Source organism: Streptomyces sp. NPDC004539, from assembly GCF_040610055.1.
Lineage (GTDB): Bacteria > Actinomycetota > Actinomycetes > Streptomycetales > Streptomycetaceae > Streptomyces.
In genome coordinates this window covers 172,362-221,674 of record NZ_JBEXLS010000020.1, presented here as the reverse complement: position 1 = coordinate 221,674, position 49,313 = coordinate 172,362, and the positions used below count along the sequence as shown (strand labels likewise).

Below are 49,313 nucleotides of genomic sequence, written 5' to 3'. Positions count from 1 at the left end.
GCGCCGGTGCCGCAGCGACATGACGCCTTCACCGCATGTCACCACAGCCACTTGACAACCTGATTGGGAATCAGTGGCCACGCTGAAGATCCTTAGTGAACCCGGGGGCTCGGCCGGAGGCCCCCGCGCCCCTTAATACTGAAGTACGCCCCCGTAAGACCTGAGCGGTACGGTCTCCTCACGCCGATGAGGAGAGTGAACGTGAGCAACTTCGTGCGGCCCGCAGCCGAGGGAGCCGACCCCTTCGGCACCGCCAGGCTGCGGCGCGGCGTCCTGGACGCCTGGGCCACCAGCCCCGCCCGGTTCCGGGAGGACGCGAACGCCGAGGAAGACCTCGTACTCGGGGGCTACCGGGACCGCCTCGTCGTCGAACTCGCCCAGAACGCCGCCGACGCCGCCGCGCGCGCGGGGGTGCCGGGACGGCTCCGCCTCACGCTTCGCGAGAACGTCCTCGTCGCCGCCAACACGGGCGCCCCCCTGGACGCGGCCGGAGTCGAGTCGCTCGCGACACTCAGGGCCTCGGCCAAGAGAGACACCCTCTCGGTCGGCCGCTTCGGCGTCGGCTTCGCGGCCGTCCTCTCCGTCACCGACGAGCCGGCGGTCGTCGGACGGCACGGCGGCGTCCGCTGGTCCCTCGCGGAGGCCCGCGAACTCGCCGCCGAGACGGCCCGGCACAGCCCCGGCCTGGGCGACGAGCTCCGCCGCCGCGACGGCCACGTACCCGTACTACGCCTGCCGTACGCCGCCGAGGGCACCGCCCCCGACTCCTACGACACGGCCGTGATCCTCCCCCTACGGGACGCGGCGGCGGCCGACCTCGCCGAGCGCCTCCTCGACGCCGTGGACGACAGCCTGCTCCTGACCCTGACCGGGCTGGACGAGGTCGTCGTCGAGGTGGGCGGCGCCCCCGCCCGCACTCTGTGGCGCCGCACGGACGGCCCCCTCACGGTCGTGGAGGACTCCCGCGACGGCACGACGACCTGGCGCACCCTCTCCGCGCACGGCGAGACCGAGCCCGGCCTCCTCGCCGACCGCCCGGTGGAAGAGCGCCTGCGCCCGCACTGGTCCCTGACCTGGGCCGTACCCGTAGACCCCCAAGGGCTACCCGTACGACCCCGGACCGCTCCCGTCCTGCACGCCCCCACCCCCAGCGACGAACCCCTAGGGGTCCCCGCCCTCCTCATCGCCTCGTTCCCCCTCGACACCACCCGCCGCCACGCCGCCCCCGGCCCGCTGACCGACTTCCTGGTCCAGCGTGCGGCCGACGCCTACGCCGAGTTCCTCGCGGCCTGGCGCCCGGTGGACGCGGCCGTCATCGACCTCGTCCCGGGCCCGCTCGGCAAGGGCGAACTGGACGGCGCCCTGCGTCAGGCCGTCCTGGAGCGCCTTCCCCGCACCGCGTTCCTGCCGCCCGCCGCGACGGCCCAGGCCGCCCCCGGCTCCCGGCCCGGCGAGACCTCCGGCCCCGCCTTCGGCATCGCGGAAAGCCTCCACACCGGCACCGGCACCAGCACCGGTCCCTCCGAGGTACTACCCCTCCCGGGTGACGACCTGGGAGCTACCTCCGAAGAGTTGCCCGAAGCCCTCCGCCCCCGGGACGCCGAACTCGTCGAGGGCGCCGGCGCCGACACTGTACGGGTCCTCGCCGAAGTCCTCCCCACCCTCCTGCCCGCCGGACTGGAACGCCGCGTCGAACTCCGCACCCTCGGCGTCCCCCGCGTCCCCCTCGCGGACGTCATCGACCGCCTCGCCGGTCTGGAGAAGGACCCGGAGTGGTGGTACCGGCTGTACGACAGCCTCGCGGGCGTCGACCCCGACCGCCTCTCGGGGCTACCCGTACCCCTCGCGGACGGCCGCACCACCATCGGCCCCCGCCAGACCCTCCTCCCCCTCCCCGACACGGCGACCGGCACCGACCCCGAGATCCTCGCCCGCCTCGGCCTCAAGGTCGCCCACGAGGACGCCGCCCACCCCCTCCTGGAGAAGCTCGGCGCCCTCCCGGCGACCCCCCGGGCCGTCCTCACCACCCCCCAGGTCCGCGCGGCCGTCGCCGCCTCCCTGGACGACGACGGCGGCGCGTGGGACGAAGACGCCCCGGACGCCGAGGAGCTGGCGGACACCGTCCTCGCCCTCGTCCGCGCGGCCGGACTCGCCCCCGGCGACGAACCCTGGCTCGGCGCCCTCGCCCTGCCCGACGAGGACGGCGAACTCGTCCCCGCCGGTGAACTCGTCCTCCCCGGCAGCCCGTTCGCCTCCGTCATCCGCCCGGACGAACTCGCCGAGGTCGACCGCGAGTTGGCCGACAAGTGGGGCGAACAGCCGCTCACCGCCTGCGGGGTGCTGGCCAACTTCGCCCTGGTCCGCGCCACCGACATCGTCCTCGACCCCGACGAACTGGAGCCCCGCGAGGGCGACTTCGCCGAACCCGACGACGCCGGACTGCTCGACGCCGTGGACGTCTGGGCCGAGGACATCCTCGACCGCTTCCCCGACTCGCCGGTCCCCCCGGTGGCCACCGAACTCGTCGCCGTCCGCGACCTCGACCTCGTCGACGACGACAAGTGGCCCCAGGCGCTCGCCCTGTTGGCGCAGCCGCCGCTGCGCGACGCCCTCGTCCAGCCGCTGCGCATCCTGCTGCCCGACGGCACCCACGAGATCGTCCGCCCGTACACGGCCTGGTGGCTGCGCGGGCATCCCGTCCTCGACGGCCGCCGCCCGGCCGGCCTCCTCGCGGCGGGCGGCGACCCGCTCCTGCGCGGGCTGTACGACGAGGCCGACGCGACCGGCTTCGACGACGAACAGGTCCTGCGCGCCCTGGGAGTGCGGACGTCGGTGTCCGCTCTCCTGGAGGAGCCGGGCGGCGCCGCCGAACTCCTGGAGCGCCTCGCCGACCCCGACCGTGAGGTCACCTCGCCCCAACTCCACGGCCTCTACAGCGCCTTGGCCGACCTCGACCCCGAACAGGTCACGCTGCCGGACGACTTGAGGGCGGTCGTGGACGGTTCGGTGGACGTCGTGGACGCGGCCGACGCCGTCGTCGTCGACTCCCCGGACCTCCTTCCCTTCACCGACGGCACCCCCCTGCTGCCCGTACGGCCCGCCAGGGCCGCCGAGTTGGCGGAGCTGTTCCAGGTGCGGCGGCTCAGCGAGTCCGTCACCGGCGAGGTCGACTCCGAGGGCGCCGAGCACGACGTCCCCGACTCGGTCGCCGTGCTCCTCGGCGCCCGTACCCCCAAGTCGTACGTGGAACACGACGAGTTGATCGTCGACGGCGTCGAGATCGACTGGCGGCTGACCGACGACGGGGTGCTGCACGCGGCGACCCTCGAAGGTGTCGCGGCCGGTCTCGCCTGGGCGGCCGGGCAGTGGCCCCGGCGGTTCGAGGTGGCGGCGCTGCTGGAAGACCCGTCCAGGACGGGAGAGTTGGCGCGGGACCGCTGGTTCGACTGAAACGTGATCTTCACGGCGTACGCGCAATCTCGTGGATATGTCCACGGATCGTGCAACCGTTCGACAGTCTCGTGAGTCTCAAGCACCGGATCGGCGATCACCGCCGATCCGGTGTACCCACAACTGGGGGGAATCACATGCGTTTTCGCGCCACCGTCGCCGTATCTCTCGGCGCTCTGGCCCTCACCGGGCTCGCCGTCCCCGCCGCGCACGCGGACGGCAGCTACGGCGACACCAAGATCACCAAGGTCGTCGTCGACGGTGACAACAAGGTGCAGGTCTCGACGTCCGGTGCCAAGACCATCACCGTCAGCGTGACCGCGACGGACAACTCCGGTATCGCCGGGGCGGACCCGTTCGAGCTGTACGGCCCCGACTACGGGCTCCTCACCACCGGCAAGCCCGTCTGCAAGGCGGCCAGCAAGACCACCTCCACCTGCACGGCCTCGGTGAAGATCGACCCGAGGACCGACCTGTTCACCAACAAGAACTCCGGTATCTGGTACGTCGACTCCTGGATCGACGCCAAGGACGACGACTTCGTCTGGAAGGAGAAGGCCGGGTCCTTCTGGTTCCAGCGTGCCGCGAAGCTCGCCGTCACCAACGCCACGCCCGAGCCGGTGAAGAAGGGCAAGACCCTCACCGTCCAGAGCAGCCTGTCCCGCGCCAACTGGGAGAACCTGAAGTTCGGCGGCTACGCGGGCGCTTCCGTCCAGCTCCAGTACCAGAAGAAGGGTGCCAAGACCTGGACCACCCTCAAGACGGTCAAGGCGGACAGCAAGGGCAACCTGAAGACGACCGTCAAGGCCACGGCCGACGGCTCGTACCGCTACAACTTCCCGGGTAACTCGACGACGGCCGCGGTCGCCTCCGGCGCCGACTACGTCGACGTGAAGTAGTACCCGTAGCGCAAACGTTTCACCAAAGACCTTCACACCCGTACAACCGTTCACAGGTACTACGGGTCCGACCCCTACGGGTCAACAGACTCGACGAACATTCATCCCACTGGGGAACGCACATGCGCATACGCGCCACTGCCACCGTCGCCGCCGTCCTGGGCGCCGTGGCTCTCTCCGCCCTCGCCGCGCCGGTCGCGCAGGCCGCTCCGGCCGCCGCTCCGAAGGTGACCTTCTCGAACGTCAAGATCGCCAAGGTCCTCGTGGTCGGAGCCTCCGGGAAGGCTTCCTTCCCCGTCACGTACACCGTGACCAAGCCCGCCGACCTGAGCGTGAACGCGCTCCAGACCGGCCCGGTGATCTACCGCGGCACGGCCATCACCAAGCCGACGGACCTCTTCATCAGCGAGGACCCCGGCACCTGCAAGGCCGCCTCCTCGACGGTCCTGAACTGCAAGGCCGCCCTGGTCTTCAACGTCACCGACGGTGACCTCACCAACGACGAGTCCGGCGCCTGGAAGGCCGGCGCGCTCGCCGTCATCTCCAAGCAGACCCCGATCTGGCAGGGCGACCTCGGCTCCACCAAGCTCCTGCGCCAGGCGAAGCTCACCACCGACGCGACCCCCGAGCCGGTGAAGAAGGGCAAGACCCTCACCGTCAAGGGCACGCTGACCCGCGCCAACTGGGAGACCAACAAGTACGCCGGCTACGGCGCGCAGACGGTCCAGCTCCAGTACAAGAAGGCCGGCGCGAAGACCTGGACGACCCTCAAGACCGTCAAGACGACGGCCAAGGGCACCCTGAGCACCACCGTCAAGGCGACCGCCGACGGGTACTACCGCTACAACTTCGTAGCCACGTCGACGACGGGCGCGGTCGCCTCCGCGGCCGACTACGTGGACGTCCGCTGAACCACGTACCTCAGCTGAACGACATCCCCTAGGGGGATGACGGAGCGCGGCACCCGCCAGGTGCCGCGCTCCTCGCGTACCCGGGTCAGTCCGCGAACCGCCGGTCCACCCACCGCCACGCGACCTCCAGCACCGCCGACGCCGCCACGGCGATCCCCACCGCGATCCACGGCATCGTCGACCCCACCAGCTTCAGCGCGAAGAAGTGCTGCAACCACGGCACCGCGAGCACGACGAGGAACGACAGCCCCATCGTCGCGACCAGCAGCACCCGCCACCACGTGTACGGCCGCGCCACGATCGCCAGCACCCACATCGACACCAGGAACAGCGTCAGCGTCGCCGCACTGGTCTCCGCGTCCAACGCGTCGGCCCCGGTGTAGTGGTGACGGGCGATCAGGTACGACGTGAAGGTCGCGACGGCCGCGATGACCCCGCCCGGGATCGAGTACCGCATCACGCGCCGCACGAAATGCGGCCTGGCCCGCTCGGTGTTGGGCGCGAGCGCGAGGAAAAACGCCGGGACACCGATCGTCAGCGTGGACAGCAGCGTCAAGTGCCGTGGCAGGAAGGGGTATTCGACCTGCCAGCAGACCACCAGCAGCGCGAGCAGCACCGAGTACACGGTCTTGACGAGAAACAGCGTCGCCACGCGCGTGATGTTCCCGATGACCCGGCGCCCCTCGGCGACCACCGAAGGCAGCGTCGCGAAGCTGTTGTTGAGCAGCACGATCTGCGCGACGGCCCGCGTCGCCTCGGACCCGGAGCCCATGGAGACGCCGATGTCCGCGTCCTTGAGCGCGAGGACGTCGTTCACGCCGTCCCCGGTCATCGCGACGGTGTGCCCCCGGGACTGCAACGCGGCCACCATGTCCCGCTTCTGCTGCGGGGTGACCCGCCCGAACACCGTCCCCTCGTCGAGGGCCTTCGCCATCTCCTCCTGGTCCGTGGGGAGTTGACGGGCGTCCACGGCCTTCCCGGAGAGGCCCAGCTTTCCGGCGACCGCGCCGACGGAGACCGCGTTGTCCCCGGAGATGACCTTCGCCCGCACGTTCTGGTCCGCGAAGTAGCGCAGGGTGTCCGCCGCGTCGGGCCGCAGCCGCTGCTCCAGGACGACGAGGGCGGCCGGGTCGATGCCGACGGCCACCTCGGGGTCGTCCAGAACACGGGCCGTACGCGCCAGCAGCAGGACCCGCAGGCCCTGTTCGTTCAGCCGCTCGGTCTCCGCGAGGGCGGGGGCGTTCGCCGCCAGCAGGACGTCCGGCGCCCCGAGCAGCCAGGTGCTCGACTCCCCGTCGGCCTCGCTGAAGCTCGCGCCGCTGTACTTGCGGGCCGAGGAGAAGGGCAGCGACTCCGTACACCGCCAGTCCTCCGCGTCGGGGTAGGCGTCGATGACGGCTTGCAGCGAGGCGTTCGGGCGCGGGTCCGACTCGCCGAGGGCGCCCAGGACTTGGCGGACGTACGACTCGGAGTAGCCGTCCAGGACGCGCAGTTCCGTGACGTCCATGCCGCCCTCGGTGAGGGTGCCGGTCTTGTCGAGGCAGACGGTGTCGACGCGGGCGAGGCCCTCGATGGCCGGCAACTCCTGGACGAGGCACTGCTGTCGGCCCAGCCGGATGACGCCGATCGCGAAGGCGACCGAGGTGAGCAGGACCAGCCCCTCGGGGACCATCGGGACGATGCCGCCGATCGTCCGGGCGACGGAGTCCTTGAAGTCGTTCTCCTTGACGACCAGTTGGGTGATGACGAGGCCGATCGCGGCCGGAACCATCATCCAGGTCACGTACTTGAGAATCGTCGAGATACCCGTGCGCAGCTCGGAGTGGACCAGCGTGAACCGGGAAGCTTCCTCGGCGAGTTGAGCGGCGTACGCCTCACGGCCGACCTTCGTCGCGCGGAAGGCGCCGCCGCCCGCCACCACGAAACTGCCCGACATCACCTGGTCGCCGGGGTGTTTGACGACCGGGTCGGCCTCGCCGGTGAGCAGCGACTCGTCGATCTCCAGGCCGTCGGACTCGACGCAGACGCCGTCCACGACGATCTTGTCGCCGGGCCCGGTCTCTATCAGGTCGTCGAGCACGATCTCCGAGGTGGCGACCTCGACCGCCGCCCCGTCCCGCCGGACCGTCGGCCGCGCCTCGCCGATCACCGCGAGGGAGTCCAGGGTCTTCTTGGCCCGCCACTCCTGGATGATGCCGATGCCGGTGTTCGCGAGGATCACGAACCCGAACAGCCCGTCCTGGATGGGCGCCACGATCAGGGTGATCACCCAGAGCACGCCGATGATCGCGTTGAACCGGGTGAAGACGTTCGCCCGGACGATCTCCCCGAACGTACGACTGCTGCGGACGGGGACGTCGTTGACCTCCCCGCGCGCGACGCGCTCGGCGACCTCGGCGGTGGTCAGTCCGCTCACGGGGAGCGCCGGGGCGGCGGGCGCGGCGTCAGCCGCATCGGTGTGGGCCATGCCAACGACGGTACGTGCGGATCGCCCGGTTCACCCGCTGAGGAGGCCGAAGATCCGACTCGGGTAGGAGGCGTGTAGTGCCCTGGTTGTAGGGGATGTCACCCAAGGGTTCAGCCTGTGGTACCCGTACTACTCGGAAGCCCCCGCCGCGGCCCCGGGCGCGGTCCCCGCCGCGGTGCCCGCGGCCGATTCCGCCGTCAGCGCCGCGTGCCGCTTGATCGCCGCGTCCCGCCGCCGGACGAGCCAGACGCCGAGCAGCCCGAGCCCGGTTCCCGCGAGGCACGTCCACACCCACCAGGCATGGCCGTGATCGTCGTACCACCCGTAGAACGGGAGCTGTACGAGGAAGAGGACGAACCACAGGATCGTGCCGACGGTGATGGTCGCGACCACGGGGCCCTCCAGGGGCTCCGGCGCCTCGTGCTTGGGGGTCCACTTCGCCATGGCCTTAGCTTACGAGGCGATTACATCTACGCGCGGAGATGGTTGTTTCCGTCGTCATATGTTCATACTGAAACCGATTACACGTGACCGCTTCTCTTCGTAGGAACCACCAAACGATGTCTACCCCGACCTCCGGCGCGCTCGACCGCTACTTCAGGATCTCCGAACGCGGCAGCACGCTGCCCCGGGAGATTCGGGGTGGTTTCGCCACCTTCTTCGCGATGGCGTACATCATCGTGCTCAATCCGATCATTCTCGGAAGCGCGAAGGACATGTACGGGCACCAGCTGGACAACGGTCAGCTCGTCACCGCGACCTGCCTGACCGCCGCTTTCACGACACTGCTGATGGGCGTCATCGGCAACGTCCCGATCGCGCTCGCCGCGGGCCTCGGCGTCAACTCGGTGGTCGCGCTCCAGCTCGCGCCCCGGATGTCCTGGCCGGACGCGATGGGCATGGTCGTCCTCGCCGGTCTGATCGTCATGCTGCTGGTGGCGACCGGCCTGCGCGAGCGGGTCATGAACGCGGTGCCGTTCGGGCTGCGCAAGGCGATCTCGATCGGTATCGGCCTGTTCATCATGCTGATCGGGCTGGTCGACTCCGGGTTCGTCACCCGTATCCCCGACGTCGCGCAGACGACCGTGCCGCTCCAGCTCGGCACCGGCGGGCACCTTACGGGATGGCCCGTACTGGTCTTCGTGCTCGGCGCGCTGCTCACCCTCGCCCTGATCGTCCGCAAGGTGCCGGGCGCGATCCTCATCTCCATCGTCGCCATGACCGTACTCGCGATGATCATCGAGGCGGTCGTACACGTGTCGTCCTGGGGTCTGACGACCCCGAAGTGGCCGGGCAACCCCGTCGCCACCCCCGACTTCGGGCTGATCGGCAAGGTCAGCCTTTTCGGTGGGTTCAGCGAGGTCGGCGTGCTGACCGGCATCCTCTTCGTCTTCACCGTCCTGCTGTCCTGCTTCTTCGACGCCATGGGCACGATCATGGGCGTCTCGGACGAGGCGAAGCTGACCGACGCGTCCGGTCAGATGCCGGGCATCAACAAGGTCCTGTTCGTCGACGGCATCGCCGTCGCCGCGGGTGGCGCCAGCTCCTCGTCGGCCACCACCTGCTTCGTCGAGTCCACCGCCGGGGTCGGCGAGGGGGCGCGGACCGGTTTCGCCAACATCGTCACCGGTGCGCTCTTCGCCGTCGCGCTGTTCCTCACGCCGGTCGCGACGATGGTGCCGTCGCAGGCCGCGACGCCCGCGCTGCTCGCGGTCGGGTTCCTGATCCTGGCGGGCTCGGTCAAGGAGATCGACTGGGCCGACCACACCATCGCGATCCCGGCCTTCATCACGATGGTGATGATGCCGTTCACGTACTCCATCACCAACGGCATCGGCATGGGCTTCATCGCCTTCGCCGTCCTGCGCCTGGCCGCGGGCCGGGGGCGGGAGGTGCCGGTGGCCATGTACGTGGTGTCCGCGGTGTTCGCGTTCTACTACCTGATGCCGGCCCTGGGTCTTACGTGAGGTAGGGGGGTGCTGCGGGTGGGGGCCGACGCAGGTCGCCACCCGTACGACCCGTAGTACTTCGGAGGGAGCGGGGCGCGGTCTCAGGTGAGCCCGTAGAACTTCTCCGTCTCCTCGACGGCGGCCTGGAACCGCTCGTCGAAGTCATCGCGCACGAGCGTCCGGACGACATAGTCCTGGACGCTCATTCCTCTTCTGGCGGCATGGTGCCGGAGCCGTTCGAGCAGTTCGTGGTCTATTCGCAGGCTGAGCACTGTGGTCCCCATGGGTACGAGGGTCGCGGCACGGTTCGGGGTGATGGGAGTGCTTCTGGGCCACTGTCACCCGTATGGGTGAAAAAATGCTGTGGGTGCGGCCAGTGGTGGGTATCACGGGCGATTCGGCGCGTCCCGCTGGTATTTAGCCAGAGTAATGAGTTAGGCTAAGAAACATGCCGGACCTCACCCGCGACGACGACGCTGCCGCCGTGAACGACCTCAGATCAGCCGTGATGCGGCTCTCCCGCAGGTTGAAGCACCAGCGGGTGGACGAGTCGCTGAGCCCGACCGAGATGTCGGTGCTCGGGACGCTGTCGCGCTGCGGCAGCGCCACACCCGGCGAGCTGGCCCGCAAGGAGCATGTCCAGCCGCCGTCCATGACCCGCATCGTGGCCCTTCTGGAGGCCAAGGGGCTGGTCAGCCTGGAGCCGCACCCCGAGGACCGGCGCCAGAAAGTAGTCAGCCAGACCGAGCAGGCGGAATCCATGCTGGAGCAGAGCCGCCGCAAGCGGAACGCGTTCCTGGCCGGTCTGGCGGAAGAGCTCGACGACGACGAGTGGGCGAAGCTCAAGGCCGCCGCCCCCGTGCTGGAGAAGCTCGCCCATCTGTAGGCAGCCACGAGGAGGCGAACCCTTTTGAGTTCGGGACCCGGAGCAGACTCCGCACCCGCACCGATCCGTACGACCCCGGAGGGACCCCCGGGGGATACCCGCAGTACCGGGGATACCCGTAGTACCGCCGAACCAGCCCGCAAGTCGTCGATGTTCAGTTCCCTGAAGGTCCGCAACTACCGGCTCTTCTTCGTCGGCCAGGTCGTCTCCAACATCGGCACCTGGATGCAGCGCATCGCCCAGGACTGGCTCGTCCTCAGCCTCACCGGCTCCGCGACCGCCGTCGGCGTCACCACCGCGCTCCAGTTCCTGCCGATGCTCCTCTTCGGCCTCTACGGCGGCGTCCTCGTCGACCGCTTCCCCAAACGCCCGACCCTGCTGGTCACGCAGACCGCGATGGGCGTCGCCGGGGTCGCGCTCGCCGCGCTCACCCTCTCCGGACACGTCCAGGTCTGGCACGTCTACGTCGCCGCCTTCGCCGTAGGGCTCGCGACCGTCGTCGACAACCCGGCGCGGCAGTCCTTCGTCTCCGAGATGGTCGGCCCGGACCAGTTGCAGAACGCGGTCAGCCTGAACTCCGCGAACTTCCAGTCCGCGCGGCTCGTCGGACCGGCCGTCGCCGGTCTGATGATCACCGGCGTCGGCACCGGCTGGGCCTTCCTCTTCAACGGGCTGTCCTTCGTCGCGCCGATCGCCGGACTGCTGCTGATGCGCGGGCGCGACCTGCACGCCGTCGAGCGCGCGCCGCGCGGGAAGGGGCAGTTGCGCGAGGGGCTGCACTACGTCGCCGGGCGGCCGGAGCTGATCTGGACGATCGCGCTGGTCGGGTTCATCGGCACGTTCGGGTTCAACTTCCCCGTCTATCTCTCGGCGTTCGCCGACGACGTCTTCCACGCGGGGGCCGGCGCGTACAGCCTCTTCAACACGCTGATGGCCGTCGGGTCGCTGGCCGGGGCGCTGCTCGCGGCGCGGCGGGGGACCTCGCGGACGCGGGTGCTGATCGGGGCGGCGATCGCCTTCGGGGCGGTCGAGACGGTGGCCGCGTTCGCGCCGTCGCTGTGGCTGTTCGCCCTGTTCATGGTGCCGATCGGGATGTTCGGGATGACCGTCAACGTCACGGCCAACACCGGGATTCAGCTCTCCACGGACCCCGCGATGCGGGGGCGGGTGATGGCGCTGTACATGATGGTGTTCCTCGGCGGGTCGCCCGTGGGGGCGCCGATCGCCGGGTGGGTCACCGACGCGTACGGGGTGCGGGCCGGGCTGGCCGCGGGGGGCGTGATCTCGTTGCTGGCCGCTGTGTCGATCGGGCTGGTGCTGACTCGGGTCGGCGGGTTCCGGCTGTCCGTCGGGTGGAACGGGGGGCATCCTCGGGTGCGGTTCGTTCCACGGGAGGGGCGGGGGCGTGCCGGGGCCGAGGCTGAGGCGGGGTTGGCTCGGGCGGCTTGAGCGGCTGGCTTGAGGGGGCGATTTGAGAAGGGCTCAGGTGGCTCGGGCAGGGGCTCGGGCGGCCTGGGCCGGGGGCTCGGGTGGCTTGGGTCGGTGGCTCGGGTGGCTTGAGGGGGTGCCCGTAGTACCCGTACATCTGGGGAGGGTTGGGCGTGGTGGTGTGGCTCTGGGGATGTACGGGGCGTAGGGGAGCGTTCAGAGGCGGCGTTCGAGGAGTTGGCCCGGCCAGGTCTCGTTCACGGTGAACGGGTGGGTCGGGGTGAAGCCGTTGGCCTCGTAGTAGGCGACCAGTCCGCGGTCGTCGCCGGCGTAGCAGTCGACCCGCAGAAGGGCGACGCCTGCCGCGCGGGTCGCCTCGGCGGCGTGGGTGAGGAGGGCGGCGCCGATGCCGTGGCCCTTGAAGCGGCGGTCGGAGGCGAGCCAGTGGATGTAGCGCTCGGGCTCACCGGGGGAGGGGAGGTGGGCGAGGTAGGCGCCGGGGGCGTCGGTGAGGGTCAGGGTCGCGGCCGGTACGCCGTCGGCCTCCGCGAGATACGTCGTCCCCTCGGCCATGTACCGGGTCACCGACTCGACCGTCCTCGGATTCTGAGACGGCGGCTCCACACCCCACTGGCCCGTACGACCCTGAGCGGTCAGCCACACCACGCAGCTGTCGAGCATCCCGAGTATGACGGGTATGTCCTCGGGGGCGCCTTCTCTGATCGCGATCTCCATGCCGCCCATCATGCCGGGCGGGACAATCCCCGGTATGAGACTCTTCGCCGCCGTGTTGCCACCGGACGACGTCCGTGCCGAACTCGACTCCGTGGTCGACGAGTTGCGTACGCTCCCCGGCGCGCGGGGGCTGCGGTGGACCGGGCGGGAGGGGTGGCACTTCACCCTCGCGTTCTACGGGGAGGTCGAGGACGGCGTCGTACCCGAACTGGCGGAGCGGCTGGCGGGGGTCGCCCGGGGGACCGCGCCTTTCCGGCTCGCCGTGCGCGGGGGTGGGGAGTTCGGCCGGGGGAAGGTGGTGTGGGCCGGGGCGTCCGGGGCGTCCGGGGAGGTCGGCAGGGAGGCTGGGGCGTTGCGGGCGCTCGCCGATCGGGCGGAGGCGGCGGGGCGGGAGGCCGGGGTGGAGATGGAGCACCGGAGGTACACCGCGCATCTGACGCTGGCGCGCAGCCGGGAGGGGGTGGAGCCGGGGCCGTACGTCGAGGTGCTCGACCGGTTCGCCGGGCGGGGGTGGGAGGTGGGGGAGCTGGCGCTCGTCCGCAGTGAGCTGCCGAGGTCCGGGGTGGCGGGGGAGGGGCCGCGTTATGAGGTGGCCGGGCGGTGGGCGCTCGGCGGGGGCGGTTAGGCTCGGTTGCGTGGACCCTAAAACCCGGAACCGGATCATGGCTGGTGCGCTTGTGCTGATGTTCGTCGTGGTGGCGATGGCGGCGGCATTGGGGAAGTAGTCGGTGGTGGAGGGGGTAGCGGTGCGTGGGGTGGGGGCGGGCGCCTGAGAGGCGCCCCCGAGGGGGTGGTCCCCCCGCGAGGGCTACCTCTCAGGTAGGGGTACCTGGAGGGCTACCTCTCAGGTGAGGGTGGCTTGAGGGCCGGCTCCCAGGTAGGGGGCGCCTGGAGGGCTACCTCTCAGGTACGGGCGCCTGGAGGGGTAACTCTCAAGTAGGGGCGCCTCTGAAGGCCGGCTCCGAGGTATCCCCGTAGTACCCGTACTACCAGGCGAACGCCTCCGGTGACGGGCCCGAGGCCGGGAAGACCTCGTCCAGGCCGGCCAGCAGTTCCTCGCTCAGCTCCAGTTCGACCGCCCGGAGCGCCGACTCCAGCTGCTCGGCCGTACGCGGGCCGATGATCGGGCCGGTCACGCCGGGGCGGGTGAGTAGCCAGGCGAGGGCGGTCTCGCCGGGGTCCGCTCCGTGCTTGTCGAGGAGATCCTCGTACGCCTGGACCTGGCTACGGATGGCCGGGTCGGTGAGCAGTTCGGCGGCGCGGCCCGAGACACGGCGTCCCTTCTCGGCGCCCTTGAGGATGCCGCCGAGGGCACCGCCGTGCAGCGGGGACCAGGGGATCACCCCCAGGCCGTACTCCTGCGCCGCGGGTATGACCTCCATCTCGGCGCGCCGCTCGTACAGGTTGTAGAGGCACTGCTCGCTGACCAACCCGTACGACCCGCGGCGGGCGGCGAGCTCGTTGGCCTGGGCGATCTTGTAGCCGGGGAAGTTGGAGGAACCGGCGTACAGGATCTTGCCCTGCTGGACCAGGACGTCGATGGCCTGCCAGATCTCCTCGAAGGGGGTCAGGCGGTCGATGTGGTGGAACTGGTAGAGGTCGATGTAGTCGGTCTGGAGCCGCTTGAGCGAGGCGTCGACCGCGCGGCGGATGTTCAACGCCGAGAGCCTGTCGTGGTTGGGCCATGCCTCGCCGTCGCCGGCCATGTTCCCGTACACCTTGGTGGCGAGGACGACCTTGTCGCGGCGGGCGGCGCCACCCGCCGCGAACCAGCTGCCGATGATCTCCTCGGTGCGGCCCTTGTTGTCGCCCCAGCCGTAGACGTTCGCCGTGTCGAAGAAGTTGATGCCCGCGTCCAGCGCCGCGTCCATGACCGCGTGGCTGTCCGCCTCGTCTGTGAACGGACCGAAGTTCATCGTGCCGAGCACCAGTCGGCTGACCTTGAGTCCCGTGCGTCCGAGCTGCGTGTACTTCATGGTCCTCAAGCCAACGGCTTGGAGTGGACTCGATGCAAGGGACTTGAGTACTACGGGTCTCTCAGGGGTGGGTCTCGGGGAGATTGCTATCTAGAAGTTAGTGCTTTCTTGTGGTTAGTATCGGCGTCGAGCGATGAGGTTGAAAGTTCAAGCTGGCCTCTCCCGTCCGGAAGGAAACGCCGTGACCCCCACCACGTCCGCCCGCAGGGCCCTCGCCGCGGCTGCCGTGGCCGCCGCACTGACGGTCACCGCCGCCGCCGTACCCGCCGTCGCCGCGCCGAACGGGCGTGGCGTGCACGCGTCCGTCGACTCGCCGTACCGGCTCGCGTACCAGAAGGACGTCGCCGTCCAGGTCCTCAAGGGGGTGTTCGAGCGGGGTGACGGGGCCGTCGTCGACCGCTTCGTACGGCCCGACTACATCCAGCACAACCCGCTCGCGCCCGACGGTGCCGAGACGTTGAAGAACCTGGGCGCGGCCGTGCACCAGCAGTTCCCCGACGCCGTGTACGACGTCAAGAGGGTGATCTCCGAAGGGGACTTGGTCGTCGTCCACTCCAACCTCGTGCTGACGCCCGGGAGTCGGGGGAGCGCCGTCTTCGACATCTTCCGGTTCCAGGGCGGGAAGATCGCCGAGCACTGGGACACCGGGCAGAACGTGCCCGACACGTCCGCCAACGGCAACGACATGTTCTCCACGGTGAGTTGGCCGCGTACGGAGCAGCCCGGGCCGGCCTGGCTGACGTCGTACAACAAGAAGCTCGTGGTGAAGGCGTTCGACCAGTTGCTCGTGCGGAAGGACCTCGGTGCGATCGACCGGTACTGGGGTGCCGGGTACCAGCAGCACAACCCGGGCATCGCCAACGGGATTCCGGGCGTCAAGGCCGGGCTGGGCGGGTACTTCGCGCAGTTCCCCGAGCTGAGGGTCGAGCCCAAGCGGGTCGTCGCAGAGGGGGACCTCGTCGCCGTCCACAGCCACTACATCCCGGCGCCGGGGGAGCGGGGGCAGGCGATCGTGGACCTGTTCCGGGTGCGGGGCGGGAAGATCGTCGAGCACTGGGATGTCGTGCAGGATGTGCCGGAGAGTTCGGCGAACGACAACACGATGTTCTAGGGCGGGAGTTGGGGGGGTCCGGACACGGTCCGGACCCCCTTGGCGGCGGGTGGTCAGTCGCGGGGGAATTCGTCGGTCTTCAGGGTGAGGCCGACGGGCGTCTCGGTGAGATCGATGTCGCCGCCGAAGTCGACGCGCCGGACGGTGTAGTCGCCGTCCTTGGGGAGGGTGTGGATGCAACAGCGGCCCGTATAAGGGTCGATGATGAGATAGACCGGGACCTCGGCCGTCGCGTACGCGGTCTTCTTCGGGCCGTAGTCGTTCGCGGCGGTCCCCTTGGAGATCACCTCGACGACGAATTCGACGTCCTCGTGACTCCATTGACCCCGTTCCGACTTGACGGCGTCCTCCGACATCAGTGTCACGTCGGTCGCGAACGAGTTGAGCTTCCCGGGGTAGTCGATACGGACGTCGGACTTCAGGCGCCTACGGGGGTATTTGGTCCGCAATTGCTCGACGACGTCCAGGATGATCTCCCAATGGGTGTCCCGCTGCGGCGTCATGTAGATGCCCCCCTCGACGATCTCGACCTTGTAACCCTCGGGGACGGGCATCTTCCCGAGCTGCTCGAACCACTCGTCGAGCTTGCTCGTGTTGTCGCTGTCGGCCATCGCGATCCTGTCTTCAAGGACGGTCATCGTGGCGCTCCTCCCCGGCCGCCCTCGTGCAGGCACGGCCGCGCAGTACAACGATACGTACGGTGACGAGGACACGCACGGGCGCTTGGGTGCCGCACAAATGTGCTTGCGATGTCCGGGCCCGCTCCGTCCACCTTGCGTGATGTCGGAGGGTTCCGGTCGATGGGGAGGGGCGCGGTGGTGCTGGGGAGCGCGGAGGCGGGGCTGTTGCGCGAGGTGGTGGGGGAGGGCGACCTTCTTGGCGTGTATCTGCACGGGTCGGCCGTGTTGGGCGGGCTGCGGCCGGACAGTGACATCGATGTGCTGGGGGTCGTACGGAGGTCGCTGACGGAGCATCAACGCCGAGTTCTGGTAGATAGGTTGCTTGCCGTGTCCGGGCAGGACGGTAACCGGTACGTCGAGTTGACCGTCGTCGTGCAGGAGGATGTGGGGCCCTGGTGGTATCCCCCGGTCTGCGACACCGCTGTTCGGTCCGCCGCCGGCATCGCTGCTCGACCCCGTTCCGCACGGGGATCTTCGGCGGGGGATCACCGCCGGGGTCGCGGAACTCATGGCCGACCTGGAGCACGACACCCGCAATGTGCTGCTGACGCTCGCCCGGATCTGGATGACCCTGAGTACCGGGGTCGTAGGACCCAAGGACGAGGCGGCTCGGTAGGCGGGGGAGCGGTTGCCGGGGGAGCATCGGGGGGTGTTGGGGCGGGCTCGGGCGGCTTATCTGGGGGATGGGCGAGAGCCGGCGGAGGGGGCGCGGGGGTGCGCCGAGGTGATGGTCGACGCGATCGAGAGGGCTGGCCAGTAGGGGTATTACGGGTACTACGCCCCCTCCTCGTACGGCCCGCCCAACCCCCACCCCTGATACAGCGCGTCCGCGAACGCCTCTGCCATCCGGTGTTCGCCGCTCGCGTTCGGGTGTGTCCCGTCGTACGTGTCGGTGTGGAAGTCGTACGTGGGAGGGAGGGACGCGAGGAGTAGGGGGGACCCCGGTTCGTCGAGGTCGGCGACCGTCTTCGCGAGGAGCTCGTTGAAGTGGGCGACCTGCTCGGCGAAGGCGGGGTCGGTGGCGGCGCGGATGTTGTGGATGACGGGGAGGAGGACGGCGCGGACGCGGGGGTTCGTGGCGCGGGCCGCGGTGATGAACGCGCGGGCGTTCTCCGCGGTTTGCTCCGCGTTCGTATAGAAACCGAGGTCGATCAGGCCGAGGGAGACGAGCAGTACGTCCGCGCGCCCGGCGCGCACCGCGTCGCCGATCAGGGGAGCCATGTGCAGCCAGCCCTCACCCCAGCCGGCGAGGTGCCCGTAGGGGAAGTCGGGGTCGGCGTACGCGTACGAGTCGGGGGCCTCGGACCCCTGGTCGTACAGCGTCTCGCGCGGCCCGACCAGCGTGAACGGGCCGCCGTACGTGGCACACAGATGCCGCCAGAGACGGTACCGCCACGTGTGGTCGCCCGTACTGCCGATCGTCATGGAATCACCGACGGGCATGAACCTGAGCATCCGCTCATGATGGACGATCACCGCCGGGGGCGGGGTGTGAGTCCCGACACCTCGCGTGTCGGCGCACTCCGCGTGTCGGCACACCTCGCGTGTCGGCGAGGCCGGGATGGCAGGCTGGGGGTATGCGCCGACCGTTCGCCGTCCTCGCCGGGTTCCTGCTCGTGGGGGCGCTCGCCGTGCCCGCCTCCGCCGACGACGACGGCGGGTTCACCATCAAGGACCCGCGGATCAAGGAGTCCAGCGGCCTCGCGGCCTCCCGCCAGCACCCGGGCGTCTACTGGACGCACAACGACAGCGGCTACGGTCCGCAGATCTACGCCGTCGACAGCGCCACCGGCGAGACGGTCGCCACGCTCACGCTGCGCGGCATCGGCACCCCGCGCGACGTCGAGGCGATCTCCATCGGCCCCGACAACCAGATCTATGTAGGGGACATCGGGGACAACTTCGGCGGACGCTGGCCCTACCTGTGGATCTACCGGCTCCCCGAGCCGAAGGTACTCAAGGACCAGACGGTCAAGGCGACCCAGTACATCGTCAAGTACTCGGACGGCGGGCGCGACGCCGAGTCGATGATGGTCCACCCGAAGACGGGCCGGGTCTACATCATCGACAAGAAGGAGGACGGCGGCCACCTCTACGAGGGCCCCGCCACGCTCTCCGCCTCCGGTGACAACATCTTCAAACCCGTAGCCCCCGTAGACCTCTGGGCCACCGACGCGGCGTTCTCCCCGGACGGCCGACAGCTCGCGGTACGGGGGTACTTCGGAGGGATCGCCTACGACTGGAACGGCGGCAAGATCAAGAAGACCGGCCGCCTCGACGTCCCGCTGCAACGGCAGGGCGAGTCGGTGACCTACTCCGCCGACGGCAAGAAGCTGCTGTACGGGAGTGAGGGCGAGGAGAGCGGCGTGGTCGCCCGCGATGCGCCCGGCGCCGACAAGTCCTCGTCGCCGAAGGGCAGTTCGTCCGCCTCCGGGTCCGACTCCGGGGCGAGCGGCGGTGACTCCGGGGGCGGGGTGACGAAGGGGGCGATCGCCGTCGCCGTCGTGTGCGCGGCGGTGTTCGGGCTGCGGCGGTTGCTGCGGCGGAGTTGAGGCGGGGCGGGGGCTGGAGCGGGGCGGGGTGAGAGCGCGGCGGGGGTGGGCCGGGGGCTCGGGGTGCCGGAGGGCCCGGGGCGTGGTCGGGGCGTGGTCGGGGTGCGCGTCACTCCTGGGCGCGTCGGGTGACGAGTGCTTCGAGGCCGTCCAGGATGCGCTGGAGGCCGAAGTCGAAGTGGTCGAAGTCGGGGGTCCAGGTGTCGGGGGCGAGGGAGGCGAGGACCGGGTAGCGGCCCGTCTCCATCACCCTTGAGATGTAGGGGGACTGCGCCTCGTAGAAGTCCGAGGTCGTCATGCCCGAGGTGCGCTCGTCCTCCTGGTGGTACACCTGCGTGCGCGCGGCGCCCACGACGTACCCCTCCAGCATGATGATCACCGAGACGAGTTCGGTGTCGGCGAGACCCATCGGGCGGATACGGGCGAGGACCTTCTCCATGCCGTCCAGCGCGCTCGGGCCGAGCAGCGGGCGGGTGCGGCCTGCGGGGAGCACCCAGGGGTGGCGGTGGTGGAGGGCCAGCATGGAGCGGGCCATCGTCTCCAGGGCGGCCCGCCAGGTGCCGTCGCCGAAGTCGTCCGGGTCCGGCGAGGGGCGGTTCACCCGGTCCAGCATCAGCTCGACCAGCTCTGACTTGCCGGGGACGTAGCGGTAGAGCGACATCGCTCCCGTGCCGAGTTCGGCCGCGACCCGGCGCATCGACACCGCGTCCAGGCCCTCCGCGTCGGCGATCCCGACCGCGGTCTCGACGATCCGGTCCAGGGTGAGCGTCGGCCTGGGGCCGCGCGCGGGGCGGCGGGCACCCTCCCAGAGGAGTTCGAGCGTGCGCGTGATCCGGTCCTGGCAGTGGGTGTCGGTGCCGTCGGTGCCGTCGGTCTCCGGGCTGCTCGTCATGGGGGCAGTCTAGTTCCGGGCAGAAAAACCGGGTACGGCGTACGCGTTATCGGGTACGGTGTACTCGGTTACCGGATGAGGGCTACCTCCCGGGAGGTACCGCCCGAGAGCCAGTACCTGAGAGCTACCGCTTCAGGGCTACGACCCAAGAGCTACGACCACAGAGTCACGGCTACAGAGTGACGACCACAGAGCGAGGGGACCCCATGGACACCGCGTACGCCGTCCACGCCGAGGCATTACGCAAGAGCTACGCCGGGAAACCCGCCCTCGACGGCTTCGACCTGGCCGTCCGCGAGGGCACCGTGCACGGGCTGCTCGGGCCGAACGGAGCCGGCAAGACCACCGCCGTGCGCATCCTGGCGACCCTGCGCCGGCCCGACAGCGGGCGAGCGGAGGTGGCGGGACTCGACGTCGTCCGTCAGGCGCGCGAGGTGCGCGCCAGGATCGGGCTGACGGGGCAGTACGCGGCGGTCGACGAGGTCCTCACCGGCCGGCAGAACCTGGAGATGTTCGGCCGCCTCTTCCACCTCGGCGGCAGGCGGGCCCGGCTGCGCGCCGTCGAACTCCTGGAGCGCTTCGGCCTGACCGAGGCCGCCGACCGGGGCGTCGACGGCTACAGCGGCGGCATGCGGCGCCGCCTCGACCTCGCCGCGTCGATGATCCTGGCCCCCGCCGTGCTGTTCCTCGACGAGCCGACGACCGGTCTCGACCCCCGCAGCCGGGGCGAAGTCTGGGAATCCATCCGGGAGTTGGTGGCCGACGGCACGACGGTCCTGCTGACCACGCAGTACCTGGAGGAGGCGGACCGGCTGGCCTCCCGCGTCACCGTCGTCGACCGGGGCCGCTCCATCGCCGACGACAGCCCCGACGGCCTCAAGGACATGATCGGGGGCGACCGCATCGAGGTCGTGCTCGCCGAACGCGCCGACATCCAGCGGGCGGTGAAGGTGATCGCCCGGGTGGCGGACGGCGAACCGGAGTCGGACGAAGGCGAGTTGAGGGTGCACGCCGCCGTCACCGACCGGGTCTCCGCGCTGACCGCCGTGGCCCGCACCCTCCAGGACGAGGGCGTACGCGTGGAGGACATCGGGCTGCGCAGGCCGAGCCTCGACGACGTGTTCCTGCGGCTGACCGGCCACCGCACCGAGACGGGGACGACCGAGAAGGAGGCCGCCGCGTGAGCGCCCTCGACCTGACCCCGCCCCGCCCGCACGGCCGCGCCTACTGGGCGGTGGCCGACTGCGGGAACCTGGTCCGCCGCGGCCTCACCCACTACCGGCGCCAACCGGTCAACATCCTCTGGCAGTTGGGCTTCCCGATCCTCTCTGTCCTGCTCTACGGCTATGTCTTCGGCAGCGCGATGCGGGTGCCGGGCGGCGGGGACTACAAGGACTTCCTGATGCCCGGGATGTTCGTCATGACGATGGCGTTCGGCTTCATCAACACGGCCACGGTCGTCGTGTACGACGCGCAGAAGGGGGTCGTCGACCGGTTCCGTTCGATGCCGATGGCGCCCTCGGCGGTGGTCGCCGGGCGCGGGGTGACCGATCTCCTGGTCGCCTGCGCGGAGTTGGGCATCATGATGCTCACCGCGTTCGCCATGGGCTGGCGTCCGGACGGTGGTTGGGGATTCGTCGCGGCGGTCGGACTCCTACTGTGGCTGCGGGTGTCGCTGATCTGGCTCGGGGTGTGGCTCGGGCTGATCGTGCCCAACCCCGAGGCGGCGGGCGGGCTGTTCGCGGTGGCGTTCCCGCTCACGATGATCTCCAGCGTGTTCGTCGCACCCCAACTGATGCCGGACTGGCTGGGGTTCGTGGCCGCGTGGAACCCGGTCTCGGCGACCGCCGCGGCGACCCGGGACCTGTTCGGGGTGCCGGTCGGGGGAGGAGACACCTGGGTCGAGCAGAACGCCCAACTGATGTCCCTCGTCTGGCCGTTGGCGATGACGGCACTCTTCCTGCCGCTGGCGGTGGGGCGGTTCAGGAAGCTCGGGAAGTGATGTCGTACGCCTTGACGGGGTGATGGGACCGGTCTTCTCTGGGAGGTGCGGGGATGGGAGCGCTCCCATCGTTCCGGACCCGCACCTCCGAGAGGAACAAGGGACATGTTCCGCAACGTGAGAAGGGTGCTGTACGCGGTTGCTGCCGCGTTGCTGCTGCCCTTGGGTCTGGCGGCCACTCCGTCCGCGCGGGCCGCCGAGGCCGTGCAGGCCGCAGAGGCGCCGGGGGCCGGTTACTGGCACACCAGCGGCCGTCAGATCCTCGACGCGGCCGGACAGCCCGTCCGGGTCGCCGGCATCAACTGGTTCGGCTTCGAAACGGGCAACTACGTCGTCCACGGCCTCTGGTCGCGCGACTACAAGAGCATGATCGACCAGATGAAGTCGCTCGGCTACAACACGATCCGCATCCCGTACAGCGACGACATCTTCAAGTCCTCGACCGTCCCCAACAGCATCGACTTCTCCAGCGGCAAGAACGCCGACCTCCAGGGCCTCAACTCCCTCGGCGTACTGGACAAGATCGTGTCGTACGCCGGTCAGGACGGCCTGCGGGTCATCCTCGACCGGCACCGCCCCGACTCCGGCGGCCAGTCCGCCCTCTGGTACACCGCCGCCGTACCGGAGTCGACCTGGATCGCCAACTTGAAGTCCCTGGCGTCCCGTTACTCCGGGAACCCGGCGGTCGTGGGCATCGACCTCCACAACGAGCCGCACGATCCCGCCTGTTGGGGCTGTGGTGACACGGCCACCGACTGGCGGCTGGCCGCGCAGCGCGCCGGGAACGCGGTCCTGTCGGTCAACCCGAACCTGCTGATCTTCGTCGAGGGCATCCAGACCTTCAACGGGGTCTCCGGCTGGTGGGGCGGCAACCTGATGGGCGTCGCCCAGTACCCGGTCCAACTCTCCGTCGCCAACCGGGTGGTGTACTCCGCGCACGACTACGCGACCAGCGTCGCCCAGCAGAGCTGGTTCAGCGACCCCACGTTCCCGAACAACATGCCGGGGATCTGGGACAAGTACTGGGGCTACATCTTCAAGCAGAACATCGCCCCGGTGTGGGTGGGGGAGTTCGGCACGACACTCCAGGCGAGCGTCGACCAGAAGTGGCTGGCGGCGCTGGTGAGTTACCTGCGCCCGACCTCGACCTACGGGGCCGACTCCTTCCACTGGACGTTCTGGTCGTGGAACCCCAACTCCGGTGACACCGGCGGGATTCTGAAGGACGACTGGCAGACCGTCGACACCGTGAAGGACGCCTACCTGACCAGCGTGAAGGCGGCGGCCTTCCCACCGGTCGGCGGAGGAGGGGGCGGCGGTGGCGGTGGCGGTGGCGGTGGGTCCACGGCCGCCTGCACCGCGACCTACGCCGTCACTAGCGACTGGGGCAGCGGCTTCAACGCCGAGGTGAAGGTGGTGAATTCGGGGACGACCGCCATCTCGTCCTGGAAGGTCGCCTGGAGCTTCTCCGGCGCCCAGCAGATCTCCACCATGTGGAACGCGTCCTACACCCAGAGCGGGGCGTCGGTGACCGCGGTCAACGCCGCCCACAACGGGGCCCTGTCCGCGGGGAGTTCGGCCACCCTCGGGTTCGGGGCGGCGCCCGGCGGGGGCAGCGCGCCGAGCCTCACCTGCACGGCGACCTGAACAGCGCGAAGGGCGCCCGGAGTTCACCGGGCGCCCTTCAGCGTCGTACGTGTGCTCGGCGGTCGACCATGCCGGGCGGTGAGGGAGTCAGAGGTTCTCGATCACGTAGTCGACGCACTTCGTGAGGGCCTCGACGTCCGCCGGGTCGATCGCCGGGAACATGGCGACGCGCAGCTGGTTGCGGCCGAGCTTGCGGTAGGGGTCGGTGTCGACGATGCCGTTGGCGCGCAGCACCTTGGCGATCGCGGCGGCGTCGATCTCGTCCGCGAAGTCGATCGTACCGATGACCTGCGAGCGCTTCGCCGGGTCGGAGACGAACGGCGTCGCGTGCTTCGACTCCTCGGCCCAGGTGTAGAGGCGGGTGGAGGAGTCCTTCGTCCTGGAGGTGGAGAAGGACAGGCCGCCCTGGCCGTTGATCCACTTGAGCTGCTCGTTCAGCAGGAACAGGGTGGAGAGCGCCGGGGTGTTGTACGTCTGGTTCTTGCGGGAGTTGTCGATCGCCGTGGGGAGGCTGAAGAACTCCGGGACGTGCCGGCCGGAGGCGTGGACGCGCTCCGCGCGCTCGATCGCGGCCGGGGAGAACACGCCGATCCACAGGCCGCCGTCGGAGGCGAAGGACTTCTGCGGGGCGAAGTAGTAGACGTCCGTCTCGGCGATGTCGACCGGGAGGCCGCCGGCGCCGGAGGTGGCGTCGACCAGGACCAGCGCGCCCTCGTCGGCACCGGCGACGCGCTCGACCGGCGCCGCGACACCCGTCGACGTCTCGTTGTGGGTGTACGCGTACACGTCCACCCCCGCCTCGGCCTGCGGCTCGGGGTGCGTGCCCGGGTCGGAGGAGATCACGGTGGGCTCGGCCAGCCAGGGGGCGAGCTTGGCCGCCTTGGCGAACTTCGAGCTGAACTCGCCGAAGGTGAGGTGCTGCGACTTGTTCTCGATCAGACCGTGGGTCGCGACGTCCCAGAACGCGGTCGAGCCGCCGTTGCCGAGGACGACCTCGTAGCCCTCGGGGAGGGAGAACAGCGCGGAGATGCCCTCACGGACCTCACCGACCAGGTTCTTCACCGGGGCCTGGCGGTGGGACGTACCCAGGAGGGAGGTGCCGGTGGCGGCGAGGGCGTCCAGCGCCTCCGTCCGCACCTTGGAGGGACCCGCGCCGAAACGACCGTCCGCGGGCTTGATGTCAGAGGGAATCCGGATCTCAGCCACGGGGGGAGGGTAGCCCTTAGGGGAAACGTGAGCGAAACGTGGTCCGTCCGGTGAGACGTGGTGACGGGCCTTTGGCCAGGGGCCGGCTCTCCGGTACTACGGGATTTCCCTGAGGAGATCTTGAACGGCTCGGCCGGTGTCCCGGGGCGTCCGGCCTGATTTCCTGTACTCATGCCGAACCTGGAAGCGGATCTGCGCAAAGCCCTCCGAGGCGACGTCGGCTTCGACACCGTCTCACGGGCGCTGGTCACCATGGACGCCTCCAACTACCGGCGGGTCCCCGCAGGGGTGGTGGCTCCCCGGGACGCCGCCGACGTGGCCGCCGCTCTGGAGATCTGCCGGGAGCACGGGGTACCCGTAGTACCTCGGGGTGGGGGCACCTCCATCGCCGGGCAGGCGACCGGCACCGGAGTCGTACTGGACTTCACCCGGCACATGAACCGCGTCCTCGACCTGGACCCCGCGACCCGTACCGCCGTGGTCCAGCCCGGACTGGTCCTCGACCGCCTCCAGGACGTCGCCGCCCCGCACGGCCTGCGCTTCGGCCCCGACCCCTCCACCCACAGCCGCTGCACCCTCGGCGGCATGATCGGCAACAACTCCTGCGGCTCCCACTCGGTGGCCTGGGGGACGACCGCCGACAACGTCCGCACCCTGGACGTCGTCACCGCGCGCGGCGTCGCCCTCACCCTGGGCCCCGACTGGTCGGGTGCCCCCGAAGGACTACGCCGACTGGTGGACGCCGAGCTGGCCCGCCTGCGCACCGGCTTCCCCGAACTCCCCCGGCGGATCTCCGGGTACGCCCTGGACGCCCTGCTCCCCGAGAAGGGCGCCGACACGGCCCGCGCCTACTGCGGCTCCGAGGGCACGCTCGCGGTCCTCACCCGGGCCACCGTCCGCCTCGTCGACGCCCCGCCCGCACGGGCCCTCGCGGTCCTCGGCTACGGGGACGAGGGCGACGCGGCGGAGGCGGCGGCCGGACTGCTCCCCTACGGGCCCCTGACGGTCGAAGGTATGGCCGCCGACCTCGTACCCACGACCTACGGGTTGCCCCGAGGGGGTGCCTGGCTGTTCGTCGAGACCGGCGGGGAGACCCCCGAGGAGGCACGCGCGCGCGGCGAGGCGATCGTCCGGGTGTCGGACGCCGTCGACGCCCTCGTCGTCACCGGCGCCGCCGAGCAGCGCGCCCTGTGGCGCGTCCGGGAGGACGCGAGCGGTACGGCCACCCGGACACCGGACGGCAGGGAGGCGTGGCCCGGCTGGGAGGACTGCGCGGTGCCCCCGGCCCGCCTCGGCGCCTACCTGCGCGACTTCCGCGGCCTCCTCACCGCGCACGGCCTGCACGGCACCCCCTACGGGCACTTCGGCGACGGCTGCATCCACGTCCGCATCGACTTCGACCTCCTCACCGGCCCCGGCATCGCCCGCTTCCGCCGCTTCTCCGAGGAGCTGGCCGACCTCGTCGCCGCGCACGGCGGCTCGCTCTCCGGGGAGCACGGCGACGGCCAGGCCCGCGCCGAACTGCTACCCAGGATGTACGGGTCGGAGATGGTCGCCCTCTTCGAACACGTCAAGAACCTCTGGGACCCCGACGACCTCCTCAACCCCGGGATGCTCGTACGCCCCGCGCCCCTCGACGCCAACCTCCGCTTCGCCCCGCTGCCCCGCGAACCCGTCCCGGTCGTCTTCGGCTACCCGGCCGACGACGGCGACTTCTCGGCGGCCGTCCGCCGCTGCGTCGGGGTCGCGAAGTGCCGTACGACGACGGCGTCCGGCCCCGCCGTCATGTGCCCGTCGTTCCGCGCGACCGGCGAGGAGGAGCACTCCACGCGCGGCCGGGCGAGGCTCCTGCACGAGATGCTCGCCGGTGAACTCGTCACCGACGGCTGGCGGTCCACCGAGGTCCGGGACGCCCTCGACCTCTGCCTCTCCTGCAAGGGCTGCCGCTCCGACTGCCCCGTCGGCGTCGACATGGCCACCTACAAGGCCGAGTTCCTCCACCACCACTACGCGGGACGGCGTCGGCCCGCCGCGCACCACAGCATGGGCCGGCTGCCGCTCTGGCTGCGCTGGATCGCCCGCACGCGCACCGCGCCCCTCGTCAACTCCCTCGCTTCCGTACGGCCGTTGGCTCTCCTCGGGAAGCGGATCGGCGGGGTCGCGCCCGAGCGGGAGATTCCGCGCGTCGCGTCCGAGACGTTCAGCCGGTGGTGGCGGCGGAGGTTCAGGACGGTGCTGAAGCGGGCGCGGTCCCAGCGGCGGATGCCGGAGGAGTGGCGGCGGGCGCGGCAGATGGTCGTGCTCTGGCCGGACACGTTCACTGAGCATCTGTCACCGGACGTCGGCAAGGCGGCGGTTCGGGTGCTGGAGGCGGCCGGGATGGCGGTGCTCCTGCCGCCGACCGTGCGGTGGAGACACGGGACGGCGCCGTGGGCGGTGCGGCGGGGGAGGGTGTGCTGCGGGCTGACGTACGTGTCCACCGGGCAGTTGGACCGGGCGCGGGCGGTGCTGCGGGAGACGCTCGATCTGCTGGACCCGTATCTGATCTCGGTGGAGGAGCTGCGGGAGGAGGCGGTGGCCGGGCGGCGCGCGGAGGGCGCCGAACTCGGAGACCTCGACGGGTTCGGAGATCTCTACGGGTCCGACGGACCGGACGGGTCGGGTGGGCTCGACGCGTTCGGTGAACTCGATGACGAGGACGACGAGTTGATGCTCCCGCCCTTCGTCGTCCTGGAGCCCAGCTGTGCCGCGGCCCTCCGTACGGACCTCCCCGAACTCCTCCCCGACGACCCGCGGGCCGCGCGTCTCGCCGCCCGGGTCCTCACCTTCGCGGAGGCCCTGGAGAAGTACGCCCCCGACTGGACCCCGCCCCGGCTGGACCGCCCGGTGGTCGGGCAGACCCACTGCCACCAGCACGCGGTTCTTGGTGACGCGGCCGACCGGCGGCTGCGTGAAGTCGCGGGCCTCAGCGGGGAACTGAGCGGCGGCTGCTGTGGCCTCGCGGGTAACTTCGGCTTCGAGAAAGGGCACTTCGAGGTGTCGTCCGCCTGCGCCGAGGAACAACTGCTGCCCTCCGTAAGGGAAGCGCCCGAGGGCGCGGTCGTCCTCGCCGACGGCTTCTCCTGCCGGACCCAGCTGGAGCAGCTGGCCGGGGTGCGGGGCAGACATCTCGCGGAGGTGCTCGCCGAGGCGCTGGACGACGAGAGGGACACCGAATGACGAGGGGTAGCAAGTGACGTACGAGAAAGCCGAGTCGGTCGCCGTCCTCTCCGACATCCACGGCGTCCTGCCCGCCCTCGAAGCGGTCCTGGCCGAACCCGACGTCGCCGCCGCCGACCATCGTCCTCACCGGGGACATCACGGCGGGACCCCAACCCGCCGAGGTCATCGACCTGTTGAGGGCACAGGGCGACCGCGTGCGGTGGGTCTCGGGCAACGCCGACCGCGAACTCGTCGAGTACCGGCGCGGGTCGCGCGACGACATCCCCGACCCGATCGGCCCGTACGCCGCACGTCAACTGACCGAGGAACAGGTCGACTTCCTCGCCGCCCTCCCGGCGACCCTGACCCTCGACGTCGCCGGACTGGGGACGACCCTCTTCTGCCACGCGACTCCCCGCGACGACGAGGAGGTCGTCCTCGTCGACTCCCGCCCGGCCCGCTGGACCGAGGTCCTCGCCGGGCTCGACCCCGCCGTACGCACCGTCGTCTGCGGGCACACCCACATGCCCTATCTCCGGCTCGCCGAGGGGAAGTTGATCGTCAACCCGGGCAGCGTCGGTATGCCGTACGGGCGTTCCGGCGCCCACTGGGGGCTGCTCGGGCCGGGGGTGGGGCTGCGGACGACGGTGTACGACATCCCGGCGGCCGTCGGGCGGCTGGTCGCGGAGTGCGGGTACCCGGGGATCGCCGAGTGGGCGGACACCTATCTGTACGCGCGGGTCTCGGACACGCTGGCGCTGGAGACGTTCGGGCCGCGCGACGGACGCGGCTGACCAGGGGGAAAGCGCGCGGCGGGCCCGGCGCTGAAGGAACGCCCAGGTTTTTCAAAGGTATTCACAGCGCCTCTTTGCCAACTTTGCCGCCCGCAAACATGAGAGGCGTGTAAGTTCCTCGGTATCGGGTTCCGGACGCGGAATTCGACGAAATCGAAGGTACAGCGCAATCCCCCCAAGGAGTCGGAATGAGCTTCAAGAAGCTTGCCCCGCTGCCCCCGAAGCCGAAGTCGAAGCAGCTCCCGCCCCCGCCCAAGCCGAAGCCCAAGGGCAAGAAGCCGGTTCCGCCGGCCCCCAAGCCGATTCCCGGCCAGGACGACTGATCCTGACGTGAACTCAAAAGGGGTCGACGGTGCACCTTCGGCCCCTTTTTCGGTTCGTTCGCACGTGAGGAATCGGCGGCCGGGAAAGGGCGTGTCAAATGACTCCCAAGAATGCGGAAATCGATGATGCGGACACCGTTTCCGAAATCGATCCCGACGCCGAGGAATACGAATACGACACCCCGACCATTCCCTCCCGGGTCGCGTTCCGCCGTTTCTGGCCGCTGACCAGAGGGCTCCGCAAGTGGCTGCTGCTCGTCTGGGTGTGCACGATCCTCGCCGCCCTCGCCGAGACCGAAGCCATCCTGCTCTTCGCGGAGTTGACAGACCACGCCCTCAACAAGGGCTCCCTGAGCGCTTTCTGGGCCCCCGCCGCGAAGTGGCTCGGCGTCGCCGTCGTCGGCGCGATCGTCGCGTACGCGGGCAACTCCCTCGCCGCCTGGGCCACCGAACGCTTCGTGATGATACTGCGCGAGCATGTCTTCGACCACGTCCAGCAGTTGCCCCCGCACTTCTTCCAAGTCCACCGCCAGGGCGACCTGTTGTCCCGCCTGACCAGCGACGTCGAGGCGATCGAGACACTCGTCGTGTCCGGCCTGGTGGGCGCCGCCTCGGCCGGGTTCAGCGCCCTCTTCTACGCCGCCGCCGCGTTCTGGCTGCGCTGGGACCTCGCCGCCGCGACCTTCGTCCTGGCCCCGCTGTTCTGGCTCGCCGCCCGCCGCTTCTCCGGCTCCATCAAGGACGTGTCCCGGGCGGGCCGGGTCGCCGACGGCGCGATCACCTCCGTCGTCGAGGAGTCCCTCGGCAACATCGTCCTCACCCAGGCGTACGGGCGCCGCGACGCCGAGAAGAGGCGCCTGCACGAGGAGGCGACCGCGTGGTTCCGGGCCTCCGTCCGCGCGACCCGGCTGAACGAGGCGTACGAGCAACTGGTCCAGGTCATCGAGACGGCGTGCGTCCTCGCGGTGATCGGCATCGGCGCCTGGGAGATCTCCACCGGCCGGATGACACTTGGTCAACTCCTCGCGTTCGCCGCCTTCCTGGGCTACCTCTACCCGCCCGTGCGGGGACTCGCGCAGCTCGGCCTCACCATCACGGCGGCCACCGCCGGCGCCGAGCGCCTGATCGAGATCCTCGACGTACGGCCCTCGGTCGCCGACCCCCGGCACACCACCGACACCGGCCGCCCGGACGGCGCGATCGAGGTCCGCGACGTCGCCTTCCGCTACCCCGGCGCGGACCGCGACGCCCTCAAGGGGCTCTCCTTCGACGTCCGCCCCGGCGAACTGGTGATCGTCACGGGCCCGAGCGGCGCCGGGAAGTCGACGGTCTCGAAACTCCTCCTCAGGTTCTACGACCCCGACGCGGGCGTCGTCCGCCTCGACGGGGTCCCCCTAGGGGACTTCCCCCTCACCCGGCTGCGGGAGTACGTCACCCTCCTCCCTCAGGAGACCCTGATCCTGCACGACACCGTCCGCGCCAACATCGCCTGCGGCCGGCCCGGCGCCAGCGACGAGGCGATCGAGGCGGCGGCGCGGGCGGCCGATGCCCACGACTTCGTCGTACGCCTCCCCGACGGGTACGACACGCGGATCGACCCCGGCACCGCCCGGCTCTCCGGCGGGCAGCTTCAGCGGCTCGCCATCGCCCGCGCGATCCTGCGCGACGCCCCAGTGCTGGTGCTGGACGAGCCGACGACCGGGCTCGACGCGATGTCCGCCCGGCGTGTGGTCAAGCCGCTGCGGCGGCTGATGGCCGGGCGCACGACCCTGATGATCACCCACGACCTCAACCTCGCGCCCGACGCCGACCGCATCCTCGTCGTCGACCGGGGGCGGGTCGTCGAGACCGGGCGGCACGACGAGCTGCTCGCGAGGGGCGGGGCGTACGCGCGGCTGCACCGCTCGCAGAACAACGCGGTCATGGACACGGGGGAGCTGCGGATGCCGGTGTTCCTGGAGGAGGGGCCTGCTGAGGGGCAGGGGTACTACGGGTACGACGGGGGCGGAGGCGAGGCGGGCCTCGGGTACTACGGGTATGACGGGGTCGGCGCGGCCGGTGACGACGGCCGAGGCGGCGGCCAGGGCGGGTACTACGGGTACTACGGGTCCGGCACCGCCGCCCCCGAATCCGGCGCCTCCACCCCGTACGCCGCCTACGACCCGTACAACCCGTACTACGGCCACGTCCCGCCCGCCCCGCAGGAGTACGTGACCGACCACCCCCGACCCGTAGTACTCACGACCCTCCCCGACGGCCGCCCCCTCTTCCGGGACGCGGACGGGGACGGGGGCCAGGGCTGGGGCGCGTACGACCTGCCCGGCGCCTGAGGGGCATCTCACGGTCCGAGACAGTGGCAAACCGGGTTCACACGCCTGACTGAGTCCATTACCGTGGACTTGGAAGTGCATCACGATGAACTCATGCCGAGCAACCGGGACCGCCAGTGACCACCCCTGAACCGACGATCGCGACCCCTACTGGCGTACCCGGAACCCTCCGAGGCGAGGGCGGCGGCACCCCGGGCGGCGGCCGGGTCGCGGGCGCGGGCCCGCTCGGACCCATCGGCCTGGTGCTGGCGGGCGGTGTCTCGGTGCAGTTCGGCGGCGCGCTGTCGGTGCTGCTGATGCCGAGGGCGGGCGCGCTGGGCGTGGTGACGCTGCGGCTGGTGGTCGCGGCGACGGTCCTGCTGCTGATCTGCCGCCCCAGGCTGCGCGGCCACTCGCGCGCCGACTGGGGCACGGTGATCGTCTTCGGCGTCACGATGTCCGCGATGAACGGCCTCTTCTACCAGGCCGTCGCGCGCATCCCGCTCGGCCCCGCGGTCACCCTGGAGGTCCTCGGCCCGCTGGCCCTCTCGGTGCTGGCCTCCCGCCGCGCGCTGAACGCGGTCTGGGCGGCGCTCGCCCTGGCCGGCGTCTTCCTGCTCGGCGGCGGGAGCTTCGACAGCCTCGACCCGGTCGGGGTCGCGTTCGCGCTCTCGGCGGGCGCGGCGTGGGCGTCGTACATCGTGTTCAGCGCCCGTACGGGCCGCCGCTTCCCGCAGGCGGACGGGCTCGCGCTGGCGATGGCCGTCGGGGCCGTTCTCTTCCTGCCGCTCGGCATCGCGGAGGCGGGGACGAAGCTGCTGGACCCGGTGACCCTGGGGCTCGGCGCGGCCGTGGCGATGCTGTCCTCGGTCCTCCCCTACACCCTCGAACTCCTCGCCCTGCGCCGCCTGCCCGCCTCCACCTTCGCGATCCTCATGAGCCTCGAACCCGCGATCGCCTCGGCGGCCGGGTTCTTCATCCTCGACCAGACCCTCACCACGCTTCAGGCGCTGGCGATCGCCCTGGTCATCGGGGCGAGCATGGGGGCCGTGCGGACACAGGTGGGGCGGGGGAAGGCGAAGCTGCCGGACGGCTCCGTCTAGTGCTCTGACCGGGAAGGTTCGCCGGGTTGGTGGTCGCGGCGGTTGGATGTCCGGTGACGTACGTTCGTCCGATCGCTGGGGGTGTGGTGGCTGAGCCTGTCCGTGTGCGCAGGTTGACCGACCAGGAGGGGCGGAAGCTGCAGCAGATCGTGCGCCGGGGTAGCACGAGTTCGGTGCGCTTCCGGCGCGCGATGATGCTGCTGGCCTCGGCCGGCGGGAACCGGGTCCCGGTGATCGCCCAGCTGGTGCAGGCAGACGAGGACACTGTCCGCGACGTGATCCACCGGTTCAACGAGATCGGCCTGGCCTGCCTGGACCCTCAGTGGGCGGGAGGCCGTCCCCGCCTGCTCAGTCCTGACGACGAGGACTTCGTCGTCGCGACGGCCACCACCCGCCCGACCAAGCTCGGCCAGCCCTTCACCCGCTGGTCCGTCCGCAAACTTGCCGCCCACCTGCGACGCGTGCACGGTCGGGTGATCAGGGTCGGCCGCGAGGCGTTACGGTGCCTGCTCGCCCGCCGCGGCATCACTTTCCAGCGCACCAAGACCTGGAAGGAATCATCCGACCCCGAGCATGACACCAAGCTCGACCGGATCGAGCACGTCCTGGAGCGGTTCCCGGACCGGGTGTTCGCGTTCGACGAGTTCGGCCCGCTCGGCATCCGCCCCACCGGCGGTTCCGGCTGGGCCCCTGCCGGCCACCCCGAGCGGCACCCCGCGACCTACCACCGCACCCACGGCGTCCGTTACTTCCACGGCTGCTACTCGATCGGCGACGACACCCTGTGGGGCGTCAACCGCCGCAAGAAGGGCGCCGTGAATGCCCTGGCCGCGCTGAGGTCGATCCGCGCGGCCCGCCCGGACGGCGCGCCGATCTACGTCATCTTGGACAACCTGTCCGCCCACAAGGGCGAGACGATCCGGCGCTGGGCCAGGAGGAACCGGGTCGAGCTGTGCTTCACGCCCACCTATGCATCCTGGGCCAACCCGATCGAGGCTCACTTCGGACCACTGCGGCAGTTCACCGTCGCCAACTCCAACCACCGCAGCCACCCCACCCAGACCCGGGCTTTGCACGCCTACCTGCGCTGGCGCAACAAGAACGCCCGACACCCCGACGTGCTGGCCGCCCAGCGCAAGGAGCGTGCCCGGATCCGCAGCGAGAAGGGCATCCGCTGGGGCGGACGCCCACTCAGCACAGCATCCTGACCCAACTGATGCTGCTATCCGATTGGATCTCTAATCGTCGAACTCGAAGCCCGAAGTCTCCGCCCGGGCGATGATGTCGCGGACTGCCTCGGGGCTCGTGACGACTGGTTCAACGGCCGTCTTAAGAAGCGCGAGGTCGCTCGGACTCCCCACCGCGCAGAACATGCCGGCCTCGCTGTCGAAGTCGAGGCGCTCGGCGATGTCTGGCCAGGCAAACCGCACGAGACCTTCCCAGAAGTATCCGTTCGGCTCGTGTTCTGCATCGACCACTGCAGCATCAGCAGCCAGGCCGCCGACATCCAACGTCAGCGAGTGTTCACCGTTGAAGTCATGAAGCTTGATGGTCACGGCCGCGATCCTCTCACGCCTGGCCCACGGGCCGTCCGCTCCCTCCAGAGGTTCATCCGCTCCCGACCCCGGTGAACCTTTCCGGTCACAGCACTAGCGGGCGGCGCCCCTGACGGGGGTACCCGTAGTACTTGAGGGGGCCGGAGAGGCCGGCCGACACCTCAGGTACTACGGGTATCACCCGTAGGGGGCGGACGCGGTGGGAGCCGGACGTCGTCGGAGCGGGACGCGGTCGGAGCCGGACGCCGCCGCCGAGCGCGGCGCAGCCGAACACCGCCGCCCCCAACGGCTCAGCAGCCCCGGACGTCCCTCGTGAGTACCCCCTGCTCCGTCGCGAGCGAGTGGTCGTAGCAGACCCCCGGCGCCCGGAGCCGGTACCGCTCGCTCGTGGTGGCCACGGCGTGCCGCTGCTCGCGGGCCACGCCGAGGGTGAAGGTGGCGTCCCCGCGGTACTCGTCGTCGACGCGGACCGCGCCGACGGCCGAGCGGTCGCCGACGGACATGATCACGCGCAGCCGATTCGCGCTGTCGATGGTCGCGCGGCCGTCGAGCGTGTACACGCGGTCGGTGCGGGAGACGCGCCCGTCGGTGGTGACGGCCTGGTGGTCGGTCCACTTCCCGGTCTGGTCGTCGGTGTTCTCGTCGGGCGTCCAGCGGTGGTCGATCGCGGTGGTGAGGGTCCGCTCGACGGTCGTGGTGACCCGCCCGTGGGAGGTGTCGACGTACCCCGTGACCTTGAGCCGGTCGGTGCCGTCGGTCACCAGCCGGCGCAGCGAACCGTCCGTGTACCGGTTGCCGACGACGGGAGCGGGCTGCCTGTACGACGTCACGGCCCCGGTGACGACCTGCCGGTGGGCGTCCTGCCAGACGAGGACGTTCGTCGGCGCGCTCCACCCGGTCTGCCCGGCGGGCACGCCGACGACCGACACGTCGACCTTGTGCGCCTTGCCGTCGTTCAGGACGCCGGCGAACGGCGTCAGGTCGTACACCAGAGGGCGTACATCGAAAGCATGGGGTGAGGGGATCACCGACCAGAGGTAGGGGGACCAGCCGCCGGTCCACACGTTCGGGTACGGCGAGGCGATCCCGGCGACCTTCCCGTCGACGCTGATCCGCACCTCGCGGTACGGGCCGTCGTCCCCGCCCTGGCAGGAGTACGACGCCGACGGGGTGACCGCCGAGTACCAGAACTCCTCGCAGCCGCCGCCCGATCCGGTGGCGTACACCTCCGCGAGAATCCGCTCGGAGTTGCGCGGGACGGTCAGAGAGGCGGCCGTCGTCACACTGTTGCCGTCACTCAGAGGTATGACGCGGTCGGGCGCGGAGACGGTACGTCCGGGCTCCGGGGCGTAGAACGTGAGGGTGGCTTTGACGTTCAGGACACCCGTGTAGGTGTCGTCGACAACGTTGCCAATGAGCATGTCGACCGACTGGGGTCCGCTCAGGGTCTTCTCGTACTGGGTGACGTCCTTCTCGACGGACCAGTCGATGCCGTCCTGCGAGGGCTCGGGCGTCGAGGTGCGGAGCATCTGTACGCCGCCGATGTCCAGGTAGCCCAGCCGGTCGAACTGCCGCCCCTTGACGTTCCCGTCGAGGCGCAGCACCACCTTGGACCAGCGGCCGGGCGTGCCGCAGGCGGTGGGCGGGGTGTAGGTGCCGGTGTACGGGGTGAAGTCCTTGAACTGAGCTTGCGCGACGGTGACCGAGCACGACCGGGCGTGCGGGGCCGCGATCGGCGGGGCGGCGGTGACGGGGTCGTGGTAGTCGGTCCCGAACTCCGTCGGCACGGTGGCCGCGGAGGCGCTGCCCAGGGACAGGCCGAGGGCGGCGACGGCCGCCGCCAGCACGGTCGCGGCCCGGCGCGGACGGATCACCGGCGCCGCAGGGCCCGGTGCTCGGGCGGGTCTCATGGCTCGCATGGATGTCATACGCGGCAGTGAACTGCCGTGTCCCGCGCCGGGCCAAGGGGAGTTGGAAAGGTATTGACCAATTTCGGGGCGTACCCCGACCGGGCGGTGATACGGCCGTGACCCGGCCACCTGTCTCCGCGCCCAGGGAAATCCCGTACCCCGTGAGTACTACGGGAACTACAGTCCACCCTCGTGCCCACACCCACCAGGACAGTCGAAGCCCCAGTCATCGCCGACGCCTACGCCCTCGGCTCCGGACCCTGGAGCGTCACCCCGGTGACCCGGGGCGCCCTCGGGCGGATCTGGCGGCTGACCGGCGCCGGATCGTCCTGGGCGGTCAAGGAGATGCTGTTCGGGTGCGACGAGGAGCAGGTCGCCCGGGAGGCGGCGCTCAGGGACGCGGCGGAGGAACTCGGCATCTCCGCACCCCGCCTGCACACCAACCGCGACGGCGCCCACGTCACCTGGCTCGGCACGTCCGCGGTCAAGCTGTACGACTGGGTGGAGGGGAGCCCGGCCGACCCCTCCGACCCCGCGGTCCTGGACTGGTTCGGGCGGACGGCGGGGCTCGTCCACCGGGCGGGAGCGGGCGCCGAGGGGCCGGTGAACGACTGGTACGAACGGTGCCCCGACGACGCCGAGTGGAAGGAACTCGGCGAGAAGGTGCGCCGCGCGGGGCTGCCCTGGGCCGGTGAACTGGACCGCTTCGTCAAGGACGTCGTACCTGAGCTGTCCGGGTGGGTGGGACCTGGGAGTGACGCCGATCTGGTGATCTCGCACCTCGACTTCCAGCCGCAGAACGTCTTGGTGGGACCCTCGGGGCCGGTCCTGCTCGACTGGGACAACGCCGGGCCGATCTCCGCCGAACAGGAGCTGGCGCGCGCCCTGTTCATCTGGTCGGGCGGGAACGAGCCGGACACCGGGAGGGCGCGGAGGATCGTGCGGGCCTATCGCTCGGCGGGCGGTCCGGGGGTGATCCGAGGGACACGGTCGTTCTCCATGCTTTTCGCCACCGCCCTCAACTACGTCCGGGTGCAGGCGGATTGCGCGGTCGACCCCGAAGTCACCGAGGATCAGCGGGCGTTCGGCGCGGAGCAGGCGGTTCACTGCATGCGGGTCATTCCGCGGCTGAAGGCCGTGAACCTGCTGGCCGAGGCGGCGGCGGAGAGCTGAACGGCCGGGCGGGCCCGGGTTCCCGGTGTCCGCAGGGCCGGAATCCGGATTAATGCAAGCACGCTTGATTGTTTTCACCCACGCTGCCATGCTCACCCCATGGCCGACCCCACCCCCGTCATCGACGACCTGCGTGCCGAGAGCGAGGAACTCGACCGGCTGGTAGCCGAGTTGACCCCGGAGCAGTGGAAGCTGCCGACCCCCGCGACCGGTTGGACCATCGCCCACCAGATCGCGCACCTCTCCTGGACGGACCGCTCGGCCCGGATGGCGATGACCGACCAGGACGCGTTCTCGCGCGAGGTGGAGAAGGCGCTCGTGGCGCCCGGCGACTTCGTGGACGCCGGCGCCCGGGAAGGCGCGGAACGGCCGCCCGAGCGCTTGCTCGGGGGCTGGCGGGCCGAACGCGAGGCGCTGGACAAGGTCTTGCGGGCCGCGCCCGAGCGGGGGCGCTTCCCCTGGTACGGCCCGCCGATGTCGACCGCCTCCATGGCCACCGCCCGCCTGATGGAGACCTGGGCGCACGGCCTGGACGTCGCGGACGCGCTCGGCGTCACCCCCGTCCCCACCGACCGGCTCCGCCACATCGCCCGACTCGGCGTCCGCACAAGGGACTTCGCGTTCGGCGTGCACGGGCTCGCGATGCCGTTCGAGGAATTTCGCGTCGAACTCACTGCACCTTCCGGTGAGTTGTGGACGTACGGGCCCGACAACGCCGACCAGCGGGTCACCGGACCGGCGCTCGACTTCTGCCTCCTGGTCACCCAGCGCGCCCACCGCTCCGACCTCGACCTGAGGGCCGAAGGGCCGGAAGCCGAGCAGTGGTTGGGGATCGCCCAGGTCTTCGCCGGACCGCCCGGAGGAGGCCGCCCGCCGAAGTCGGCGCCCGCCGGACAGTCCGCCGAAACTCCCACCGAACCGCCCGCCGGACCCCCTTCCGGGGAGGCCGGGTGACACTCCGGATAGGCAACTTCTCAGGGTTCTACGGCGACCGCCTCGACGCCCTCCACGAGATGCTGACCGGAGGCGAACTCGACGTCCTCACCGGAGACTTCCTCGCCGAGCTGACCATGCTCATCCTCGGCCGGGACCAGCTCAAGGACCCCGGGGCCGGGTTCGCGCGCACCTTCCTGCGGCAACTGGAGGACTGCCTCGGCCTCGCCCACGAACGCGGGGTGCGGATCGTCACCAACGCCGGTGGCCTCAATCCGGCCGGACTCGCCGACGCCGTACGGAAGTTGGCCGGGCGGCTCGGGGTGCCGGCGCGGGTCGCGCATGTCGAGGGGGACGATCTGCGGGGGCGCTTCCCGGACGCGCTCGCCGCGCACGCCTACCTCGGCGGGTTCGGGATCGCCGCGTGCCTGCGGGAGGGCGCCGACATCGTGGTGACCGGGCGGGTGACCGACGCGGCGCTCGTCACCGGGCCCGCCGTCGCGCACTTCGGGTGGGGGCCGACGGAGTACGACAGGCTCGCGGGCGCGGTCGTCGCCGGGCACGTCCTGGAGTGCGGGACGCAGGCGACCGGCGGCAACTACGCCTTCTTCCGCGAGGCCGACGTCCGCCGGCCCGGCTTCCCGGTCGCCGAACTGCACGCCGACGGCAGCTGCGTGATCACCAAGCACCCCGGTACGGGCGGGCTGGTCGACGTCGGGACGGTCACCGCGCAACTCCTGTACGAGACGGGCGGGGCCCGGTACGCGGGGCCCGATGTGACCGCGCGCCTCGACTCCGTACGACTGGAGAGCGACGGAGCCGACCGGGTCAGGGTCGTAGGGGTACGGGGGGAGGCGCCGCCGCCCGAGCTCAAGGTCGGGCTGAGCCGGCTCGGGGGGTTCCGCAACGAGGTCGCCTTCGTCCTCACCGGGCTCGACATCGAGGCCAAGGCCGCGCTGGTGCGGGAGCAGATGGAGACGTACGCCTTCGCCGACGCGCTCCCCGCCGAGGTGCGGTGGGAACTCGTGCGGGGCGACCGGGCCGACGCCGGGACCGAGGAGGGGGCCAGCGCCGTCCTGCGGCTGGTCGTACGGGACGTACGGGAGGAGGCCGTCGGACGGGCGCTCAGCGGGGCCGCCGTCGAGCTGGCTCTCGCGAGCTACCCCGGGTTCCATGTCCTCGCGCCGCCTGGACGGGGGTCCCCCTACGGGGTGTTCGAGGCGGCGTACGTCCCCCGGGGCGAGGTCGAGCACCGGGCCGTCCTCGACGACGGGCGGCGCATCGCCGTACCCCCGGCGCGCGACACCGTCGTACTCGCACCGGTGCCGCAGCCGCCCCTGCCCGCGCCGCCGCCTCCCTCTCCGGTACTACGGGTACCCCTGGGGACGGTCGCCGGGGCGCGGAGCGGGGACAAGGGTGGGGACGCCAACGTCGGGGTGTGGGTGCGCGGCGACGAGGAGTGGCGCTGGCTGGTCCACGAGCTGACGGTCGACCGGTTCCGCGAGCTGATCCCCGAGAGCCGCGCCCTCCCCGTCACCCGGCACGTCCTGCCCGCCCTGCGCGCCCTCAACTTCGTCGTCGAGGGCCTCCTCGGCGCCGGAGTCGCCTCCCAGCACCGCTTCGACCCCCAGGCGAAGGCCCTCGGCGAATGGCTCCGCGCGCGGCACGTCGACATCCCGGAGCGGCTGGTCCCGCTCTCGGCGCGCGCGGAGGTCCCGCCGGAACACCGGGACGACCGACGGCACTCCGCCGACCGGGCACCACTGGACGACCGGACGTCCCCCGACGGGCGGGCCCTCCTAGGCTCCCCGCCGCCCGGTACGAGCCCCACAGAGCCTGCGGAGCCCCCGGCGAACACCCCGGCCCTCCCGGAGGCCCCGCCCGGCTCCGCGCTCCCGGTGACCGCCCCGGAGCGCTCCGGGGCCGCGCGTCCCACTGGTGCTCCGGTGCCCTCCGGCTTCACCCTCCCGGCGGCCACTCCGGCGCCCCCCGACCCCGCCCGCCACCCGGTGGCCCCCGAGCCCCCCGACTCCACCCCCCTGGAGGCCGCCCCGTGACCGTCCTGCCGACCGCTGTGGATGTGCACGGCCCGGACCACCGGGCGAACCGGGAGGCGATGCTGGCGAAGCTCGACGAGCTGGCGGCCGAGCAGGCGAAGGCGCTCGCCGGGGGCGGGCCGAAGTACGTGGAGCGGCACCGCGCGCGGGGCAAACTGCTCGCCCGGGAGCGCATCGAGCTGCTGGTCGACCCGGACACGCCGTTCCTGGAGCTGTCGCCGCTGGCGGCGTGGGGGAGCGAGTACCCGGTGGGCGCGTCGCTCGTGACGGGCATCGGGGTCGTCGAGGGCGTGGAGTGCCTGATCACGGCGAACGACCCGACCGTGCGCGGCGGCGCGAGCAACCCGTGGAGCCTGAAGAAGGCCCTCCGGGCGAACGACATCGCGCTCGCCAACCGGCTGCCCTGCATCAGCCTCGTGGAGTCCGGGGGCGCCGATCTGCCCTCGCAGAAGGAGATCTTCATCCCCGGGGGCGCGATCTTCCGGGACCTCACCCGGCTCTCGGCGGCCGGCATCCCCACGGTCGCGGTCGTCTTCGGCAACTCCACGGCGGGCGGCGCGTACATCCCCGGCATGTCCGACCACGTGATCATGGTCAAGGAGCGCGCGAAGGTGTTCCTCGGCGGCCCGCCGCTCGTGAAGATGGCCACCGGGGAGGAGAGCGACGACGAGTCCCTGGGCGGCGCGGAGATGCACGCGCGCGTGTCGGGCCTCGCGGACCACTTCGCGGTGGACGAACGGGACGCCCTGCGGCAGGCACGCCGCGTGGTGGCCCGCCTCAACCACCGCAAGGCGTACGACGACCCGCCCCCGGCCGCCCCGCCCAAGTACGACGCCGAGGAACTCCTCGGGATCGTCCCGGGCGACCTGAAGGTCCCGTTCGACCCGCGCGAGGTGATCGCGAGGATCGTCGACGCCTCCGACTTCGACGAGTTCAAACCGCTGTACGGGACGAGCCTCACCACCGGGTGGGCCACTGTGCACGGCTACCCGGTAGGGGTGCTCGCCAACGCGCAGGGCGTGCTGTTCAGCCAGGAGTCCCAGAAGGCCGCCCAGTTCATCCAACTTGCCAACCAGCGCGACGTCCCGCTGCTGTTCCTGCACAACACCACCGGCTACATGGTCGGCCGGGAGTACGAACAGGGCGGCATCATCAAGCACGGCGCGATGATGATCAACGCGGTGAGCAACAGCCGGGTGCCGCACCTGTCGGTCCTCATGGGCGCGTCGTACGGCGCCGGCCACTACGGGATGTGCGGCCGTGCCTACGACCCCCGGTTCCTGTTCGCCTGGCCGAGCGCCAAGTCGGCCGTGATGGGCCCTCAGCAGCTCGCAGGCGTCCTGTCGATCGTGGCCCGGCAGTCCGCCGCCTCGAAGGGCCTCCCGTACGACGAGGAGGCCGACCAGGGCCTTCGCGCCATGGTCGAGCGGCAGATCGAGTCGGAGTCCCTGCCGATGTTCCTGTCCGGACGGCTCTACGACGACGGAGTGATCGACCCGCGCGACACCCGCACCGTTCTCGGCCTGTGCCTGTCCGCGATCCACACCGCCCCCTACGAAGGCGCGCGCGGCGGCTTCGGCGTCTTCCGGATGTGAGTGAGGCCCAGTGATTTCGACGCTGTTGGTGGCCAACCGGGGCGAGATCGCCTGCCGGATCTTCCGCACGTGCCGCGAGTCGGGAATCCGCACCGTCGCCGTGCACTCCGACCCCGACGAACACGCCCTCCACGCGCGCGTGGCCGACCGCTGTGTACGGCTGCCCGGGGCGACGTCCGCCGAGACGTACCTGCGCGGCGACCTGATCGTGAAGGCGGCGCTCGCGGCCGGAGCCGACGCCGTGCACCCCGGGTACGGCTTCCTCTCCGAGAACGCCGAGTTCGCCCGCGCGGTCCTCGACGCGGGCCTCCGGTGGATCGGCCCGCCCCCCGAGGCGATCGAGGCGATGGCGTCCAAGACGCGCGCGAAGGCCCTCATGGGGCTCGCCCCGCTGACCGACGTCACCGAGGACGACCTCCCGGTGCTCGTGAAGGCGGCGGCCGGGGGCGGCGGGCGCGGCATGCGGATCGTGCGCAGTGCGCGGGACCTCGCCCCCGCCCTGGAGGCCGCCCGCGCGGAGGCCGCGAGCGCCTTCGGGGACGGCGAGGTGTTCGTCGAGCCGTACGTCGAGAACGGGCGCCACGTCGAGGTGCAGATCCTCGCCGACACGCACGGCACGGTGTGGGCGCTCGGCACGCGCGACTGCTCGCTCCAGCGGCGCCACCAGAAGGTGATCGAGGAGGCGCCCGCACCGGGGCTGTCCGAGGACACCGCGCGGGAGCTGCGGGAACTGGCCGTACGCGCCGCGCGCGCGGTGTCGTACGCCGGCGCCGGGACCGTCGAGTTCCTCCTCGCCCCCGACGGCACGGCGCACTTCCTGGAGATGAACACCCGCCTCCAGGTCGAACACCCCGTCACGGAAGCCGTGTTCGGCCTCGACCTGGTCGCCGAACAGCTCCGCGTCGCAGAGGGAGCCGCCCTCCCGGCAGAGCCTCCCCCCGCGCGCGGGCACGCGATCGAGGCCCGCCTCTACGCCGAGGACCCCGCGCGCGACTGGACCCCGCAGACCGGCACCCTGCACCGCCTCGCCGTCCCGGAGGGCGTCCGCCTGGACACCGGGTACGCCGACGGCGACGAGATCGGCGTCCACTACGACCCGCTGCTCGCCAAACTCGTCGTCCACGCGCCCACGCGCGCGGAGGCGGTCCGCAAACTGGCCGGGGCTCTGGAGCACGCCACCGTCCACGGCCCGACGACCAACCGGGACCTCCTCCTGCGCTCCCTGCGCCACGAGGAGTTCACCGAGGCCCGGATGGACACCGGCTTCTACGGCCGCCACCTCGCGGCTCTCACGCGCGCGCCTGCCGACCCCCTCGCCCCCCTCGCGGCGGCCCTCGCGGACGCGCACGGCCGCTCGCGCTTCGGCGGCTGGCGCAACGTCCCCTCGCAGCCCCAGCGCAAGCGCTACGAACTGGCCGGCGAGGAGCACGAGGCCGAGTACCGGCACACGCGCGACGGTCTTCAGGCGGACGGGGTGCGCGTGGTGCACGCCGACGCGGCGGCCGTCGTCCTCGAAGTGGACGGCGTACGGCGCCGGTTCGCGGTCGCCCGGTACGGCGACCGCGTGCACGTGAACGGGACGGCGCTGACCGCGCTGCCCCGCTTCCCCGACCCGGCGCCCCAGCGCGCGCCGGGCTCGCTGGTCGCGCCGATGCCCGGCACGGTCGTCAAGGTCGCGCCCGGACTCGTCACCGGATCGAGTGTCGCGGCGGGAGAACCGATCGTCTGGCTCGAAGCGATGAAGATGCAACACGCCATTGCGGCCCCGGCCTCGGGAACGCTGACGGCGCTGGAGGTACAGCCGGGACAGCAGGTCGAGATGGGAGCCCTGCTGGCCGTGGTCGAGAGCGACGGACAGGACGCAACCGAAGGAGCACCGTGAGCCGGATCATCGAATCGGACGAGCACAAGGCCCTGCGCGAGGCCGTCGCCGCCTTCGGCGCCCGCTACGGCCGCGACTACCTCACGAAGGTGATCGACGAGGGCCGCCACCCCACCGAGCTGTGGCAGGAGGCCGCGAAACTCGGCTACCTCTCGGTCAACCTCCCCGAGGAGTACGGCGGCGGAGGCGGCGGCATCGCCGAACTCGCCCTCGTCCTCGAAGAGCTGGGCGCCGCCGGCGCGCCCCTGCTGATGATGATCGTCTCCCCGGCCATCTGCGGCACGGTGATCGCCCGCTTCGGCACCGACGGGCAGAAGCGCGAGTGGCTCCCCGCGCTCGCGGACGGCTCGCGCCTGATGGCCTTCGGGATCACCGAACCGGACGCCGGCTCCAACAGCCACCGCATCACCACCACCGCCCGCCGCGACGGCGCCGACTGGCTCCTCACCGGCCGCAAGGTCTTCGTCTCCGGGGTGGACGCGGCGGACGCCACCCTGATCGTCGGCCGCACCGCGGACGCGCGCACGGGCCGCCTCAGGCCCAGCCTGTTCATCGTCCCGCGCGACGCCCCGGGCTTCACCCGCCACCGCATCGACATGGAACTGCACAGCGCGGAGAAGCAGTTCGAACTCACCCTGGACGACGTACGGCTCCCCGCCGAAGCCCTCGTCGGCCACGAGGACGCGGGCCTGGCGCAGCTCTTCGCCGGCCTCAACCCCGAGCGCGTCATGACGGCCGCCTTCGCGATCGGCATGGGCCGGTACGCGCTCGCGCGCGCCGTCGAGTACGCCCGCGAGCGCACCGTCTGGGACACCCCCATCGGCGCCCACCAGGCGATCGCCCACCCCCTCGCGCAGGCGCACATCGACCTCGAACTGGCCCGCCTGATGACCCAGAAGGCGGCCCACCTGTACGACGCGGGGGACGACGCGGGTGCGGGCGAAGCCGCCAACATGGCCAAGTACGCGGCCGGGGAGGCGTGCGTGAAGGCCGTCGACCAGGCCGTGCAGACCCTCGGCGGCAACGGCCTCACGCGCGAGTTCGGCATCGCCTCGCTGATAACGGCCGCCCGCGTGGCTCGTATCGCCCCGGTGAGCCGGGAGATGATTCTCAACTACGTCTCCCACCAGAGCCTGGGCCTGCCCAAGTCGTACTGACCGCCGCCCCTGCGCGAGGAGGAACCGTGTTCCGCAGCGAGTACGCAGACGTTCCCGCCGTAGACCTGCCCATCCACGACGCCGTCCTGGGCCGCGCCGCCGAGTTCGGCGACCTGCCCGCACTGGTCGACGGCGTGGACGGCACGACACTGAGCCACGGACAGCTGGACCGCTTCCACCGGCGCGTGGCCGCCGCGCTCGCCGACGCGGGCGTGCGCAAGGGGGACGTGCTCGCCCTGCACAGCCCCAACACGGTCGCCTTCCCGGTCGCCTTCTACGCCGCCACGCGCGCGGGCGCCTCGGTCACCACCGTCCACCCCCTGTGCACCCCCGAGGAGTTCGCCGGCCAGCTCCGCGACTCGGCCGCCCGGTGGATCGTCACCGTCTCACCCCTCCTGGAGACGGCCCGCCGGGCGGCCGAACTCGCGGGCGGCGTCGAGGAGATCTTCGTCTGCGACGCCGCGACCGGCCACCGCTCGCTGATCGACATGCTCGCCTCCCAGGCCCCCGAACCGACCCCCTACATCGACCCCGTCGAGGACGTCGCCGCCCTCCCGTACTCCTCCGGGACGACCGGCGTCCCCAAGGGCGTCATGCTGACCCACCGTCAGATGGCCACGAACCTCGCCCAGTTGGAGCCCGCGGTGCCGACGGGACCGGGTGACCGGATTCTGGCAGTACTCCCGTTTTTTCACATCTACGGCCTCACGGCCCTGATGAACGCCCCCCTGCGCCTGGGCGCCACCGTCGTCGTCCTGCCCCGCTTCGACCTGGAGACGTTCCTCGCGGCCGTCGAGAAACACCGCATCACCGGCCTGTACGTCGCCCCGCCGATCGTCCTGGCGCTCGCCAAGCACCCGGCGGTCGAGCGGTACGACCTGTCGTCCCTGAAGTACGTCATCAGCGCCGCCGCCCCCCTCGACGCCGAACTCGCCGCCGCCTGCGCCCGCCGGCTCGCCCTGCCGCCCCTGGGCCAGGCGTACGGCATGACGGAACTGTCGCCCGGCACCCACGTCGTCCCCCTGTCCGCGATGTACGAGGCCCCTCCCGGGACCGTCGGCAAACTCATCGGCGGCACCGAGATGCGGATCGTCTCCCTCGACGACCCCGCGAAGGACCTCGGCCCCGGCGAGCCCGGCGAACTCCTCTTCCGGGGACCGCAGGTCATGAAGGGCTACCTGGGCCACCCGGAGGCCACCGACGCGATGATCGACACCGACGGCTGGCTGCACACCGGGGACGTCGGCCACGTCGACGAGAACGGCTGGCTGTTCGTCGTCGACCGGGTCAAGGAACTCATCAAGTACAAGGGCTTCCAGGTCGCCCCCGCCGAACTGGAGGCCCTCCTGCTGACCCACCCGGACATAGCCGACGCTGCCGTCGTCGGCACGTACAACGCCGACGGCAACGAGGTGCCGCACGCGCACGTGGTCCGCCAGCCCTACGCCGCGGGCCTCTCCGAGGGCGAGGTCATGATGTACGTCGCCGAACGCGTCGCGCCCTACAAACGCGTCCGCCGGGTCACGTTCGTCGACGCGGTGCCCCGCGCGGCCTCCGGGAAGATCCTCCGCCGCCGGCTGAGGGAGCGCGCGTGACCCTGATCGGCCGCAGCCGCGAGCGCGGCGTCGAGCGCCTCAGCCTCGACGCCGCGGACAGCCGCAACACCCTCTCGGCGGCCCTCGTCGGCGCCCTCGCAGACGCGCTCGCCGACTGCGCGGAGGACCCCGGCGTCCGGGCCGTCGTCCTCACCCACAGCGGCGGCACGTTCTGCGCGGGCGCCGACCTCAAGGACCCGCCCGCGCCGCGGGAGTTCGTCGGCCTGCTGCGCGCGGTCGTCGAACTCGGCAAACCCGTCGTCGCGCGGATCGACGGGCACGTCCGCGCGGGCGGCCTCGGGCTCGTCGCCGCCTGCGACGTCGCCGCGGCGTCCACCGGATCGACGTTCGCGTTCACCGAGGTACGCATCGGGGTCGCCCCCGCCGTCATCTCGCTGCCCCTGCTGCCGCGCGCGGACCCCCGCGCCCTCGCGCGTCACTGCCTCACCGGCGAGCGGTTCGACGCCGCAGAGGCCGTCCGGACCGGCATCGTGACGGCCGCCGGGGACGACGTGGACGCCGTCCTCGCGCCCGTCCTCGACGGACTGCGCAGATCCGCGCCGGACGGGCTGGCGGAGACGAAACGGCTGCTCACGGCTAAGGTTCTCGAAGCCTTCGACCGGGACGCCGCGGAGCTGACGGCGCTCTCCGCGCGGCTGTTCGCCTCCCCGGCGGCCCACGAGGGGATGACGGCCTTCCTCGAACGACGGGACCCCGCATGGGTGTTGTGACCGCGGCCGACCGCGTGCCGGGCGACCGGGCACGGGGTGACCGGGCGCCCAAGCAGGACCGCAGCCGGGCCACCCGGCAGCGGCTCCTGGAAGCCGCCGTGGCCTGCCTCGCCGAGCGCGGCTGGGCGGGGTCCACGGTCTCCGTCGTCGCCGAGCGCGCGGGGGTCTCCCGGGGGGCCGCCCAGCACCACTTCCCCACCCGCGAGGACCTGTTCACCGCCGCCGTCGAGTACGTCGCCGAGGAGCGGTCCGGGGCGTTGCGCGCGCTGTTCCCGCAGGGGGCCACCGACCGCGCGGCCGTCGTCACCGCCCTCGTCGGCCTCTACACCGGCCCCCTCTTCCGGGCCGCCCTCCACCTGTGGGTCGCCGCGTCCAACGAGGAGCAGCTGCGTCCCCGGGTCACCGAACTGGAGGCCCGCGTCGGCCGCGAGACCCATCGCATCGCCGTCGAACTCCTCGGCGCCGACGAGAGCCGGCCCGGCGCCCGCGAGACCGTCCAGGGCCTCCTGGACATGGCCCGCGGCCTCGGCCTCGCCAACCTCCTCACCGACGACCAGGCCCGCCGGGAGCGGGTCGTGGGGCAGTGGGTGGCGTTGGTGGAGGCGGAGTTGGGGTGAGGAGGGGCAGGTCAGGGGCGTTGTCAGTGGGGGGATCTACGGTGGGTGCATGGGGGATTGGTATCAGGTGATCGTGGACCTCGAAGCGGGCGAGACGGAGGCGGCCCGCCTCGGGGAGCGCGCGGTCGCGTGGCTGCTGGAGGAGGGCGTCGTCGTGGCGGACGGCGACGCGTACCTGCCGGGGCCGCACTGGCGAAGAGCGGTGGACGACGGCTGGGACCGGGAGCCGTACGACGAACTCGCCGTGCGGGTGGGCCGGAACGTGTTCATCAGCGGCGCGGACATGCCGAGCACCGCCGTCTGCCCCCGCTGCGCGCGGACCACGGCCCTGGACGACGCTCTCTGGGACCGGTTCGGCGACGCGCTGACGGCGTGGTACGACACGGGCGAGGCCGTCGTCGAGTGTCCCGCCTGCGCCGTCCCGGTTCCCCTGCCCGGGTGGGGCTGGGGCGAAGCGCCGCTGGCCTGCGGGTACTTGGGGCTGAGGTTCCGGAACTGGCCCGACCTCTCCGACGACTTCCGCGCCCGAATATCCACCCTCCTGGAGGGACACCGCACGGCGTACCTCTGGGGCAAGATCTGAGCCCCCCTCAGGGACTCAGCCGCTCCACCCGCCACCCCCCGTCCGTCTCCTCGACGTACCGGAGCCGGTCGTGGAGGCGGTTCTCGCGGCCCTGCCAGAACTCGACGGACTGCGGGGCGACGCGGAAGCCGCCCCAGTGCGGCGGGACGGGGACCTGCTCGCCCTCGGGGTAGCGGGCCGCCAGTTCGGCGTAGGAGGCGTCGAGTTCGGCCCGGGAGGCGACGGGGGCCGACTGGGTGCTGGCCCAGGCGCCGAGCTGGGAGCCGTGCGGGCGGGTGCGGAAGTACGCGGCCGTCTCGTCGCGTCCGGTCCTGCGGGCGACGCCGTGGACGATGACCTGGCGGGCCATCGGGTGCCAGGGGAAGAGGAGGGAGACGTACGGGTTCTCGGCGAGGTCGCGGGCCTTGCGGGAGCCGTAGTTGGTGTAGAAGACGAACCCCTGCTCGTCGAAGTGCTTCAGCAGCACGGTCCGCGCGCTCGGCCGCCCCTCGGCGTCGGCGGTGGAGACGACCATCGCGTTCGGCTCGAACAGGTGCGCCTCCGAGGCGGCCTGCTTGAACCAGCGGGCGAACTGCTCCACCGGGGTCGCGGCGAGGTCGTCCTCGGCAAGACCCTCCGCCCGGTACTGCGTACGCATCGCGGCGGGATCGAGGGACGCGCTGTCGTGGTCGTTCACGCGGTCATCCTGCCGCATCGGGGGCCGCGGGCGGGGCGATCTGCCGTATCGCGCAACGGTGACCGCCGTACGCGGCCAGGCATACGCCGTCAGGCATACACGGACGTTCCACCGGGCACCCTTCGGGTGGCACTCAGTGCCGCACGACCTCCCCAAAGGTGGCACTCGGGGATATGGTGCTGATGCCGCACCGGGGGCCGCCCGCGCGCCGGACCCGCGCCCCGGCCCCGCCTCGCAAGAACCCCCCGTTCCTCCCGAAGCACCCCCGAACACCCGCCCGCACACCCCGTTCGCACACATCGAGGAGCCGCCTGATGTCCGACTTCG

At 71.2% G+C, this 49,313-nt stretch carries 39 protein-coding genes and 3 pseudogenes (1 of these 42 only partly in view); 30 read left to right on the top strand and 12 right to left on the bottom strand.

Translation table 11 applies throughout. The features are described from left to right. The first annotated feature begins 201 nt into the window (after nucleotides 1-201). The 3 genes from ABZX85_RS34390 to ABZX85_RS34380 all read left to right on the top strand — a co-directional run bounded on the left by ABZX85_RS34390 (nucleotide 202) and on the right by ABZX85_RS34380 (nucleotide 5,260). On the top strand, nucleotides 202-3,450 hold the full coding sequence (locus ABZX85_RS34390) for a molecular chaperone Hsp90 (protein ID WP_355877535.1): 3,249 nt from the start codon (nucleotides 202-204) through the stop codon (nucleotides 3,448-3,450). Nucleotides 3,451-3,587: 137 nt separating this feature from the next. Then, nucleotides 3,588-4,349 (top strand): calcium-binding protein, encoded by a 762-nt coding sequence (locus ABZX85_RS34385; protein ID WP_355877533.1) that lies wholly within the window; start codon nucleotides 3,588-3,590, stop codon nucleotides 4,347-4,349. A gap of 122 nt (nucleotides 4,350-4,471) precedes the next feature. Beyond that, nucleotides 4,472-5,260: a hypothetical protein gene (locus tag ABZX85_RS34380; protein ID WP_355877531.1), complete on the top strand. Its 789-nt coding sequence runs from the start codon at nucleotides 4,472-4,474 to the stop codon at nucleotides 5,258-5,260. Between the two features lie 85 nt (nucleotides 5,261-5,345). On the opposite strand, the gene ABZX85_RS34375 is transcribed toward ABZX85_RS34380, so the two are convergent. Further along, complete coding sequence (locus tag ABZX85_RS34375; protein WP_355877528.1) at nucleotides 5,346-7,727, bottom strand: cation-translocating P-type ATPase; 2,382 nt, start codon at nucleotides 7,725-7,727, stop codon at nucleotides 5,346-5,348. 129 nt (nucleotides 7,728-7,856) lie between these two features. Continuing rightward, the gene (locus ABZX85_RS34370) at nucleotides 7,857-8,171 is read right to left on the bottom strand and encodes a DUF2530 domain-containing protein (RefSeq protein WP_355877525.1); all 315 of its coding nucleotides are present in this window, start codon (nucleotides 8,169-8,171) and stop codon (nucleotides 7,857-7,859) included. 116 nt (nucleotides 8,172-8,287) lie between these two features. Here ABZX85_RS34370 and ABZX85_RS34365 point away from each other — a divergent pair, with 116 nt between their 5' ends. After that, nucleotides 8,288-9,694, top strand: coding sequence for an NCS2 family permease (locus ABZX85_RS34365; protein WP_355877522.1), 1,407 nt, complete (start codon nucleotides 8,288-8,290; stop codon nucleotides 9,692-9,694). Nucleotides 9,695-9,777: 83 nt separating this feature from the next. Here ABZX85_RS34365 and ABZX85_RS34360 read toward each other — a convergent pair whose 3' ends face one another. Next, a complete protein-coding gene (locus ABZX85_RS34360; RefSeq protein WP_055722695.1) occupies nucleotides 9,778-9,960 on the bottom strand; it encodes a ribbon-helix-helix protein, CopG family in 183 nt (60 codons plus the stop codon). 164 nt (nucleotides 9,961-10,124) lie between these two features. Here ABZX85_RS34360 and ABZX85_RS34355 point away from each other — a divergent pair, with 164 nt between their 5' ends. Beyond that, a complete protein-coding gene (locus ABZX85_RS34355; protein WP_355877518.1) occupies nucleotides 10,125-10,562 on the top strand; it encodes a MarR family transcriptional regulator in 438 nt (145 codons plus the stop codon). Between the two features lie 150 nt (nucleotides 10,563-10,712). Then, entirely contained in the window at nucleotides 10,713-12,011 is a 1,299-nt protein-coding gene (locus tag ABZX85_RS34350) for an MFS transporter (protein WP_355877515.1), read from the top strand. Nucleotides 12,012-12,206: 195 nt separating this feature from the next. Here the strand turns inward: ABZX85_RS34350 and ABZX85_RS34345 are convergent, their stop codons facing one another. Continuing rightward, on the bottom strand, nucleotides 12,207-12,725 hold the full coding sequence (locus tag ABZX85_RS34345) for a GNAT family N-acetyltransferase (protein ID WP_355877512.1): 519 nt from the start codon (nucleotides 12,723-12,725) through the stop codon (nucleotides 12,207-12,209). Nucleotides 12,726-12,759: 34 nt separating this feature from the next. Between ABZX85_RS34345 and thpR the strand changes: the two genes are divergently transcribed. Then, nucleotides 12,760-13,350 (top strand): RNA 2',3'-cyclic phosphodiesterase, encoded by a 591-nt coding sequence (thpR, locus tag ABZX85_RS34340; protein WP_355877509.1) that lies wholly within the window; start codon nucleotides 12,760-12,762, stop codon nucleotides 13,348-13,350. Between the two features lie 361 nt (nucleotides 13,351-13,711). Here thpR and ABZX85_RS34335 read toward each other — a convergent pair whose 3' ends face one another. After that, nucleotides 13,712-14,701 (bottom strand): aldo/keto reductase, encoded by a 990-nt coding sequence (locus tag ABZX85_RS34335; protein WP_355877506.1) that lies wholly within the window; start codon nucleotides 14,699-14,701, stop codon nucleotides 13,712-13,714. Between the two features lie 181 nt (nucleotides 14,702-14,882). On the opposite strand from ABZX85_RS34335, the gene ABZX85_RS34330 reads away from it, so the two are divergent. Further along, a complete protein-coding gene (locus ABZX85_RS34330; RefSeq protein WP_355877503.1) occupies nucleotides 14,883-15,812 on the top strand; it encodes a nuclear transport factor 2 family protein in 930 nt (309 codons plus the stop codon). A gap of 53 nt (nucleotides 15,813-15,865) precedes the next feature. Here ABZX85_RS34330 and ABZX85_RS34325 read toward each other — a convergent pair whose 3' ends face one another. Then, a complete protein-coding gene (locus ABZX85_RS34325; protein ID WP_355877500.1) occupies nucleotides 15,866-16,450 on the bottom strand; it encodes a Uma2 family endonuclease in 585 nt (194 codons plus the stop codon). A 162-nt stretch (nucleotides 16,451-16,612) separates the two neighbouring features. Here ABZX85_RS34325 and ABZX85_RS34320 point away from each other — a divergent pair. Further along, a pseudogene (locus ABZX85_RS34320) lies at nucleotides 16,613-17,252 on the top strand (aminoglycoside adenylyltransferase domain-containing protein). A gap of 14 nt (nucleotides 17,253-17,266) precedes the next feature. On the opposite strand, the gene ABZX85_RS34315 reads toward ABZX85_RS34320, so the two are convergent. Continuing rightward, a complete protein-coding gene (locus tag ABZX85_RS34315; protein ID WP_355877498.1) occupies nucleotides 17,267-17,947 on the bottom strand; it encodes an SGNH/GDSL hydrolase family protein in 681 nt (226 codons plus the stop codon). A 122-nt stretch (nucleotides 17,948-18,069) separates the two neighbouring features. On the opposite strand from ABZX85_RS34315, the gene ABZX85_RS34310 reads away from it, so the two are divergent. Then, nucleotides 18,070-19,044: a WD40 repeat domain-containing protein gene (locus tag ABZX85_RS34310; RefSeq protein ID WP_355877496.1), complete on the top strand. Its 975-nt coding sequence runs from the start codon at nucleotides 18,070-18,072 to the stop codon at nucleotides 19,042-19,044. Nucleotides 19,045-19,153: 109 nt separating this feature from the next. Here ABZX85_RS34310 and ABZX85_RS34305 read toward each other — a convergent pair whose 3' ends face one another. Continuing rightward, nucleotides 19,154-19,936, bottom strand: coding sequence for a TetR/AcrR family transcriptional regulator (locus ABZX85_RS34305; RefSeq protein ID WP_355877493.1), 783 nt, complete (start codon nucleotides 19,934-19,936; stop codon nucleotides 19,154-19,156). A gap of 206 nt (nucleotides 19,937-20,142) precedes the next feature. Between ABZX85_RS34305 and ABZX85_RS34300 the strand changes: the two genes are divergently transcribed. From ABZX85_RS34300 to ABZX85_RS34290, 3 genes are all read left to right on the top strand, one after another. Then, nucleotides 20,143-21,120, top strand: coding sequence for an ATP-binding cassette domain-containing protein (locus ABZX85_RS34300; protein ID WP_355877490.1), 978 nt, complete (start codon nucleotides 20,143-20,145; stop codon nucleotides 21,118-21,120). Continuing rightward, the gene (locus tag ABZX85_RS34295) at nucleotides 21,117-21,938 is read left to right on the top strand and encodes an ABC transporter permease (protein ID WP_355877487.1); all 822 of its coding nucleotides are present in this window, start codon (nucleotides 21,117-21,119) and stop codon (nucleotides 21,936-21,938) included. Before ABZX85_RS34300 ends, ABZX85_RS34295 begins: the two co-directional genes overlap by 4 nt. A 105-nt stretch (nucleotides 21,939-22,043) precedes the next feature. Continuing rightward, nucleotides 22,044-23,585 (top strand): cellulase family glycosylhydrolase, encoded by a 1,542-nt coding sequence (locus tag ABZX85_RS34290; protein WP_355877484.1) that lies wholly within the window; start codon nucleotides 22,044-22,046, stop codon nucleotides 23,583-23,585. Nucleotides 23,586-23,672: 87 nt separating this feature from the next. Here the strand turns inward: ABZX85_RS34290 and serC are convergent, their stop codons facing one another. Beyond that, nucleotides 23,673-24,791 (bottom strand): phosphoserine transaminase, encoded by a 1,119-nt coding sequence (gene serC, locus ABZX85_RS34285; protein ID WP_355877481.1) that lies wholly within the window; start codon nucleotides 24,789-24,791, stop codon nucleotides 23,673-23,675. Between the two features lie 171 nt (nucleotides 24,792-24,962). On the opposite strand from serC, the gene ABZX85_RS34280 reads away from it, so the two are divergent. The 6 genes and pseudogenes from ABZX85_RS34280 (at nucleotide 24,963) to ABZX85_RS34255 (ending at nucleotide 33,729) form a co-directional block, all read left to right on the top strand. Beyond that, nucleotides 24,963-28,010 (top strand): FAD-binding and (Fe-S)-binding domain-containing protein, encoded by a 3,048-nt coding sequence (locus ABZX85_RS34280; RefSeq protein WP_355877479.1) that lies wholly within the window; start codon nucleotides 24,963-24,965, stop codon nucleotides 28,008-28,010. A gap of 13 nt (nucleotides 28,011-28,023) precedes the next feature. Further along, nucleotides 28,024-28,786 (top strand): annotated as a pseudogene (locus ABZX85_RS34275) (metallophosphoesterase family protein). Nucleotides 28,787-28,974: 188 nt separating this feature from the next. After that, nucleotides 28,975-29,109 (top strand): hypothetical protein, encoded by a 135-nt coding sequence (locus tag ABZX85_RS34270; RefSeq protein WP_355877476.1) that lies wholly within the window; start codon nucleotides 28,975-28,977, stop codon nucleotides 29,107-29,109. 98 nt (nucleotides 29,110-29,207) lie between these two features. Then, nucleotides 29,208-31,439 carry an ABC transporter ATP-binding protein gene (locus ABZX85_RS34265; RefSeq protein WP_355877473.1) on the top strand — a complete coding sequence of 744 codons (2,232 nt, stop codon included), beginning with the start codon at nucleotides 29,208-29,210 and terminating at the stop codon, nucleotides 31,437-31,439. 116 nt (nucleotides 31,440-31,555) lie between these two features. Further along, nucleotides 31,556-32,521, top strand: coding sequence for an EamA family transporter (locus ABZX85_RS34260; RefSeq protein ID WP_355877470.1), 966 nt, complete (start codon nucleotides 31,556-31,558; stop codon nucleotides 32,519-32,521). Between the two features lie 86 nt (nucleotides 32,522-32,607). After that, nucleotides 32,608-33,729 (top strand): IS630 family transposase, encoded by a 1,122-nt coding sequence (locus ABZX85_RS34255; protein ID WP_355877468.1) that lies wholly within the window; start codon nucleotides 32,608-32,610, stop codon nucleotides 33,727-33,729. Nucleotides 33,730-33,759: 30 nt separating this feature from the next. Here ABZX85_RS34255 and ABZX85_RS34250 read toward each other — a convergent pair whose 3' ends face one another. Together ABZX85_RS34250 and ABZX85_RS34245 are read right to left on the bottom strand one after the other, a co-directional pair. Continuing rightward, the gene (locus ABZX85_RS34250; protein WP_355877465.1) at nucleotides 33,760-34,077 is read right to left on the bottom strand and encodes an Imm51 family immunity protein; all 318 of its coding nucleotides are present in this window, start codon (nucleotides 34,075-34,077) and stop codon (nucleotides 33,760-33,762) included. 290 nt (nucleotides 34,078-34,367) lie between these two features. After that, nucleotides 34,368-35,987, bottom strand: coding sequence for a peptide-N4-asparagine amidase (locus tag ABZX85_RS34245; protein WP_355877462.1), 1,620 nt, complete (start codon nucleotides 35,985-35,987; stop codon nucleotides 34,368-34,370). A gap of 192 nt (nucleotides 35,988-36,179) precedes the next feature. Between ABZX85_RS34245 and ABZX85_RS34240 the strand changes: the two genes are divergently transcribed. From ABZX85_RS34240 to ABZX85_RS34195, 10 genes and pseudogenes are all read left to right on the top strand, one after another. Beyond that, complete coding sequence (locus ABZX85_RS34240; protein ID WP_355877459.1) at nucleotides 36,180-37,160, top strand: aminoglycoside phosphotransferase family protein; 981 nt, start codon at nucleotides 36,180-36,182, stop codon at nucleotides 37,158-37,160. Nucleotides 37,161-37,259: 99 nt separating this feature from the next. Continuing rightward, a complete protein-coding gene (locus ABZX85_RS34235; RefSeq protein ID WP_355877456.1) occupies nucleotides 37,260-38,114 on the top strand; it encodes a TIGR03084 family metal-binding protein in 855 nt (284 codons plus the stop codon). Next, nucleotides 38,111-39,784: pseudogene (locus ABZX85_RS34230) on the top strand (acyclic terpene utilization AtuA family protein); the annotation flags it as partial. The gene ABZX85_RS34235 and the pseudogene ABZX85_RS34230, both read left to right, overlap by 4 nt. Nucleotides 39,785-40,146: 362 nt before the next feature. Further along, nucleotides 40,147-41,745 carry a carboxyl transferase domain-containing protein gene (locus tag ABZX85_RS34225; RefSeq protein ID WP_355877453.1) on the top strand — a complete coding sequence of 533 codons (1,599 nt, stop codon included), beginning with the start codon at nucleotides 40,147-40,149 and terminating at the stop codon, nucleotides 41,743-41,745. A gap of 10 nt (nucleotides 41,746-41,755) precedes the next feature. After that, nucleotides 41,756-43,627, top strand: coding sequence for a biotin carboxylase N-terminal domain-containing protein (locus ABZX85_RS34220; protein ID WP_355877450.1), 1,872 nt, complete (start codon nucleotides 41,756-41,758; stop codon nucleotides 43,625-43,627). Then, entirely contained in the window at nucleotides 43,624-44,784 is a 1,161-nt protein-coding gene (locus ABZX85_RS34215; protein WP_355877447.1) for an acyl-CoA dehydrogenase, read from the top strand. The genes ABZX85_RS34220 and ABZX85_RS34215 overlap by 4 nt, the downstream gene beginning before the upstream one ends. Before the next feature lie 26 nt (nucleotides 44,785-44,810). Beyond that, nucleotides 44,811-46,379 carry a 4-coumarate--CoA ligase family protein gene (locus ABZX85_RS34210; protein WP_355877444.1) on the top strand — a complete coding sequence of 523 codons (1,569 nt, stop codon included), beginning with the start codon at nucleotides 44,811-44,813 and terminating at the stop codon, nucleotides 46,377-46,379. Then, entirely contained in the window at nucleotides 46,376-47,110 is a 735-nt protein-coding gene (locus ABZX85_RS34205) for an enoyl-CoA hydratase family protein (RefSeq protein ID WP_355877441.1), read from the top strand. Before ABZX85_RS34210 ends, ABZX85_RS34205 begins: the two co-directional genes overlap by 4 nt. Next, nucleotides 47,098-47,727 carry a TetR/AcrR family transcriptional regulator gene (locus ABZX85_RS34200; RefSeq protein ID WP_355877438.1) on the top strand — a complete coding sequence of 210 codons (630 nt, stop codon included), beginning with the start codon at nucleotides 47,098-47,100 and terminating at the stop codon, nucleotides 47,725-47,727. Before ABZX85_RS34205 ends, ABZX85_RS34200 begins: the two co-directional genes overlap by 13 nt. Before the next feature lie 49 nt (nucleotides 47,728-47,776). Then, nucleotides 47,777-48,310, top strand: a complete 534-nt coding sequence (locus ABZX85_RS34195; protein WP_355877435.1) for a hypothetical protein — start codon at nucleotides 47,777-47,779, stop codon at nucleotides 48,308-48,310. 7 nt (nucleotides 48,311-48,317) lie between these two features. On the opposite strand, the gene pdxH is transcribed toward ABZX85_RS34195, so the two are convergent. Further along, nucleotides 48,318-49,004, bottom strand: a complete 687-nt coding sequence (gene pdxH / locus ABZX85_RS34190; protein WP_355877432.1) for a pyridoxamine 5'-phosphate oxidase — start codon at nucleotides 49,002-49,004, stop codon at nucleotides 48,318-48,320. A gap of 296 nt (nucleotides 49,005-49,300) precedes the next feature. Here pdxH and ABZX85_RS34185 point away from each other — a divergent pair, with 296 nt between their 5' ends. Continuing rightward, a protein-coding gene (locus ABZX85_RS34185; protein ID WP_355877429.1) for a citrate synthase 2 crosses the window boundary here: on the top strand, nucleotides 49,301-49,313 show its 5' portion. 1,088 nt of this gene lie beyond the right edge of the window; the window shows 13 of its 1,101 coding nt (coding positions 1-13); it begins with the start codon at nucleotides 49,301-49,303; its stop codon lies beyond the right edge, outside the window.

Excerpts from the sequence above, each read along its gene's own strand:
- ABZX85_RS34385 (WP_355877533.1), top strand. The coding sequence starts at position 3,588 with ATGCGTTTTCGCGCCACCGTCGCCGTATCTCTCGGCGCTCTGGCCCTC.
- ABZX85_RS34380 (WP_355877531.1), top strand. The coding sequence starts at position 4,472 with ATGCGCATACGCGCCACTGCCACCGTCGCCGCCGTCCTGGGCGCCGTG.
- ABZX85_RS34375 (WP_355877528.1), bottom strand. The coding sequence starts at position 7,727 with ATGGCCCACACCGATGCGGCTGACGCCGCGCCCGCCGCCCCGGCGCTC.
- ABZX85_RS34370 (WP_355877525.1), bottom strand. The coding sequence starts at position 8,171 with ATGGCGAAGTGGACCCCCAAGCACGAGGCGCCGGAGCCCCTGGAGGGC.
- ABZX85_RS34365 (WP_355877522.1), top strand. The coding sequence starts at position 8,288 with ATGTCTACCCCGACCTCCGGCGCGCTCGACCGCTACTTCAGGATCTCC.
- ABZX85_RS34360 (WP_055722695.1), bottom strand. The coding sequence starts at position 9,960 with ATGGGGACCACAGTGCTCAGCCTGCGAATAGACCACGAACTGCTCGAA.
- ABZX85_RS34355 (WP_355877518.1), top strand. The coding sequence starts at position 10,125 with ATGCCGGACCTCACCCGCGACGACGACGCTGCCGCCGTGAACGACCTC.
- ABZX85_RS34350 (WP_355877515.1), top strand. The coding sequence starts at position 10,713 with ATGTTCAGTTCCCTGAAGGTCCGCAACTACCGGCTCTTCTTCGTCGGC.
- ABZX85_RS34345 (WP_355877512.1), bottom strand. The coding sequence starts at position 12,725 with ATGGAGATCGCGATCAGAGAAGGCGCCCCCGAGGACATACCCGTCATA.
- thpR (WP_355877509.1), top strand. The coding sequence starts at position 12,760 with ATGAGACTCTTCGCCGCCGTGTTGCCACCGGACGACGTCCGTGCCGAA.
- ABZX85_RS34335 (WP_355877506.1), bottom strand. The coding sequence starts at position 14,701 with ATGAAGTACACGCAGCTCGGACGCACGGGACTCAAGGTCAGCCGACTG.
- ABZX85_RS34325 (WP_355877500.1), bottom strand. The coding sequence starts at position 16,450 with ATGACCGTCCTTGAAGACAGGATCGCGATGGCCGACAGCGACAACACG.
- ABZX85_RS34315 (WP_355877498.1), bottom strand. The coding sequence starts at position 17,947 with ATGCTCAGGTTCATGCCCGTCGGTGATTCCATGACGATCGGCAGTACG.
- ABZX85_RS34310 (WP_355877496.1), top strand. The coding sequence starts at position 18,070 with ATGCGCCGACCGTTCGCCGTCCTCGCCGGGTTCCTGCTCGTGGGGGCG.
- ABZX85_RS34305 (WP_355877493.1), bottom strand. The coding sequence starts at position 19,936 with ATGACGAGCAGCCCGGAGACCGACGGCACCGACGGCACCGACACCCAC.
- ABZX85_RS34300 (WP_355877490.1), top strand. The coding sequence starts at position 20,143 with ATGGACACCGCGTACGCCGTCCACGCCGAGGCATTACGCAAGAGCTAC.
- ABZX85_RS34290 (WP_355877484.1), top strand. The coding sequence starts at position 22,044 with ATGTTCCGCAACGTGAGAAGGGTGCTGTACGCGGTTGCTGCCGCGTTG.
- ABZX85_RS34280 (WP_355877479.1), top strand. The coding sequence starts at position 24,963 with ATGCCGAACCTGGAAGCGGATCTGCGCAAAGCCCTCCGAGGCGACGTC.
- ABZX85_RS34270 (WP_355877476.1), top strand. The coding sequence starts at position 28,975 with ATGAGCTTCAAGAAGCTTGCCCCGCTGCCCCCGAAGCCGAAGTCGAAG.
- ABZX85_RS34265 (WP_355877473.1), top strand. The coding sequence starts at position 29,208 with ATGACTCCCAAGAATGCGGAAATCGATGATGCGGACACCGTTTCCGAA.
- ABZX85_RS34245 (WP_355877462.1), bottom strand. The coding sequence starts at position 35,987 with ATGAGACCCGCCCGAGCACCGGGCCCTGCGGCGCCGGTGATCCGTCCG.
- ABZX85_RS34235 (WP_355877456.1), top strand. The coding sequence starts at position 37,260 with ATGGCCGACCCCACCCCCGTCATCGACGACCTGCGTGCCGAGAGCGAG.
- ABZX85_RS34200 (WP_355877438.1), top strand. The coding sequence starts at position 47,098 with ATGGGTGTTGTGACCGCGGCCGACCGCGTGCCGGGCGACCGGGCACGG.
- ABZX85_RS34195 (WP_355877435.1), top strand. The coding sequence starts at position 47,777 with ATGGGGGATTGGTATCAGGTGATCGTGGACCTCGAAGCGGGCGAGACG.
- pdxH (WP_355877432.1), bottom strand. The coding sequence starts at position 49,004 with ATGCGGCAGGATGACCGCGTGAACGACCACGACAGCGCGTCCCTCGAT.